Origin of the sequence: Escherichia sp. AM3 (genome assembly GCF_032029835.1) — a bacterium.
GTDB classification, from domain to species: domain Bacteria; phylum Pseudomonadota; class Gammaproteobacteria; order Enterobacterales; family Enterobacteriaceae; genus Escherichia; species Escherichia coli.
This window is the reverse complement of sequence record NZ_JAVUPQ010000008.1, coordinates 1-57,671: the sequence shown is the minus strand read 5'-3', so window position 1 is coordinate 57,671 and position 57,671 is coordinate 1. Positions and strand designations below refer to the sequence as shown.

General features: G+C 51.6%; 53 protein-coding genes and 1 pseudogene (1 of these 54 running past the window's edge). 15 read left to right on the top strand and 39 right to left on the bottom strand.

Annotated features, from left to right (window positions below):
• The 7 genes from sslE to glcD form a co-directional block, all read right to left on the bottom strand.
• Positions 1-988, bottom strand: partial view of a lipoprotein metalloprotease SslE gene (sslE, locus tag RTW80_RS05830; RefSeq protein ID WP_063119409.1) — the 5' end (the start) only. Its footprint begins 3,569 nt before the window's first position; 988 of the gene's 4,557 nt are visible here — the first part of the coding sequence; the start codon lies at positions 986-988; the stop codon falls past the left edge of the window.
• Positions 989-1,472: 484 nt separating this feature from the next.
• Positions 1,473-3,155 carry a glycolate permease GlcA gene (gene glcA / locus RTW80_RS05825; protein WP_000259302.1) on the bottom strand — a complete coding sequence of 561 codons (1,683 nt, stop codon included), beginning with the start codon at positions 3,153-3,155 and terminating at the stop codon, positions 1,473-1,475.
• 354 nt (positions 3,156-3,509) lie between these two features.
• Entirely contained in the window at positions 3,510-5,681 is a 2,172-nt protein-coding gene (gene glcB / locus RTW80_RS05820) for a malate synthase G (protein WP_063119408.1), read from the bottom strand.
• A gap of 21 nt (positions 5,682-5,702) precedes the next feature.
• On the bottom strand, positions 5,703-6,107 hold the full coding sequence (locus RTW80_RS05815; protein ID WP_000853256.1) for a GlcG family protein: 405 nt from the start codon (positions 6,105-6,107) through the stop codon (positions 5,703-5,705).
• A 4-nt stretch (positions 6,108-6,111) separates the two neighbouring features.
• On the bottom strand, positions 6,112-7,335 hold the full coding sequence (gene glcF, locus RTW80_RS05810) for a glycolate oxidase subunit GlcF (RefSeq protein ID WP_001194661.1): 1,224 nt from the start codon (positions 7,333-7,335) through the stop codon (positions 6,112-6,114).
• 10 nt (positions 7,336-7,345) lie between these two features.
• Entirely contained in the window at positions 7,346-8,398 is a 1,053-nt protein-coding gene (gene glcE / locus RTW80_RS05805) for a glycolate oxidase subunit GlcE (RefSeq protein WP_000943100.1), read from the bottom strand.
• Positions 8,398-9,897, bottom strand: a complete 1,500-nt coding sequence (glcD, locus tag RTW80_RS05800) for a glycolate oxidase subunit GlcD (protein WP_000026117.1) — start codon at positions 9,895-9,897, stop codon at positions 8,398-8,400. The genes glcE and glcD overlap by 1 nt, the downstream gene beginning before the upstream one ends.
• Positions 9,898-10,147: 250 nt before the next feature.
• On the opposite strand from glcD, the gene glcC reads away from it, so the two are divergent.
• On the top strand, positions 10,148-10,912 hold the full coding sequence (glcC, locus tag RTW80_RS05795) for a transcriptional regulator GlcC (RefSeq protein WP_001297764.1): 765 nt from the start codon (positions 10,148-10,150) through the stop codon (positions 10,910-10,912).
• Positions 10,913-10,918: 6 nt separating this feature from the next.
• Here glcC and yghO read toward each other — a convergent pair whose 3' ends face one another.
• Positions 10,919-12,061, bottom strand: a complete 1,143-nt coding sequence (gene yghO / locus RTW80_RS05790; RefSeq protein ID WP_001300526.1) for a protein YghO — start codon at positions 12,059-12,061, stop codon at positions 10,919-10,921.
• Positions 12,062-12,470: 409 nt separating this feature from the next.
• On the opposite strand from yghO, the gene RTW80_RS05785 reads away from it, so the two are divergent.
• From RTW80_RS05785 to spt, 4 genes are read left to right on the top strand one after another with little or no spacing between them, the layout of a single operon-like run.
• Positions 12,471-14,159 carry a fatty acyl-AMP ligase gene (locus tag RTW80_RS05785; protein WP_032264979.1) on the top strand — a complete coding sequence of 563 codons (1,689 nt, stop codon included), beginning with the start codon at positions 12,471-12,473 and terminating at the stop codon, positions 14,157-14,159.
• Positions 14,156-15,070 (top strand): NAD-dependent epimerase/dehydratase family protein, encoded by a 915-nt coding sequence (locus RTW80_RS05780; RefSeq protein ID WP_001077143.1) that lies wholly within the window; start codon positions 14,156-14,158, stop codon positions 15,068-15,070. The genes RTW80_RS05785 and RTW80_RS05780 overlap by 4 nt, the downstream gene beginning before the upstream one ends.
• Positions 15,071-15,101: 31 nt before the next feature.
• Positions 15,102-15,350 carry an acyl carrier protein gene (locus tag RTW80_RS05775; RefSeq protein ID WP_000248097.1) on the top strand — a complete coding sequence of 83 codons (249 nt, stop codon included), beginning with the start codon at positions 15,102-15,104 and terminating at the stop codon, positions 15,348-15,350.
• Positions 15,350-16,522 carry a serine palmitoyltransferase gene (spt, locus tag RTW80_RS05770; RefSeq protein ID WP_000524942.1) on the top strand — a complete coding sequence of 391 codons (1,173 nt, stop codon included), beginning with the start codon at positions 15,350-15,352 and terminating at the stop codon, positions 16,520-16,522. The genes RTW80_RS05775 and spt overlap by 1 nt, the downstream gene beginning before the upstream one ends.
• 35 nt (positions 16,523-16,557) lie before the next feature.
• Here spt and lptG read toward each other — a convergent pair whose 3' ends face one another.
• From lptG to RTW80_RS05735, 7 genes are read right to left on the bottom strand one after another with little or no spacing between them, the layout of a single operon-like run.
• Complete coding sequence (gene lptG / locus RTW80_RS05765; protein WP_001300858.1) at positions 16,558-17,637, bottom strand: LPS export ABC transporter permease LptG; 1,080 nt, start codon at positions 17,635-17,637, stop codon at positions 16,558-16,560.
• Entirely contained in the window at positions 17,634-18,704 is a 1,071-nt protein-coding gene (gene lptF, locus RTW80_RS05760) for an LPS export ABC transporter permease LptF (RefSeq protein WP_000779676.1), read from the bottom strand. Before lptF ends, lptG begins: the two co-directional genes overlap by 4 nt.
• Before the next feature lie 30 nt (positions 18,705-18,734).
• Positions 18,735-19,295, bottom strand: coding sequence for a YtfJ family protein (locus RTW80_RS05755; protein ID WP_001298770.1), 561 nt, complete (start codon positions 19,293-19,295; stop codon positions 18,735-18,737).
• 11 nt (positions 19,296-19,306) lie between these two features.
• Positions 19,307-20,131 (bottom strand): hypothetical protein, encoded by an 825-nt coding sequence (locus tag RTW80_RS05750; protein WP_063119406.1) that lies wholly within the window; start codon positions 20,129-20,131, stop codon positions 19,307-19,309.
• Positions 20,131-21,480: a lipopolysaccharide biosynthesis protein gene (locus tag RTW80_RS05745; RefSeq protein WP_063119405.1), complete on the bottom strand. Its 1,350-nt coding sequence runs from the start codon at positions 21,478-21,480 to the stop codon at positions 20,131-20,133. Before RTW80_RS05745 ends, RTW80_RS05750 begins: the two co-directional genes overlap by 1 nt.
• A gap of 45 nt (positions 21,481-21,525) precedes the next feature.
• On the bottom strand, positions 21,526-22,284 hold the full coding sequence (locus tag RTW80_RS05740) for a hypothetical protein (protein ID WP_000339505.1): 759 nt from the start codon (positions 22,282-22,284) through the stop codon (positions 21,526-21,528).
• A gap of 31 nt (positions 22,285-22,315) precedes the next feature.
• Positions 22,316-23,029, bottom strand: coding sequence for a dTMP kinase (locus tag RTW80_RS05735; RefSeq protein WP_001076218.1), 714 nt, complete (start codon positions 23,027-23,029; stop codon positions 22,316-22,318).
• 173 nt (positions 23,030-23,202) lie between these two features.
• On the opposite strand from RTW80_RS05735, the gene RTW80_RS05730 reads away from it, so the two are divergent.
• Positions 23,203-23,895 carry a dTMP kinase gene (locus RTW80_RS05730; RefSeq protein WP_001190782.1) on the top strand — a complete coding sequence of 231 codons (693 nt, stop codon included), beginning with the start codon at positions 23,203-23,205 and terminating at the stop codon, positions 23,893-23,895.
• A gap of 48 nt (positions 23,896-23,943) precedes the next feature.
• Here the strand turns inward: RTW80_RS05730 and pitB are convergent, their stop codons facing one another.
• Positions 23,944-25,443 (bottom strand): inorganic phosphate transporter PitB, encoded by a 1,500-nt coding sequence (gene pitB / locus RTW80_RS05725; RefSeq protein ID WP_000933299.1) that lies wholly within the window; start codon positions 25,441-25,443, stop codon positions 23,944-23,946.
• A 291-nt stretch (positions 25,444-25,734) separates the two neighbouring features.
• Positions 25,735-27,594, bottom strand: a complete 1,860-nt coding sequence (gene gss / locus RTW80_RS05720) for a bifunctional glutathionylspermidine amidase/synthase (RefSeq protein WP_001300624.1) — start codon at positions 27,592-27,594, stop codon at positions 25,735-25,737.
• Positions 27,595-27,798: 204 nt separating this feature from the next.
• On the opposite strand from gss, the gene yghU reads away from it, so the two are divergent.
• Complete coding sequence (yghU, locus tag RTW80_RS05715) at positions 27,799-28,665, top strand: glutathione-dependent disulfide-bond oxidoreductase (RefSeq protein ID WP_001295515.1); 867 nt, start codon at positions 27,799-27,801, stop codon at positions 28,663-28,665.
• 122 nt (positions 28,666-28,787) lie between these two features.
• On the opposite strand, the gene hybG is transcribed toward yghU, so the two are convergent.
• The 10 genes and pseudogenes from hybG to yghX all read right to left on the bottom strand — a co-directional run bounded on the left by hybG (position 28,788) and on the right by yghX (position 36,813).
• Positions 28,788-29,036, bottom strand: coding sequence for a hydrogenase maturation factor HybG (gene hybG, locus RTW80_RS05705; RefSeq protein WP_000334893.1), 249 nt, complete (start codon positions 29,034-29,036; stop codon positions 28,788-28,790).
• 12 nt (positions 29,037-29,048) lie between these two features.
• Positions 29,049-29,390 carry a hydrogenase maturation nickel metallochaperone HypA gene (gene hypA, locus RTW80_RS05700; protein WP_000544953.1) on the bottom strand — a complete coding sequence of 114 codons (342 nt, stop codon included), beginning with the start codon at positions 29,388-29,390 and terminating at the stop codon, positions 29,049-29,051.
• Positions 29,383-29,871: a hydrogenase-2 assembly chaperone gene (gene hybE / locus RTW80_RS05695; RefSeq protein WP_000134014.1), complete on the bottom strand. Its 489-nt coding sequence runs from the start codon at positions 29,869-29,871 to the stop codon at positions 29,383-29,385. The genes hypA and hybE overlap by 8 nt, the downstream gene beginning before the upstream one ends.
• Positions 29,864-30,358, bottom strand: coding sequence for a HyaD/HybD family hydrogenase maturation endopeptidase (locus RTW80_RS05690; protein WP_001221939.1), 495 nt, complete (start codon positions 30,356-30,358; stop codon positions 29,864-29,866). The genes hybE and RTW80_RS05690 overlap by 8 nt, the downstream gene beginning before the upstream one ends.
• Positions 30,358-32,061 (bottom strand): hydrogenase 2 large subunit, encoded by a 1,704-nt coding sequence (gene hybC, locus RTW80_RS05685; protein WP_000083065.1) that lies wholly within the window; start codon positions 32,059-32,061, stop codon positions 30,358-30,360. Before hybC ends, RTW80_RS05690 begins: the two co-directional genes overlap by 1 nt.
• A complete protein-coding gene (gene hybB, locus RTW80_RS05680; RefSeq protein ID WP_000017703.1) occupies positions 32,058-33,236 on the bottom strand; it encodes a Ni/Fe-hydrogenase cytochrome b subunit in 1,179 nt (392 codons plus the stop codon). Before hybB ends, hybC begins: the two co-directional genes overlap by 4 nt.
• Complete coding sequence (gene hybA / locus RTW80_RS05675) at positions 33,226-34,212, bottom strand: hydrogenase 2 operon protein HybA (protein WP_001081870.1); 987 nt, start codon at positions 34,210-34,212, stop codon at positions 33,226-33,228. The genes hybB and hybA overlap by 11 nt, the downstream gene beginning before the upstream one ends.
• A gap of 2 nt (positions 34,213-34,214) precedes the next feature.
• The gene (gene hybO / locus RTW80_RS05670; RefSeq protein WP_000145410.1) at positions 34,215-35,333 is read right to left on the bottom strand and encodes a hydrogenase 2 small subunit; all 1,119 of its coding nucleotides are present in this window, start codon (positions 35,331-35,333) and stop codon (positions 34,215-34,217) included.
• Positions 35,334-35,521: 188 nt separating this feature from the next.
• On the bottom strand, positions 35,522-35,809 hold the full coding sequence (yghW, locus tag RTW80_RS05665) for a DUF2623 family protein YghW (protein ID WP_001059136.1): 288 nt from the start codon (positions 35,807-35,809) through the stop codon (positions 35,522-35,524).
• Between the two features lie 118 nt (positions 35,810-35,927).
• A pseudogene (yghX, locus tag RTW80_RS05660) lies at positions 35,928-36,813 on the bottom strand (YghX family hydrolase).
• 156 nt (positions 36,814-36,969) lie between these two features.
• Between yghX and gpr the strand changes: the two are divergent.
• Positions 36,970-38,010: an L-glyceraldehyde 3-phosphate reductase gene (gene gpr / locus RTW80_RS05655; RefSeq protein WP_000262172.1), complete on the top strand. Its 1,041-nt coding sequence runs from the start codon at positions 36,970-36,972 to the stop codon at positions 38,008-38,010.
• A 39-nt stretch (positions 38,011-38,049) separates the two neighbouring features.
• On the opposite strand, the gene RTW80_RS05650 is transcribed toward gpr, so the two are convergent.
• Complete coding sequence (locus RTW80_RS05650) at positions 38,050-38,544, bottom strand: TIGR00645 family protein (RefSeq protein ID WP_000439331.1); 495 nt, start codon at positions 38,542-38,544, stop codon at positions 38,050-38,052.
• 190 nt (positions 38,545-38,734) lie between these two features.
• Between RTW80_RS05650 and yghA the strand changes: the two genes are divergently transcribed.
• A complete protein-coding gene (gene yghA, locus RTW80_RS05645; RefSeq protein WP_000018760.1) occupies positions 38,735-39,619 on the top strand; it encodes an NADP(+)-dependent aldehyde reductase in 885 nt (294 codons plus the stop codon).
• A gap of 271 nt (positions 39,620-39,890) precedes the next feature.
• Here yghA and exbD read toward each other — a convergent pair whose 3' ends face one another.
• Entirely contained in the window at positions 39,891-40,316 is a 426-nt protein-coding gene (gene exbD, locus RTW80_RS05640) for a TonB system transport protein ExbD (RefSeq protein ID WP_001240712.1), read from the bottom strand.
• A 6-nt stretch (positions 40,317-40,322) separates the two neighbouring features.
• Positions 40,323-41,057 carry a tol-pal system-associated acyl-CoA thioesterase gene (gene exbB / locus RTW80_RS05635; RefSeq protein WP_000527844.1) on the bottom strand — a complete coding sequence of 245 codons (735 nt, stop codon included), beginning with the start codon at positions 41,055-41,057 and terminating at the stop codon, positions 40,323-40,325.
• A 251-nt stretch (positions 41,058-41,308) separates the two neighbouring features.
• Here exbB and metC point away from each other — a divergent pair, with 251 nt between their 5' ends.
• Positions 41,309-42,496: a cystathionine beta-lyase gene (gene metC, locus RTW80_RS05630; RefSeq protein WP_000763931.1), complete on the top strand. Its 1,188-nt coding sequence runs from the start codon at positions 41,309-41,311 to the stop codon at positions 42,494-42,496.
• Positions 42,497-42,635: 139 nt separating this feature from the next.
• The gene (gene yghB / locus RTW80_RS05625) at positions 42,636-43,295 is read left to right on the top strand and encodes a DedA family general envelope maintenance protein YghB (RefSeq protein WP_000268419.1); all 660 of its coding nucleotides are present in this window, start codon (positions 42,636-42,638) and stop codon (positions 43,293-43,295) included.
• A 39-nt stretch (positions 43,296-43,334) separates the two neighbouring features.
• Here yghB and yqhC read toward each other — a convergent pair whose 3' ends face one another.
• Complete coding sequence (gene yqhC / locus RTW80_RS05620; protein ID WP_001298382.1) at positions 43,335-44,234, bottom strand: DNA-binding transcriptional regulator YqhC; 900 nt, start codon at positions 44,232-44,234, stop codon at positions 43,335-43,337.
• A 193-nt stretch (positions 44,235-44,427) separates the two neighbouring features.
• Here yqhC and yqhD point away from each other — a divergent pair, with 193 nt between their 5' ends.
• From yqhD to yqhH, 4 genes are all read left to right on the top strand, one after another.
• Positions 44,428-45,591 (top strand): alcohol dehydrogenase, encoded by a 1,164-nt coding sequence (gene yqhD / locus RTW80_RS05615; RefSeq protein WP_001058802.1) that lies wholly within the window; start codon positions 44,428-44,430, stop codon positions 45,589-45,591.
• 104 nt (positions 45,592-45,695) lie between these two features.
• Positions 45,696-46,523: a 2,5-didehydrogluconate reductase DkgA gene (gene dkgA / locus RTW80_RS05610; RefSeq protein ID WP_000013149.1), complete on the top strand. Its 828-nt coding sequence runs from the start codon at positions 45,696-45,698 to the stop codon at positions 46,521-46,523.
• A 199-nt stretch (positions 46,524-46,722) separates the two neighbouring features.
• The gene (locus tag RTW80_RS05605; protein WP_000691619.1) at positions 46,723-47,649 is read left to right on the top strand and encodes a YbjP/YqhG family protein; all 927 of its coding nucleotides are present in this window, start codon (positions 46,723-46,725) and stop codon (positions 47,647-47,649) included.
• Between the two features lie 50 nt (positions 47,650-47,699).
• Positions 47,700-47,957 carry a lipoprotein YqhH gene (gene yqhH / locus RTW80_RS05600; protein WP_000848528.1) on the top strand — a complete coding sequence of 86 codons (258 nt, stop codon included), beginning with the start codon at positions 47,700-47,702 and terminating at the stop codon, positions 47,955-47,957.
• Positions 47,958-47,999: 42 nt separating this feature from the next.
• On the opposite strand, the gene RTW80_RS05595 is transcribed toward yqhH, so the two are convergent.
• The 8 genes from RTW80_RS05595 to RTW80_RS31260 form a co-directional block, all read right to left on the bottom strand.
• On the bottom strand, positions 48,000-50,219 hold the full coding sequence (locus RTW80_RS05595) for a YgiQ family radical SAM protein (RefSeq protein ID WP_000095187.1): 2,220 nt from the start codon (positions 50,217-50,219) through the stop codon (positions 48,000-48,002).
• A gap of 110 nt (positions 50,220-50,329) precedes the next feature.
• Positions 50,330-51,742 carry a cell division protein FtsP gene (gene ftsP, locus RTW80_RS05590; RefSeq protein ID WP_000059388.1) on the bottom strand — a complete coding sequence of 471 codons (1,413 nt, stop codon included), beginning with the start codon at positions 51,740-51,742 and terminating at the stop codon, positions 50,330-50,332.
• 74 nt (positions 51,743-51,816) lie between these two features.
• The gene (plsC, locus tag RTW80_RS05585; RefSeq protein ID WP_000965722.1) at positions 51,817-52,554 is read right to left on the bottom strand and encodes a 1-acylglycerol-3-phosphate O-acyltransferase; all 738 of its coding nucleotides are present in this window, start codon (positions 52,552-52,554) and stop codon (positions 51,817-51,819) included.
• A gap of 233 nt (positions 52,555-52,787) precedes the next feature.
• Positions 52,788-55,046 (bottom strand): DNA topoisomerase IV subunit A, encoded by a 2,259-nt coding sequence (parC, locus tag RTW80_RS05580; RefSeq protein WP_032247867.1) that lies wholly within the window; start codon positions 55,044-55,046, stop codon positions 52,788-52,790.
• Between the two features lie 137 nt (positions 55,047-55,183).
• Positions 55,184-56,791: an ABC transporter substrate-binding protein gene (locus tag RTW80_RS05575; protein WP_001295629.1), complete on the bottom strand. Its 1,608-nt coding sequence runs from the start codon at positions 56,789-56,791 to the stop codon at positions 55,184-55,186.
• 132 nt (positions 56,792-56,923) lie between these two features.
• Positions 56,924-57,319, bottom strand: coding sequence for a type II toxin-antitoxin system antitoxin MqsA (gene mqsA / locus RTW80_RS05570; RefSeq protein ID WP_000650107.1), 396 nt, complete (start codon positions 57,317-57,319; stop codon positions 56,924-56,926).
• A 1-nt stretch (position 57,320) separates the two neighbouring features.
• A complete protein-coding gene (gene mqsR / locus RTW80_RS05565) occupies positions 57,321-57,614 on the bottom strand; it encodes a type II toxin-antitoxin system toxin MqsR (RefSeq protein WP_312718653.1) in 294 nt (97 codons plus the stop codon).
• On the bottom strand, positions 57,611-57,671 hold a 61-nt coding region (locus RTW80_RS31260; RefSeq protein WP_071528444.1), incomplete at its 5' end, for an IS1 family transposase. The genes RTW80_RS31260 and mqsR, both read right to left, overlap by 4 nt.

Genomic DNA, 57,671 nt, shown 5'->3' with positions numbered 1-57,671 from the left:
TGCCGCGCACTGAACCCAGTTCAAAGGTATCGATACCAAAGGAGATGGTTTCGCCCCAGCTAAAGGAAAATTCACCATTTTCCCCTGTCACGCCACGGCCTGAATTGGTGTAGTAGTTGACGCCAGCAACACCATATCCCTGGCTATCGACCAGTCGACCTTCAGAGAGAATGATTTCAGTGGGTTGATACTGATAAAACTGTTCCGCGTTAGCCGACACGAAGGAAGCGTTCAGATCCGGTTTTGTTCCCGGCGTGGTGACGGGCACGACCGGTGAAGTATGAGTGGATGGCGCTTTATCGGTCGCAGCATTGTTTTCCACCTCTTCATTGACCAGCTTTTTGAACTCTTCCGGTGCCAGATCGATTTGCTTATACAGCGAGTCGAAGCGTTTACTCTCGATCACCGAGGAGAACGTCAGACAAACCTGTTCTGTATTCGCCGGACAGCTGTTACTGGACGTTATCAGCGAAACCGCATTGCTTTTCTTGTCATCGGAGCCCGCCAGTTCTTGCGCGTCCTCAAGGCTAAACGACACTTTTTCAACCGCACGCAAGCTACGCGCAGCTTCTGACTGAGTGTTGAAGGTGGCAATTGTCGTGTTACCCGCCACGCAAGTAACGTCCTCGCCAGGTTTAAATGTAAAGCCATCGCTGGATTCACCATTACAGGTAGCACCAGTTACCCGCTGGCTTCCGCCCTGGGTCAGATAACCCGTTTTCGTAGGAACAGGTTCTGGCTCCGGTTCTGGTGTTGGTTCAGGATCAGGTATCGGTTCTGGCGTAGGCTCTGGGTCCGGCGTTGGCTCAGGCGTCGGCTCCGGGTTTGGTGTTGGATCAGGTTTCACTTCCGGCAAAGATCCTGTTCCAGAATCTACAGGCGGCGTATCGGAGGAAGATCCGGAACCACCGCCATCACAACCGGCTAACAGGGTTGCGCTCAAAATAGCCGCTAAAAGCGATTTCTTATATTTAAATTTCTTATTCATTAATAACGCAAGTGACAAAACAATGTTAAAAAATTCGTAACTGGGAGAAATAGTTTTATGCTTTATCTTCTCTAATAACTTCCTCCATTCTTAAGAAAACGACATCATTGATAGAAAACAGGTGAAATTTATAAGAATAACCCCTATACGATGTCTATCTGGCTATTTTTACGAAATTTCAACAAACAAAAAATTAACAACATTTCACAACGTAACTATATAAATTTGTTGGTAGTTTTAACGATTAAGATTGCAAAAGCAACAGATAGAACGGTGTTTGCTCATCAAGCGAACATAATTAATACAGACTTGTTTTGCGTGATAAAAAAATAGATGTTCTCACGATCTTAATTATTTAGCAGGTTATCTGAACGCAAAACATTATTGCTGCATGGATAATAAAGCGAGAAATGATTTTCAATTAATAAGACAGAATAATGTAAATGAAGCCGGATGATATTAACGATCATCCGGCTTTATTGATTTACGAGACTAACATCCCGGTAAACACATACGCCTGCAGCAGGGTGATAATACCGATAACGCTGGCAAAAATCAGACTGTGCTTCACGGTGTAGCGGAACAGTTCAGATTCTCGGCCCACCATGCCCGTCGCGGCGCAGGCCACGGCGATAGATTGCGGGGAGATCATCTTGCCAGTTACGCCGCCGCTGGTGTTTGCTGCCACCAGCAGGGTGTCAGAGACGTTGATTTGCTGCGCCGTGGTCGATTGCAGTGAACCAAACAGGGCGTTAGAGGAGGTGTCCGAGCCGGTAAGGAATACGCCCAGCCAGCCGAGAAACGGTGAGAAGAACGGGAACATCACGCCTGTACCTGCCAGTACCAGCGCCAGCGTGGTGGACATGCCAGAATAGTTGGTGACGAAGGCGAACGCCAGCACCATGCCAATCGACAGTATCGGCCACTTCAAGCTAATTAGCGTTTCGGCAAAGACGCCAATACCTTTCTTGATCCCCACACCGAGGATGAAGATAGAGATAATCGCCGCAATAAAAATAGCGGTGCCGCCAGCCGAGAGGGGGTCGAATTTAAACACCGCATCCATTGGCGTTGGTTGGGCGACAATGGGTGCCGCTTTCAACACTTGTTGATGCAAATGAGGGATCTGGAAATTAATCACCAGTGAATAAAACGCGCCGCCCGGAGCAAATAACGCTTTAAACGGCTTCATGGTCCAGATGGTGACCAGCACCGTTAAGATTAAAAACGGTGACCACGCTCGAATGATTTGCCCCAGACTATATTCTGAAGGCACGGGACCGCCAGAAGATGGCTTATTTACCACCATCGCACCTGCGGATTGTCCCATGCTGATTGCCGTTTCGGTATTTTTCGGCCGCCAGACTTTAAGGAATAAAGCGAGTGAGACGATACTCACCAGCGCCGAAGTAATATCCGGCAGTTCCGGACCAATATAGTTAGAGGTAAAGAACTGAGTGACAGCGAAGCTTCCCCCAGCAACCAGCGCCGCTGGCCACGTCTCTTTCACCCCTTTCCAGCCGTCCATCATTGCTACCAGCCAGAACGGCACAAGAACCGACAGGAACGGTAACTGACGTCCCGCCATTGCGCCAATGTGGAACGGATCGATTCCCGTTACCTGACCGGCGACCAGAATCGGCACGCCCAACGCACCAAACGCCACCGGCGCAGTATTGGCAATCAGACACAGCCCCGCCGCGTATAACGGTTTGAAGCCCAGGCCCACCAGCAGCGCACCGGTAATCGCCACCGGCGCACCAAAGCCAGCCGCTCCTTCCAGCAACGCACCAAAGGAGAAACCAATCAGTAACACCTGCAAACGCTGATCGTCGGTGATGGAGATAACCGAGCTGCGGATAATATCGAACTGCCCGCTGGCAACGGTTAATTTATACAGGAACACCGCCGCGACAATAATCCACGCTATTGGCCATAATCCATAAATAAAGCCATAGCCCGCAGCAGCAAATGCCATATCAATCGGCATTTTAAAGGCGAATATTGCAATCAGGATAGATAATATAAGGGTTATTGCTCCAGCGACATGTCCTTTCAGACGTAATACCGCGAGTGCAACGAAGAAGAATATTATCGGGATCAGGGCGACCAGAGCGGATAGCCCCAGTCCTCCCATCGGCATATACATTTGGGTCCAGGTAACCATATTGTTCAGTCTCTTATTATCTTTATATGCTTGATATACTTAAGGTTGTAATAAGCAAAAGAGGACTGAACTGTAAAATATAGGCGTTATACTTTACAGCAACAGTACGCCGCTAACGCAATTGCTACCTCTGGCATAACAAGTATATCGGGTAAGGGTTTCTGTTCCGCACACGCAGACGCAGAGTATCGTTAAGATGTCCATATTGTTGTTTTAGGCCCGCTAGTAATGCGCTACGGGTATTTAATATTGTTAAACCCTGATAATCGCTCCGGTTATTTCCGGGATAAATGTACTACCGCAGTTACTATCATAGCCCCGACAATAAAACTTGCCGGGGCTTTTTTGACGCTATTAATGACTTTCTTTTTCGCGTAAACGCCAGGCGTGTAATAACGGTTCGGTATAGCCGTTTGGCTGTTTCACGCCGAGGAAGATTAAATCGCTGGCAGCTTTAAAAGCACACGAGTTAGCGAAATTCCCCGCCATCGGACGATAAGCCGGATCGCCAGCGTTTTGCTGATCAACCACTTTCGCCATATTCTCCAGCGACGCCTGCACCTGTTCTTTGGTCAGAATACCGTGACGTAACCAGTTGGCGATATGCTGGCTGGAGATACGCAGCGTTGCGCGGTCTTCCATCAACGCCACATTGTGAATATCCGGCACTTTTGAACAACCAATCCCCTGCTCCACCCAGCGCACCACGTACCCCAGAATCCCCTGCACGTTGTTATCCAGCTCTTGTTGGATCTCTTGCGCCGACCAGTTAGCGTTTTCAGCAACCGGAATAGTCAGCAGATCGTCCAGCAGCGGTTCAAATTCAGCATTGAACTCGGTCTGGGCAATGTTGGCTTGTACGCTCTGTACGTTGGTTTGGTGGTAGTGCAGCGCATGGAGCGTAGCAGCGGTTGGTGACGGAACCCAGGCTGTGTTTGCCCCGGCACGCAGTTGGTCGCCCTTCTGGCTGTACATGTCTGCCATCAGGTCCGGCATTGCCCACATGCCTTTACCAATTTGCGCTTTACCGCGCAGCCCACAGAACAGACCGGAAAGCACGTTATTACGCTCGTAGGCTTTGATCCAAGGCGTCGATTTCATCTGATTTTTACGCAGCATCGGGCCAGCTTCCATCACCGAATGCATTTCATCGCCGGTACGGTCGAGGAAACCGGTATTGATGAACGCCACGCGGTTGCGCGCCTGAGCGATACAGCTACGCAAGTTCAGCGAGGTCCGACGTTCTTCATCCATAATGCCCATTTTCAGGGTATTCGGTGCCATACCGAGCATTGTCTCAATGCGGGTAAACAGTTTGTTGGCGAACGCCACTTCCTGCGGACCGTGCATTTTCGGTTTCACAATATAGACGCTGCCAGTGCGCGAGTTTTTCTGCACTTTTAAATCATAGAGGGCAATCGCGCCAGTCATGACGCCATCAAGAATGCCTTCCGGGATTTCATTGCCTTCGCTGTCCCAAATCACAGGAATGGTCATCAAATGACCCACGTTGCGGATAAACAGCAGCGAGCGTCCGTGCAGAGAAATTTCAGAGCCATCGGCGGCGGTGTAATGACGATCGTCATTCAGTTTACGCACGATTTGCCGACCGTTTTTCTCCATTTTCTCTTGCAGAGTCCCCTGCATCAGGCCCAGCAGGTTGCGGTACAGCAGGATTTTATCTTCCGCATCAACCGCCGCGACCGAATCTTCGCAGTCGAGAATGGTACTGATAGCAGCTTCGACGATAACATCGTTGATGTGCGCCGGATCGTCTTTGCCAATCCGCCCATTGGCATCGATTTGCAGCTCAATATGCAGGCCGTTATTTTTCAGCAAAATGCAGGTCGGCGCAGCGGCATCGCCACGGTAACCGACAAACTGTGCTGGAGTACGTAACGTGGTTTCTTTACCATTTTTCAACTGGATGCGTAATTGTTTATCAACCACCTTAAACGCCACCACATCCTGATAGCTGCCGTTTTCCAGCGGTAGAGATTCATCGAGGAAACGCCGAACCCAGGCGATAACCTGCTCACCGCGTTGCGGATCGTAGCCGCTGACCATCGCCCCTTCCTGCGGGATGATGTCGCTGCCGTATAACGCATCGTACAGTGAGCCCCAGCGAGCGTTCGCCGCGTTCAGCGCGTAGCGGGCGTTCATTGCCGGAACCACCAGCTGCGGCCCCGCCTGGCTGGTGATTTCGCTGTCAATGCCCGTGGTTTCCACCGTCACGCGCTCCGGTTGCGGCACCAGGTAGCCCAGTTCACGCAGGAAAGATTTATAGGCCGCTTTATCTTTTACCGGCCCCGGATTGCTGCGATGCCACTCATCAAGCGCTGCCTGAATGCGATCGCGTTCTGCCAGCAACTGACGATTTTCTGGTGCCAGATCATGAACGATCTCATCAAAATTGCGCCAGAACGCCGCAACGTCCAGCCCTGTTCCCGGTAAAACTTCTTCATCCACAAAACGTTTAAAATTGGCGTCAATGCGTAAACGGCTCTGGGTTATGGTTTGACTCATTGTTTATCTCCTCGTTTTCGCTTATTTCGCCAACACCGCTGCTGCCGCTTTCGCGACCTGCGCATCCTGTGCTCCGGTTAAACCAGAAACGCCCACGGCACCAATAATTTGCCCATCCACAACAACCGGTACGCCGCCTTCCAGCGACGTTAATAACGGCGCAGTCACGAACGCGGTACGTCCGTTGTTCACCATCTCTTCATAGCCCTTAGTTTCACGACGCCCCAGCGCGGCGGTACGCGCTTTCTCCTGGGAGATATAAGCCGCAATCGGCGCGCAATCGTCCATGCGACTTAACGCCAGCAGATGACCGCCGTCATCGGCAACAGCAATGGAAACAGACCAGTTATTTTTCTGCGCCTCTTCCTGACCTGCGGCAATAATTGCACTCGCCATTTGCTGGCTAAGAATGACTTTAGTTTTCATTTTGTTATTCCTTTTCAAGGGCTTGTTCTACAATTTCAATCCAGTGACGCACAGAGGTACGACCGGCGCTCGCCAGATGCGTCTGGCAACCAATGTTGGCGGTGACGATCATTTCCGGTTTGCCGCTTTCCAGCGCATTCATTTTGTTATCCCGCAGCTGGCGTGCCAGATCGGGATGCGTTAACGCATATGTTCCCGCTGAACCGCAGCACAGATGGCTGTCGGGAACGTCCGTTAAGGTAAATCCAAGACGAAGCAACACTTTTTCCACTTCGCCGTTCAGCTTTTGCGCATGTTGTAGGGTACACGGACAGTGGAAGGCCAGCTTTTTATCGCCGCGAATTGCCAGTTTTTCCAGCGGTTCCTCGCGCAGAAGTTCGACTAAATCGACCGCCAGTTCACTGACCTGACGCGCTTTATCGGCATATAACGCATCGTTTTTCAGCATCTGCCCATACTCTTTGACAAACGCGCCGCAGCCGCTGGCGGTTTGCAAAATTGCCTCGGCACCTGCTTCAATCGCGGGCCACCAGGCATCAATATTATTGCGCGCCCGTGCCAGCCCTTTCTCCTGCGCATTAAGATGATAGTCCACCGCGCCACAACAGCCTGCTTCGTTAGCTGGCATGACGCTGATCCCCAGACGATCCAGCACTCGCGCAGTTGCCGCGTTGGTGTTGGGCGAAAGCGTAGGCTGGGCGCAGCCTTCCAACATTAAAACCCGACGCTTATGGCGCAGCGGCGGACGCGGTTTAGCTTTCACCGTTTCAGCAGGCAGTTTTGCTCTGACCTGTTCCGGTAAAAACGGTCGCAGCACCAGCCCTACCTGCGTCAGCGCACGGAAGACCGCCGGACGCGGCACTACCTGGCGCAATCCTTCGCGCAGTATTCGCTCCGGCAGTGGGCGTTTCACTTTCTGCTCGACAATATCACGCCCGATATCCAGCAAATTGTGATAGCGCACACCAGAAGGACAGGTGGTTTCACAATTACGGCAAGTGAGGCAGCGATCGAGATGCTCCTGTGTTTTAAGCGTGACTTCGTTGCCTTCCAGCACCTGTTTAATCAGATAGATGCGCCCGCGCGGCCCGTCCAGTTCATCGCCCAGAAGCTGATAGGTTGGGCAGGTTGCGGTACAAAATCCGCAGTGAACACAGGCGCGCAGGATGCTGTCGGCTTCCAGCGCGCGCGCGTTCTGCCGCATCTCTTCAGTTAATTGGGTTTGCATAGCCTGCTCCTCAAAGTTCCGCGTACATGCGACCGGGGTTAAACACGCCGCAAGGGTCGAGCTGCTGTTTAAGCTGCTGGTGATAGCGGAATAAAGGAGCCGATAGCGGGGCAAAGCCACCATCTCCGGCACTAAAGCGGGTCGCATGACCGCCAGCGTTGCGGGCGATGCGATGGATTTGATTGTCCTCGGCTGTCGATTTCAGCCAGCGTAACGCCCCGCCCCAGTCGATCAGTTGCTCGCCGGGTAAATCCATCATCGGCGCATCACTGGGTAATGAAATGCGCCATAAGGTACCTGGTAACGAGAAGAACGGCAGTTGTTGTTCACGCAATTGCTGCCAGAACTGACCGGCAACCTCTTCGCCACCCAGCAGTTCACGCGCTGCTTTTACCGATCCTTCGCCGCCCTCAAGGCGGATCCACAACGCATTGTCGAAGTAACATAAGCCACTAATGGGTAATGGCTGGAGTTGCCACTCGGCGATTTCACTCATGGCTTCTTGCAGGCTGATTTCCCGACGCAGGCTCAGGGAGGCGCGCGGTCGCGGTAACACTTTCATTGAGATTTCAGTGAGCACGCCAAGACAACCGTAGCTTCCGACCATTAACCGTGAGAGATCGTATCCGGCAACGTTTTTCATCACTTCGCCACCAAAACGCAGATGTTTTCCAGCGCCGGTAATGATGCGCGTGCCGAGGACAAAATCGCGGACCGAACCGCTCCACGGGCGACGCGGCCCCGCCAGCCCGCAGGCGACCATCCCGCCCCAGGTGGCTTCTTCACCATAATGCGGCGGCTCACAGGGGAGCATTTGCCCCGCGCTTTCCAGCGCCGCTTCAATTGTCACCAGCGGCGTTCCGACACGCGCGGTTATCACCAGCTCGGTCGGGTCGTAATTAACAATGCCGCGATGACAACGAACATCCAGCGTTTGCCCGGTGACAGGGCGACCTAAAAAGGCTTTGCTATTGCTGCCCTGAATCACCAGCGGCGTTTTATCGCTAATCGCCTGATTCACCTGCTCCAGCAGCGCCTGGCTGTAATCACACTCGCGTAGCATCAGAAACGCTCCAGTTCAGGGAAAGGTAAATGACCGTGATGCACATGCATGGCACCAAATTCAGCACAGCGGTGTAGCGTGGGAATGTTTTTCCCAGGGTTCAGCAAACCATCGGGGTCAAATGCCGCCTTGACCGCATGGAAGGTCGTGATTTCATCGCTGTTGAACTGGGCGCACATTTGATTGATTTTTTCTCGCCCGATGCCATGTTCGCCACTGATGCTGCCGCCAACTTCAACGCAGAGTTCGAGGATCTTCCCGCCCAGCTCTTCCGCGCGGGCAAATTCACCGGGTTCGTTGGCATCGAAAAGGATTAACGGGTGCATGTTGCCATCTCCGGCATGAAAGACGTTGGCAACACGTAAATCATATTGCTGCGATAAACGGGCAATGCCTTCCAGTACGCCAGGCAGGGCGCGACGCGGGATGGTGCCATCCATGCAGTAGTAATCCGGGGAGATACGTCCTACCGCCGGGAACGCATTTTTGCGACCGGCCCAGAAACGTACGCGCTCTGCTTCGTCCTGTGCCAGACGGACGTCAGTCGCGCCCGCTTTCAACAAGATGTCGTTAACCCGCTCGCAGTCTTCCTGTACGTCAGACTCCACGCCGTCCAGCTCGCATAACAAAATCGCTTCGGCGTCGACGGGATAACCGGCATGAATAAAATCTTCCGCCGCGCGGATCGACAGGTTATCCATCATCTCCAGCCCGCCGGGGATAATGCCATTGGCGATGATGTCACCAACCGCAAGTCCGGCTTTTTCTACCGAGTCAAAGCTGGCTAACAGAACCCGCGCCACGGGCGGCTTCGGCAGCAGTTTTACCGTCACTTCGGTGGTCACGCCGAGCATACCTTCCGATCCGGTGAACAGCGCCAGCAGGTCAAAACCAGGTGAATCCAGCGCGTCCGATCCCAGCGTCAGTGCCTCGCCGTCCAGCGTTTGCACTTCAATTTTCAGCAGGTTATGTACGGTCAGACCATATTTCAGGCAGTGGACGCCGCCGGCATTTTCAGCCACATTGCCGCCAATGGAACAGGCGATTTGTGAGGAAGGGTCCGGTGCGTAGTAGAGATTATGCGGTGCAACGGCCTGGGAGATCGCCAGGTTACGCACGCCTGGCTGCACGCGCGCGCGGCGACCAACGGGGTTAATGTCGAGGATCTCTTTAAAGCGCGCCATCACCAACAACACACCTTTTTCCAGCGGCAGCGCGCCACCAGAAAGCCCGGTGCCTGCACCACGGGTCACCACCGGTACACGCAGGCGATGGCAGACAGCCAGAATCGCTGTCACCTGTTCCATTTGCTTAGGCAGAACAACCAGTAATGGACGCGTGCGATACGCGCTCAACCCGTCACACTCGTAAGGAATGATCTCCTCATCGGTATGCAGGATCTCAAGTCCAGGGACATGCTCACGCAGTGCCATCAGTACCGATGTGCGGTCGACATCGGGTAAAGCGCCATCAAGACGCTCTTCGTACAAGATGCTCATGAGTAGGCTTCGCTTTGTTGTGTTGTGTGGCAGCTGATTTTTGCGCGCTGCTTCTGTGAACAGTTATTAAGCGGGCTTTTCGTTTTCGTCTATCTCTTTAGCTACCGGTCAGACCATTTTTTTTCCAGCTCTGTGACCTTGTCTTGGTTAACTAAATGTTAAATTGATGTAACATAATCACTTGCGTGATGTGCGTGTTTTGCGAGTTAAGAACAGAAAAATTGGTCCTACCTGTGCACGAGGTCCGGGAATGAAAGATGAACGTCGCCCTATTTGCGAAGTGGTTGCAGAGAGTATCGAACGGTTAATTATCGACGGCGTACTGAAGGTCGGTCAGCCGCTTCCCTCGGAACGTCGACTGTGTGAAAAGCTCGGCTTCTCACGCTCCGCACTGCGTGAAGGGCTGACCGTGCTGCGCGGGCGCGGGATTATTGAAACGGCGCAGGGTCGCGATTCTCGTGTCGCACGGCTTAATCGGGTGCAGGACACCAGCCCGCTGATCCATCTGTTCAGTACGCAGCCGCGAACGCTGTACGATCTGCTCGACGTTCGCGCATTACTGGAGGGCGAATCGGCAAGGCTGGCGGCAACGCTGGGAACGCAGGCTGATTTTGTTGTGATAACCCGCTGTTATGAAAAAATGCTCGCCGCCAGTGAGAACAACAAAGAGATTTCGCTGATCGAACATGCGCAGTTGGATCACGCTTTCCATCTCGCCATTTGTCAGGCTTCTCACAATCAGGTGCTGGTGTTTACGCTGCAATCATTGACCGATCTGATGTTTAATTCAGTGTTTGCCAGCGTAAATAATCTCTACCATCGACCACAGCAAAAAAAGCAGATCGATCGCCAGCATGCGCGGATCTACAACGCGGTGTTGCAGCGGCTGCCGCACGTCGCCCAGCGCGCAGCACGCGATCATGTGCGGACCGTGAAAAAGAATCTCCACGATATCGAGCTGGAAGGCCACCATTTGATTCGCTCGGCGGTGCCGCTGGAGATGAACCTGAGTTAGCTGGTATTAAATCTGCTTTTCATACAATCGGTAACGCTTGTACGGCTCCGCCCCAATGCGTTCCAGCATGTTATTCATGCCTGTATTGGTTTCGAGGATCCATGACATCTCCAGCGCATCGATCTTCCGGCGGGCAAACGGATCGCGTAAGGCTTCAATCAATAACAGCGCAATCACCGGGCCGATGCGGCTGAACTGATACTCGTCGCGCACGCCCATCAGCGGTACTCGCGCAGTTCGCACACCGCTGACTTTCAAACGCCACAGCAATTTTGCCCAGCCGAAGGGAAAGAGCGATCCGTTCAGATCGGCAATCGCCTCGTTGATGTTCGGCAAGCCGACAATAAACGCGCAGGGTGCAGAATCAATCTCAGCGATATAGATCATATCGTCCGGCACCAGATATTTAAGTTGATCGCCCATGGTCGCGAATTCATGTTCGGTAAACGGCACAAATCCCCAGTTGTGCTGCCAGCCAGAGTTGAAAATCTCACGCAGGATCTGCATCTCTTCGGCAAACCGCTGACGATTGATGCAGCGAATGGTCACCTTTTTGCGCACCTGATCCATCAGTTTTTTTAGCGCCGGAGAGAAAGTGAGATCGGTTCGCTGCATCCACCACGCCAGTAAATCAATGCCTTTGTGATAACCCAGTTGTTCAATATGCGCGGCATACCACGGTTTGCCGTGTGGCATCATCGCACAGGGTGGTGTGTCAAAACCTTCAATCAGTAATCCGCTTTCCTGATTGATATTCAGGCTGAAAGGCCCGCTGATCTTACTTGCACCTTGTGACTTCAACCACGCTTCCGCTGCGCCAAACAACGCGGCAAAAACCTGCGGATCATCAATGGCGTCAATCATGCCGAAATGACCGGTATCTTTGCCGTAACGCTCGCGGTGCAAGGTATCTATTTGCGCGGTAATACGCCCAACTATCTGCCCCGCTTTTTTTGCCACCCACGCCTGCCAGATGATATGGTCCGTCCCCGGATTTTTCGCAGACAAATGCTCGTTGCGTTCAATGAATAAAGGGGGTATCCAGTTTGGATCGTCGGGATAAAGTGATGACGGAAAAGCGATAAATGCCTTAAGGTCATTTTTATTAATTACTTTTTCAATTTTAATCATCAGCAGATCGCATTCCATAGTTCTGTTCTGTGGGTAACAAATAATTAACGGTGACAAACAGGTTGCAACAGCAACGAACGGCACCTTAATAATCAACCCAATGAATACAAACGACGAATAAATAGTATTTATTAATGATTACGATAAGGTCAGAGACTACACAGAAGCGCCACAATGCCTTTTGTCGATTTAAGGCGACCGGACAAGGCTTCTTCTTAATATATTCATAAATTAAATATCATTCACAATAAAAACAAAAAAACTCAAACTCATTATTTAAATCAATGTTCATTTTCACACTGATGAAAATACTATCTCATTTATCTTTTATGCCTATATAATCCACCGCATTATTGTCATTTTATTTTGGATATCCAATTTTTTCGTGGTGTATATGTCTAATAAAATCTTTACGCATTCCCTACCTATGCGCTATGCCGATTTTCCAACGCTGGTTGATGCTTTGGACTACGCCGCTCTGAGTAGCGCCGGAATGAATTTTTATGACAGACGTTGCCAACTTGAAGATCAACTGGAATATCAGACGTTAAAAGCACGTGCCGAAGCTGGTGCGAAGCGGTTGTTATCGCTGAACCTGAAAAAAGGCGATCGCGTGGCACTGATTGCCGAAACAAGTAGCGGGTTCGTAGAGGCTTTTTTTGCCTGCCAGTATGCCGGCTTAGTCGCCGTCCCGTTGGCGATTCCAATGGGCGTTGGTCAGCGGGATTCCTGGAGCGCCAAATTGCAGGGTTTACTGGCAAGTTGCCAGCCCGCAGCCATTATCACTGGTGATGAGTGGTTGCCACTGGTCAATGCCGCGACGCATGACAACCCCGAATTACATGTTTTAAGCCACGCCTGGTTTAAGGCATTACCGGAAGCCGATGTTGCGCTCCAGCGTCCAGTTCCGAACGATATCGCCTACCTCCAGTACACCTCCGGCAGCACCCGTTTTCCCCGTGGCGTCATTATCACCCATCGCGAAGTGATGGCTAATCTACGTGCTATAAGCCACGACGGCATTAAATTACGCCCTGGCGACCGCTGCGTCTCCTGGCTGCCTTTCTACCATGATATGGGACTGGTCGGCTTTCTCCTGACCCCCGTCGCCACGCAGCTTTCAGTAGATTATTTGCGCACTCAGGATTTTGCCATGCGTCCTCTGCAATGGCTTAAATTGATCAGTAAAAATCGCGGCACCGTTTCCGTTGCGCCGCCGTTTGGCTATGAATTGTGCCAGCGCCGCGTGAATGAAAAAGATCTCGCTGAACTGGATCTTTCCTGCTGGCGCGTCGCTGGTATTGGTGCTGAGCCGATCTCCGCAGAACAACTCCATCAATTCGCTGAATGTTTCCGTCAGGTTAACTTTGACGATAAAACGTTCATGCCGTGCTACGGACTGGCAGAAAATGCGCTGGCTGTCAGCTTCTCTGATGAAGCCTCCGGGGTTGTGGTTAACGAAGTGGATCGCGACATCCTCGAATATCAGGGCAAAGCCGTCGCGCCGGGTGCAGAGACACGCGCCGTATCGACTTTCGTCAACTGCGGCAAAGCGTTGCCGGAACATGGTATTGAAATCCGCAATGAAGCAGGTATGCCGGTCGCGGAACGTGTGGTAGGCCATATTTGCATCTCCGGTCCCAGTCTGATGAGCGGTTACTTTGGCGACCAGGTTTCGCAAGACGAGATTGCCGCGACGGGCTGGTTAGACACCGGCGACCTCGGTTATCTGCTGGACGGTTATCTGTATGTCACCGGACGCATTAAAGATCTGATTATTATTCGTGGCCGTAATATCTGGCCGCAGGATATTGAATATATTGCGGAACAAGAACCGGAAATTCATTCTGGCGATGCGATTGCTTTTGTTACCGCCCAGGAAAAAATCATTTTGCAGATCCAGTGTCGGATCAGCGACGAAGAACGTCGCGGGCAGCTTATCCACGCGCTGGCGGCACGGATCCAAAGCGAATTTGGCGTGACCGCGGCTATCGATCTGTTGCCGCCCCACAGTATTCCCCGAACGTCCTCCGGCAAGCCTGCCCGTGCGGAAGCGAAAAAACGTTATCAGAAGGCTTATGCTGCCAGTCTTAATGTGCAGGAATCCCTGGCATGAATCAAACTGTCGCGGTGACGGGCGCTACCGGGTTTATCGGTAAATATATTATCGATAACCTGCTCGCCCGCGGCTTTCACGTGCGCGCATTGACGCGTACTGCCCGCGCTCACGTCAATGATAATCTCACCTGGGTGCGCGGTTCGCTGGAAGATACTCATTCACTTAGCGAGCTGGTTGCCGGAGCCAGCGCAGTGGTCCATTGCGCCGGGCAAGTGCGCGGGCACAAAGAAGAGATTTTCACCCGCTGTAACGTTGACGGCAGCCTGCGCCTGATGCAAGCAGCAAAAGAGAGCTGCTTTTGCCAACGTTTTCTGTTTATCTCTTCGCTGGCGGCGCGCCATCCCGAGCTCTCCTGGTACGCAAATTCCAAACACATCGCCGAACAACGGCTGACTGCAATGGCTGACGAAATTACGCTGGGCGTTTTTCGCCCGACAGCCGTGTATGGTCCCGGCGATAAAGAGTTAAAACCGCTGTTTGACTGGATGCTGCGCGGCCTGCTGCCACGACTTGGTGCACCAGATACACAGCTCTCTTTCCTGCACGTCACCGATTTTGCGCAAGCAGTGGGTCAGTGGTTAAGCGCCGAAACTGTACAGACGCAAACCTATGAATTATGCGATGGCGTCGCTGGCGGCTATGACTGGCAACGCATACAGCAACTTGCCGCCAACGTCCGTTGCGGTTCCGTGCGAATGGTTGGTATTCCTCTGCCGGTACTCACCTGCCTTGCGGATATCAGTACTGCGTTGAGTCGCCTGGCGGGTAAAGAACCTATGCTGACCCGCTCGAAAATTCGTGAATTAACCCACGCCGACTGGTCGGCAAGTAATAACCGTATTTCTGAAGATATTAATTGGTTTCCCGGGATTAGCCTGGAACACGCATTACGCAACGGGCTATTTTGATTGTCTTGTTTAAAGGTGTGTTAACGTTTCTATGGTAAATCGTGAAATAGTAATGGATTACATCCTTTCCTGTTTACAGGATTTGGTCGAAAACGGTGTGGAAATTAAGCCCGACAGCGATCTCGTCAACGATCTTGGCCTGGAGTCGATCAAAGTGATGGATCTCTTAATGATGCTGGAAGACAGATTCGATATTTCCATTCCTATTAATATTCTGCTGGATGTCAAAACCCCTGCGCAATTAATGGAAACTCTACTTCCATGGCTGGAGAATAAATAATGGGGCTATACGATAAATATGCGCGCCTTGCTGGCGAGCGACTGCAATTTAGTGACAACGGGTTAACACCGTTTGGCACCTGTATTGATGAAGTGTATTCCGCCACCGAAGGCCGGATCGGCAATAAAAAAGTGATTCTGGCCGGGACCAATAATTACCTCGGTTTAACCTTTAATCATGATGCCATCGCCGAAGGTCAGGCAGCGTTAGCGGCCCAAGGCACCGGCACCACCGGTTCTCGTATGGCAAACGGCAGTTATGCGCCGCACCTGGCGTTAGAGAAAGAGATTGCCGAGTTTTTCAATCGCCCTACCGCTATCGTTTTTTCAACCGGTTATACCGCTAATTTAGGCGTCATCAGCGCACTTGCCGACCATAACGCCGTGGTGTTACTGGATGCCGACAGCCACGCCAGTATTTATGACGCCTGTTCTCTCGGTGGCGCGGAAATTATTCGTTTCCGCCATAACGATGCTAAAGATCTGGAACGGCGCATGGTTCGCCTCGGTGAACGGGCGAAAGAGGCGATTATCATCGTTGAGGGCATCTACAGTATGCTCGGTGACGTTGCGCCGCTGGCGGAAATTGTTGATATCAAACGTCGTCTCGGTGGTTATTTGATTGTCGATGAAGCGCATTCGTTTGGCGTGTTAGGCGCAACGGGGCGCGGACTGGCTGAAGCTGTCGGCGTTGAAGATGATGTGGATATTATCGTTGGTACTTTCAGTAAAAGTCTGGCCTCGATTGGCGGTTTTGCTGTCGGTTCGGAAGCGATGGAAGTGCTGCGCTACGGCAGCCGCCCGTATATTTTTACCGCCTCTCCTTCTCCGTCCTGCATTGCGACCGTGCGCTCATCGTTAAGAACCATTGCCACACAACCAGAGCTGCGGCAAAAGCTGATGGATAACGCCAACCATCTGTATGACGGTCTGCAAAAACTGGGTTATGAGTTAAGTTCACATATTAGCCCGGTAGTGCCAGTAATAATCGGTTCGAAAGAGGAAGGTTTACGCATCTGGCGCGAGCTTATCTCGCTGGGCGTGTATGTGAATCTTATCCTGCCGCCTGCCGCGCCTGCAGGCATCACGCTGCTGCGCTGTAGCGTAAATGCTGCCCACAGTCGTGAGCAAATCGATGCCATCATTCAGGCATTTGCTACTCTGAAGCAGTAATGTGAGCCCGCCGTGGTGTTTGCGCCACGGCGGGTTTAATGTTGTCTGTCATACCAATACACCAGGCTCAACGCCACCAACACAAACGCTACCGGTAAACCGAGCGCGGTAACAGGTGCGCTTAACGCAAATAGCAATCCCAAATTGACCATGATTTGATAGCTGATCCAGGTGAGTAAGCCAACGATGACGCCTACAGCGAGACGGCTACCCATCCCTGGCGAGCGCGGGGCGCTAAAGGTAAACGGCACAGCCAGCAAAATCATCGCCAGGGTCAGGATCGGTTGCCCCAGTTTTTCCCACAGTGCAAGGCGGTATTCGCTGCTGGGTTGCCCGGTTTCCTGCAAATAATGGATGTAATGATTAAGCTGACGGACAGAAAAAGTATTCCCCGGCATCGATAACTCATCAAGATCCATACTGGTGAAGGCCGATTGCCAGGCAAGATTATCTGATGTTTCCAGCGTTTCTTTACCGTTAAGCCATTTTTTATGATTCACACCATGCAGGATCCACGTTTTGTCGTCTTTAATGGTGGCACTGCGTGCATAAATGTAGGATTCGAGCGAAAGATCGTCACGATAATGAAAAATCTCCACGCCCACAGGCTGGCCCTGTTCATTCAGCGATTTCACCGTCACAAATTCATTGCCGCGCCTGGCCCACAGCATATTGCCGGTAATGTCATCGTCCTCCCCCAACGCGGTGGCGGTCGATTTGATTTGCAGCGCCTGTTGCTGCAATGGCGACGCCACCCACTCATCTATCGCGCCTAACGAAACAGTCCACAATATCCCGGCAACCAGCGCCACCAGTGCAATACGGAAGATAGAAAACCCCGTGCTGCGAATGGCGGTAAGCTCACTGTTTTTCGATAACTGCCCCAGGCCAACAATCCCTCCCAATAAGGCGATAAACGGCGAAAGTTCGACCAGTGTGCGCGGTAAGGTCATTAGCACCACCAGCACCGCCTGAGTCCAGCGATAACCGCCCGGGCTGACATCATCCAGTTCGTTAATCAGGTTGAAGGTGGTAAAAAGCGGCAGCAATAGCCCTGCGGCGGCGGCAAAACCGAGAAAGAGATGACGGATTAAATAGCGACTGAAAACATTCATCGGGAAAATTTCTGCAGCAAAGTGAAGTCGCGTGCAACCAGCATCAGCAGGCCCATTAGCATGAGTCCGGGCACTAACCACAAACCAGGAATGAGAGGAATCGCGCCGTTAGCCACCAGCGTACGGCAGACGTCGCCGCCATAAAAAATGGCAACAAACAGCAACGTCAGTGGCAATAACGTTGAAAATCGCCCTTGCCGCGGTTTTACCCGACTTAATGAAATGGCCAGCAGCGCCATCAACAATGCGGTCAGGCCACGGCTTTGTCGCCATTGCAGTTCGGCATGATCGGCCGGAAAGACGGAGCGCGCCAGCTCCGTGACCGATTTTGCTTTGCGTTTGACGTTAGGGCTTTGATCCAGCGGATTCAGATGTAATTGCAGATTACGGTAGATCTGTTCGTTGTCGTCACGCCCCTGATGATCGAGAAGATAGGCGGTGCCGTTGTGCAACATAACGGTCGGTTTCTCGGGAGATGGGTCAACCACATCAACCGAACGGGCGCGGAAAATGCGGGTTCGATTGGCAGTAGAAGTATAAATCAGCGCGTCAGTCAGGCGATTATTATCCTGATCAACCGTCTGCGAAAGGATCATTCGTCCGTTATCGTTAGTGTTAAATTTCTTTGCCCGCAACTGGCGAACATCCAGCTCCGACTGCGACTGCTGCTCCAGTTGATAAATCTGCGCATAAGCCCACGGACGACCATACATCGACAGAAGGGTGACAAAAATACTTAGCGGTATCGCCAGATAAAGAACGGCTTTGTACAAGCGTCCCGGACTGCCCCCCGCCGCAGAGATAGCGGTAATTTCCGAGTCGGTATACATCTGCCCTAGCGTCACGCCAACTGACACATACAGACCAACAGGTAACAACATCTCCAGTGCAATCAGCACTTTGTAGAAAACGATATCCAGCACAACATCAAGAGCTAATGTCCCATTTGCCGCTTCGGTCAGATAACGCTGTGAGGAGTAGCTGGCGAAAATAAAGATCAGAAAACCGACGATAATCAGCACCAGACGGCGCGTACCACGCATGATGTAGTGTTCAACCAGCTTCATCTCACTAACGCCCTCAATCCTTTGAGTTTTTTATTCATTGATCAGTTTCTGCGCCAACGCAATGACATGATCTACCTCTTCCGGCGTCAGGCTGCCGTCCTTTGCCCACTGAATTTGCCCGGCTTTATTCAGCACCAGAATGGTTGAACTCTGCTCCGGCAAGCGCCAGGCAACGCGTCCCTGTCCATTGCCGTCAATAACGAATTGCGCCCACGGATAGCGGCGTTTATTTTTTTCGATTTTGCCAACAACAAAATAGCCAGTACCAAAGATGGCATCATCGGTGTTCACAATGGTGGTGGGCTGAAAACGATCCTGCGGAAAGTTTGCCGCTTCAACCGCTTTAATTAACAGTGAGTTCTTTTTCTTCGCCGACTTACGCCCGGCGATATACTGGATAATGCGGACTTTTCCCGCCAATTGTGTGCTGTTCCACTTTTGGTAGTGAATTTCGTCGTCACTATTCAGAAGCAGCTCGCCGCCTTCCTGGATATAAACGGGGGTAACCGTTTTGCCAGTGACGAAATTGTGTGCCTGAACACCCGGGGCTAAGAGCATGATAATCAGCGCAATAATCAAACGAGATGACATCATTGCTCCGGTTATAGCGGAAAACGCGAAATCAGCAGCTCTAAGCGCTGGCGAATAACGCTATCCAGCGCCACCGGTGCATCATACGACTGGCGGTTTTCCATATCATCCGCCACCATGTCGTCGTGTTTATCCCCCATCAGGCCATTAATGGCGGCGAGGAAACGGGAAATCTGTAACGCCTCTTTATTTTCAGGATCAAGCGATCTTAAGGTATCGTAATAAGAAACCTGCTGGCTGATGATTTTTCGCACATCATGAAATTCCCTGCCGGTTAGTCGCGGTTTGGCAATTATCTCTTTCAGGGCATGCATTTGCTTTTGCCGATAGGCAATAAAACCGCTTACGCTTTCTAACTGGCTATGGCGTAATGAATAGTTCACCAACGACCAGACCGGAGAGCTTAAATAAATCCGCAACAGGTTGCCGTAATATGACACAATATTTTTCTTACCGTTACGAAATCCGTCCTGAAAACGTCCCAGAAAAACGGTCGTTTTGCCGAATAAAAATCCGGCCTGATGCTTCTTTAAATACAGCCGTTGCGCAAAACGCAGGTGCTTGTAGCGCGCTCGCATGTATTTAAATTGTTTGCGCTCATCAGCAGTCAGCTCATCGCCTTTGGCTTGTTTGCGAACTAAACGCAGTAATTCCTGACGATCAACGCCATTGAGCCAGAATTGCAGGCATAACGCGTAATTATCATGAATGATTTCGGTGGTACAACTTAGTGCAATAGTCGGCGGCAAACTGACCTGTGCATCAACGACATCATCTTCTTCAATCGCAACAAATAGACGCTCGCTCGCCTCAAGCGGGAAATATTTTCTCATCATCAGGATTTCTCTCCGGCTGCGTTATAAAGCAAGGAATGACGCTGAAAAAAAGCCTTTAAGGTTGGAATTAACGAGAGCACCACATCCAGACATTGCCCACCGAAGTAAGCAAATGCAGCCCCCAGCACGCCAAACAGATGACAGAACATGAACAGCAATACGATGTAGCCGATTGAGGCGATGGTTTGCGCCACGAGAAAAGCGCGCTGTTTTCCCGCCATCAATAGCAATGACTCCTGCGGGAAGCCCAGCATCGAGATCACAATTGCGCCCAGCATCACCTGAATCAGGTCATACGCTTCGAGATACTTAACGCCAAACACCAGCGAAATTAGCGGCTTGCCGACGATCAACACCGCGAGCGCCACCAGAATACCGATTCCGCCCGCCAGTAAACCGGACTTCACGCCTAACAACCACGGTCTGGTGGTGCGCGGATCTAAACGCATCACCTCTGGGTAAAAACTTTTACCCAGTAAACCCGCTGGCGTTCCGGCGGCGTCGAAGAATGTCATGGCGATTTTAAATAACCCGGCGGCAGCGGGTCCTAACACGATCCCCACCAACACTGTGCTGCACGAGTTACGCGCCGACCAGATGGAGTGGGCAATGTTGGTTGACCAGACAAAACTCCACGCGCCTTTAATGTGTCGGGCAGACTCAAACAGATTCAATTTGAAGGCGTTATGGATATTTCTGCGGCGTAATTCGCGCGCGGCAAACCACCAGTACATGGTGCCGCCAACCAGATTCGACACGTACCAGGCAATAACAAAACCCGCAAAACCAAAGTCAAAATACCAGGCTGCGACGCTCCCCGCTGCGCGCAGAAAAGGTTTCGTCGCCTGCTGTACAGCAATCAAATCAAAGCGATCTACCGCACGCAGAATGCCGGTCGGCGTGGAGGAAGCCATTGAAGGAATGAGCGTGCAATACAGCGCCGCCAGCCAAAAGCTTTGGTCATCCAGACCTAATGAATGGGAAAGGAATGGCAGTAAGGCAATGCCGCCGACAATCGCCACCGCGCCGCTGACGATATCCAGCGAGAAGGAAAATGAGACGACATTGCGAAATTGCTGCGGATTATTGTTGGTCAAGGCTGGCGTTCCGTACTGAACCACCAACTGCCATGTCTGAAACTTAATAAAATCGCTGATCGACTTGGAGTACGATTGCACAATCACCAGTACGCCAAACATGGCGGGCGTCATCCCTTTACCGGCACACGAGAGCGCCAACAGCCCCAGCAAGGCGCTCACGACATTACTGGAGCCTAACCAGGCGCTATTGCGAATAATGGTGCGAAACGCGCCATCTGCAAACCAATGTTTGATGTTAAAACCCGCCAATTCAGCCTGACCTTATCGTTGATAGTAAAAAGTATCCCGCCAGCCTTAAGTTAAACTTCGGCGGTCAGAAACGATGGCAACCAGAGAAACCGCCTTCTGTGCCTGTTCCAGCACTTCGCTGTAGGGCGCTCTGGAATCAATCTCAAGAATTTTTGTGCCGTTATAGCCAATCGTCGACATAACACCGATTTTGTCCTGCAGCTCGGCATAGTCATGGTCAGGCTTGCGGGAGATGGCAGTCTCAATATCAATCCCCAAACGAATGATTAATTCAGGACGGTATTGCGCCATTTGTTGGTATAAACACCGTTCGCGCTGCGCCAGAAACATGCTGATTTTCCCGGTCGCACGTTCGACGCCAATCCCCGGTCCGTCATAATAAAAGCCCGAAATTTCAGCCTGCGGGAAGCGATCGCTGACCACCAGAACGCCACTTTGCGCCAGTCGCTGAACCTTGCGTAGATTCGCCATTCTTCGCAGCGAGAAGCAGTACATAATCACCGCCGCCCATAGCGCTGGAGATTTGGTTTTCATGCTTTGGGTTTTCGAGGATTTGGCCGCCAATCGCCGTTCCAGCCAGACGCCAACCAACGGCAATCGTTTGATTTTGTCGCCGTCTTCGCCGGAGAGCAGCCCCAGATAGCGCCGCTCGGTTTGCCAGTGTTGTTGCAGCGATTTCACCAGGTCGGTGGTCAGTGTGGATTTACCGGTGCCATCACACCCGACCACCGCAATCAGCCCCGGAATGTAGTTGGGCTGCGGCGCGGTTGTACTAATAACAGTTTGTGTTTGTAGTGCATCCATTCGTTAAATCATCCCCTATCCATTTTGGTGATCAGGAAAGCGCGGCGTGAATTGCGCGTAGTGACGCTTGCAGAATTTCATCGGCTGGTTGCCGACCATCCAGTTCAAGGATCTTTGCGCCATTGAATGTCAATTGCGGCGTAACGGCGATTTTTTCCTGTAACGCTGCCAGTTGGTGGTCAGGTTTACGCGCAAACGCGGTTTGTTCATCAATGCCAAGACGAATCAACAATACGGGCAAATAAGACGCCATCCATTGGTACAGCTTCAACTCGCGCTGCCTTAACATTTTTATCCAACCGTTACCGCCCGTGGTTTTTGCCAATTGCGGGCCATCAAAGCGAAACCCCGGCACTTCAACCTGCGGGTAGCGGTCGGTGATGAGCAGAAAGCCTTGCTGGCTTTTACACAACATTTTGCGAAACTTGTACGCCCGCCAGCAGGAAAGCAGATAGATAACCAGTGCAGTAATATTACCAGGCGGTGTTGAGGGCTTTTCGTGCACATGTGCCGCTTTACTTCGCAGATAACGCCCAAAAGGTGCGCCAATAACAGGGAGCTGTGAAATCCATTCGCCAATTCGCCCGGACGATTGCCCGAGATAAATGTGTTCTGTTGGCATTCTTGCTGCCAGTTCATTTACCAGGCTTGCCGTGAGGGTCGATTTACCTGAACCATCACATCCTACAATGGCAATAACATGCACTGGCGTGGAATTAATTATTGACATATTACGTTGATTCACGAAAAACCCGGCAGTAAATAATGTATTGAATATTACGTGGTCCGTGCTCAGAATATCCGTTCAACCTTATTGTGACAATGGTTAATTGTGACATTGACCTGAATTACGCTTTCATAAAAACATATTAACCAAATAAATATTTTTAATGGATATTTAAATTAAAGGATATATTCATGCAGTCAATAACACCTCCATTAATTGCCGTTATTGGTAGCGATGGTTCAGGCAAGTCAACGGTGTGTGAACATCTTATTACCGTTGTCGAAAAATATGGTGCTGCCGAAAGAGTTCATTTAGGAAAACAGGCCGGAAATGTCGGTCGTGCAGTGACAAAATTACCGTTGATGGGAAAATCCTTACATAAAACAATTGAACGAAATCAGGTGAAAACAGCAAAAAAATTGCCTGGACCAGTTCCGGCGCTGGTAATTACAGCGTTTGTCGCCCGTCGCTTACTGCGCTTTCGTCATATGCTAGCCTGTCGTCGTCGCGGGTTAATTGTTCTAACCGACCGTTATCCTCAGGACCAAATTCCTGGCGCTTACGATGGTACGGTGTTCCCACCTAACGTTGAAGGTGGTCGTTTTGTCTCATGGCTAGCAAGCCAGGAACGTAAAGCGTTTCACTGGATGGCGAGCCATAAGCCTGATCTGGTCATCAAACTCAATGTTGACCTTGAAGTTGCCTGTGCACGTAAACCCGACCATAAACGGGAATCGCTGGCGAGGAAGATTGCCATAACGCCACAGTTAACCTTTGGTGGTGCACAACTGGTTGATATCGATGCCAATCAGCCACTGGAACAGGTGTTGGTTGATGTAGAAAAAGCGATTACGGATTTTATGACCGCGCGTGGTTATCACTAGTCAAAAATGGAAATGCCCGATCGCCAGGACCGGGCATTTTCAGGAAGGTTAAATCAACTGCAATGCTATCCAGTACAGCCCACCAGAAAGAAAAATTGCCGCCGGTAAAGTAAACACCCACGCCATCAGGATGCTGGTTACCGTTTTACGCTGTAACCCACCGCCGTCCACCACCATCGTCCCTGCTACCGCAGACGAGAGGACGTGTGTTGTGGAGACAGGCATCCCAATATAACTGGCAAGGCCGATAGACACTGCCGCCGTCATTTGTGCCGCCATGCCTTGCGCATACGTCATGCCGCGCTTACCAATCTTCTCACCGATAGTCATCGCTACACGACGCCAGCCAATCATGGTGCCAATGCCGAGCGCCAGTGCTACCGCCATGATGATCCACACCGGAGCGTACTCAATGGTGCTTAACATATCGCTGCGCAGTTTTTTCAGCAGGTTCTGGTCTTCTTTACTGACGCCTGGCAGTTTCGCCAGCTTCGCGGAGGTATCAGAGATGCACAGCATAATGCGGCGCAGCTGGCTGCGCTGACTCACGGTTAACGGCTCGTAACTTTCCATATTGCCTGGCAGCATCGTTTTAACGCGCGCAATAGCATCAAAGGTATTTGCCGGATGACAGTGAAACTCTGTTACTTGCGTGCCATCAGTCGATGCTGCAGGCAATGGAGGTTCCATCGCAATCAACTTCTGCGGCAGTTCAGGATGCTGTTGCAGGTAGTGTTCGAAGTTGGTAACGGCATCGCGGGTACGGGTAATTTCATAGCCGGACGCATTCATATTGACGACGAAGCCAGCAGGGGCAATCCCCACCAGTACCAGCATTACCAGGCCGATCCCTTTTTGTCCGTCGTTCGCGCCGTGCGAAAACGCCACGCCCGCAGCGGAAACAATCAGCGCAATACGCGTCCAGAATGGCGGTTTACGTTTGCCTTTTTTCTTTTTGCGATCTTCCGGAATGCGGTGAATACGGTCACGCTTTTTCGTCCCGCTCCAGTAGCGTCGCAGCAGGAATATCAGGCCTCCCGCAATGACCAGGCCGACGATAGGGGAAACAATCAGCGAGGAGAAAATTTTGGTCACTTCACGCAGGTTTAACGCATCCATCACCGATGAGCCGGTTAACAGCGCGTTGGTTAAACCGATGCCGATAATCGCACCAATCAAGGTGTGCGAACTGGAGGCCGGTAAACCGAAGAACCACGTTCCCAGGTTCCAGATAATCGCCGCCAGCAGCATGGAAAAGACCATCGCCAGGCCGTGGGTTGACCCCATATTCAGCAACAAATCGGTTGGCAACATATGGACAATGGCATAGGCAACGCTAAGTCCGCCCAATAACACGCCAAAAAAGTTAAAAAATGCCGCCATCACCACAGCAAGTTGTGGTTGCATGGCACGAGTATAAATAACGGTTGCCACCGCATTCGCCGTGTCATGAAAACCATTGATTGCTTCGTAGAACAACACAAATGCCAGAGCAAGCAATAACAAAAGCCCTGTGTATATATCAAGGCCAACAAATAAATTTAGCATATATTAGATTACGCCATTTTGAATTTACGAACGGACGCATTATCAGTGACTTTAACGGCATGGGCAAAGTGAAATATCATTTTTTAACGATAAAAAGAGTGTTATTTCTTGTGTATCAGACAATAAGCATTCATTCAAAACCTTTAGAAATAATCAAAGCACAGGTATTCCACTGGTTAATATATTCACATATGAAATGAATAAATATTGGAATATATAAATATTGAATATTTTGATTAATCCCCGTACTAATTATTCTTCATAATCAGTACGGGGTTGCTACAACATGTATTACTTTTTCACCACAATTAACGGTTCAATATCACTCTCTTTTTTGATGACCAGTGATTCATCACCGCGCAAACACGTCCCACCGTAGTTGCCGCCAACGGTGAAGGTACATACCTGAATGTATTTATCGTCCACTTTCGGCAAACACCACAGTTGCTGATAGATGTTTTTCTGCTCGGCAAATTTACCGCTGGTTTTGTCCAGCACCTCTTCATGATGGCTGACCAGGTCGATATTGCTACCACAGCGACCGGCGATCGGTTTCACTGCGTAACCTGTTTTCACCAGTTCATCATTAACAGTGAAATCGGTATCCAGCAGGTAACGATGGTGCGGAAACAGCGACCAGAGGATCGGCAGAATCGCTTTGTTGCCGGGGATCACCGTCCACAGCGGCTCAAAGACCAGCACTTCCGGGCGCAGCAATACGTCGATAAGACGCACTTCGTTTTGCGGATGACCGGTACGGATTGGCACCGCAGCAAACTCACGGTCGCTAACTTCACGAATCTGATCAAACGCGGTTTCCCACGCCCAGGTTTTCCACACGCAGTTAACCAGTCGCCCTTCCCCATCAATCAGTTGCCCGGCAGCATCCCAGCCCAGTTCATCCAATCCACGCAAGATACGCGTTTCAAAGCCCGCCTGGTGCAGCGCCTGCTCCATAAACTGCGCGTGATAGTTTTCCTCGATATCTTTGTCCTGCATGATATGGACAAACGGACGTGCACGACTGTGTTTCCAGGCACCAGCCAATTCGTTAATCAGCCCTTCCGCCGGATTGAAGCCGTTGCCTTTATAGCCCTGCTCCGCCCAACGTTCGAGGATCAAGCCCGCTTCGGTATGACAGGAGGCGGAGTCGGCGTTGTACTCGTAAACCTTCAGGCCACGCTCATCCATGCAGAAATCCATACGACCAGTGATCATATGGTGACGGCGACGCTGCCAGGAGAGACGCAAACGTGGCCAGAGGATTTTCGGGATGTCGAACAGCGCCAGCAGGTTGTCATCTTTCAGCACCTTGTCGGTTGCGTGAAGATACATCAGGTGCAGCTCGTTGGTGGCTTTAATTAGCTCCTGCTCGGCACTCTCGGTAATGGTGTAGTAATGATAAGGATCCTGATTGATCACCTGACCGTTGGCCTGCACATAGGCGTTTTGCAGCGGATCTTTTTCATCCAGCCATTTACCGTCAAACTGGCCTTTGTTTTCCAGGCGCGCTCCGCTGATTTTCAGCAGCTCGCCTGCAATTTCCGGCTGCGGTAAGCTGTATTCAGTATCTTCCGTCTGGATCATCCAGCCCAGAATGGTGGTGTCATCAAAAGTGTCTTTCAGGGTATAGCAGCCGTTTTCGACCACCATCTCCAGCTCACGCGTCCACTGTTGCCCTTGCGGCAACGGGGAATGAATCACGTTCTGTTCCGCAATACGGACTTTGTTGCCATGCAATTGGGTAATGATGGCGACATGGCCAGTGTCTTTAAATTCACCGCCTTTATCCCAGATAAGAAGCGCACCCGCGACCGGCGCACGCGGCGAGCCGTTAGGAAATGCCTGCAATGGCAGGATGTTGTCATTAACCACTTCTCGCAGGAAGCGCAGCGAGAAAATCTCCCACGCCATACCCACGTCAGTAAAGACCACACCGTAATTCAGAAAGAGAAAACGGCGAGCAAATTCAACGCATTGCCACTTGTGGCCCATATATTCGTCGTCGATATAGCTACGGAATACGGCGTCATCTTCGTATTCCTGCGGATCGAGAGAACTGTAATCTGAAGAGTAGATTGCTACCCCACCCGGGGCGTAGCCCAATAATGTCCCGAACGGGGCATCCTGGCTGGTCGTTCCTTTGCTCATCACTTTACCTTTAACAATACAACCTAAGCAGTTGGCGTAATTGTTGTGCTCTGATTACCTGCTCAGCGACATTAACCGGACAGAGGTCAGACTAATCATACACCTCATCGCAGCGGCTGGCGCAAAGGGTTAAAAAATTCACATTCTGTACAGCAAGTGACCTGCTACACTGCTTCAACACTACCACTCAGAAGGCAACTCACTATGACAGACAATACTTATCAGCCCGCGAAAGTCTGGACGTGGGATAAATCCGCTGGCGGCGCGTTCGCCAATATCAATCGCCCGGTTTCTGGTCCGACGCATGAAAAAACGCTGCCCGTTGGCAAACACCCATTGCAACTTTATTCGCTGGGAACGCCGAACGGTCAGAAAGTAACGATTATGCTTGAGGAGCTGCTGGCGCTGGGCGTTACTGGTGCAGAGTACGACGCCTGGCTGATTCGTATTGGCGATGGCGATCAATTCTCCAGCGGCTTTGTCGAAGTGAACCCAAACTCGAAGATCCCGGCGCTGCGCGATCATACGCATAATCCGCCGATCCGCGTGTTTGAATCTGGTTCGATCCTGCTTTATCTGGCGGAGAAATTTGGCTACTTCCTGCCGCAGGATTTGGCAAAGCGTACTGAAACGATGAACTGGCTGTTCTGGTTACAGGGCGCGGCACCGTTCCTCGGCGGTGGTTTTGGTCACTTTTACCATTACGCACCGGTAAAGATTGAGTACGCCATCAACCGCTTTACCATGGAAGCCAAACGTCTGCTCGACGTGCTGGATAAGCAACTGGCGCAGCATAAGTTTGTTGCGGGCGATGAGTACACCATTGCGGATATGGCGATTTGGCCGTGGTTTGGCAACGTGGTGTTAGGTGGTGTGTATGATGCCGCTGAGTTTCTTGATGCGGGCAGTTATAAGCATGTACAACGCTGGGCGAAAGAAGTAGGCGAACGTCCGGCGGTGAAACGTGGGCGTATTGTTAACCGCACCAACGGACCGCTGAATGAGCAGTTGCATGAGCGCCATGACGCCAGTGATTTCGAGACGAATACGGAAGATAAGCGTCAGGGGTAAGGGTTGGTGTTCGTCGCAGCAAGCCATCCAGGCCGGATAAGGCGTTCACGCCGCATCCGGCAATCGTGCACAATGCCTGATGCGACGCTGCCGCGTCTTATCAGGCCTACGAAAGCTAATCATCACGCGCTGGTAATGTCGTAATCCATTTGGCGCAGTGCGTCTAATGTGGCTTTGGCTTCATCTTCGTCGATGATGCTCATGGCAAATCCGACGTGTACCAGCACCCACTGGCCCAGTAGAGCGGCAGGGTTACCTTCACAAATCAGGGCGATATTCACATCGCGCTTGATACCACATACTTCAACCTGCGCAAGCTGGTGAATATCTTCACCGACAGCCAGCACCTGGCCTGGAACGCCAATACACATTATTAACTCCGGTTATTCAACTTCAATACTTTTGACGATCAGCGAATCGCCGGTATCGACACGCAACCGCTCGCCGTGACAGAGCGGACACTGCGCATCGTGCTGATGAATCTCCACCACCTGGCTGCAATCCCAGCACCAAGCCTGGGCGGGTTTATAGACGATATGTAAATCGCACCCTTGCGCCACCGTTCCGTGGCAGACAATTTCAAAACTAAAACGGACGGCGCTCTCCTCAACGCAGGAGAGCGCGCCAATTTCCAGCCACACGGCGGTGACGCGCTTAACATCGTGCTGCTCCGCCTGCCGTTGGATAATTTCAACGGCGCTCTGGCAAAGAGACAACTCATGCATTTTCGCCACTCCTGCGACCAAACAGCAGGGCGCGACGCCCTGCGTGTGGTACATCCGGATTCGTGACTGGCAGCGAAAGGATCATTCGTGCGCAGTCATCCGTCAGGCGTTGGCCCTCTTCAATCGACATGCTGTGCGAAAGCGGCGACATCAGCGAACAGGAGAGATATTGCGAAACACCGTCCAGTTCGCCAACGGTAAAGGTCATAGTGCCATACGGCAGTTGCAGACCAATTTTTTCACTCACTTTGCGCAGCGGCCAGAGTTGATCCGGGCCGGGGAAGATAACTGCACTCAGCATCCACGGGGTGATCACACACCCCGTCCACTGACCTTCGAACAGCGTAAAATCAGAAACATACACCGGCATTGAAGGATGCAGAAAAGAGAGATCGTGCATCGAACGCCGGGCAATTTCTTCAAACGCTGCCTGTACTTGCGCCTTCGGGGAGGTCTGGAAACCTGCTATCTCTTCAGTCATGAATCGCCTCCCGTGGGATGGCTTCCACGCCAGATTCACGCAGCGCAGCCAGAACCTGCTCAAGCGCAGGTTCAATCATTGCTTCAACCGTCGGCGTTAAGCCGATGTGTGGCTCCAGCGATTCCGGGATCACGCCGACCAGGGTCAGCTTTTTCGGAAACTCGCCGGTGAAGCGCAGGGCCGACAAGACGTCGGCCAGGCCAAGCTGATGCGGAGAGATTTTGTTGGTAAACAACGCCGGAACTTCTTCATCCCGCAGGATCATCATCGTTCCCGGCGCGTTCTTTTTCGAGACAATGGCATCCGCAATAATCAAATGATCGCGATTTGCCATGTCGCCAAGCAGCTCCATTCCCGCCGTGCCGCCATCGAGGATCTCAACATAATCCGGCAGAATGTATCGTTGCTCTAACGCTTCGACAATCCGCACACCGATGGCTTCATCGGTCAGCAAAATATTGCCGACCCCTAAGACTAAAATACGCATTACAGAACCTTCACTGAAACCACTTCGTTGCCGTCAGCATCCACTACGTGTACCGCACAGGCCATGCACGGGTCAAAGGAGTGAATGGTACGCACCACTTCCAGCGGTTTATTCGGATCGGCAACCGGTGTACCCACCAGCGACTGCTCGTAAGGACCGACGTCATCATTGAAGTTACGCGGACCAGAGTTCCAGGTTGATGGAACAACCGCCTGGTAGTTGCTGATGATACCGTCTTTAATAACCATCCAGTGAGAGAGCATACCGCGCGGCGCTTCGAGGAAGCCAACACCTTTGAATTCACCCGTTGCCGGAATGTTCGGCTTCACAAAGGTGGTGTGATCGCCTTTGCCGATATTGGTGATCAGTGCACTGTATTGGTTTTGCAGGATATCCTGCAATTCACAGCAGTGAACGGTACGACCAATAATACGGCCCAGCGTGGAGTGCAGCTGTGCCACTTCCAGCGTGTTGCCAGTCAGTTTCTGATAAATCGCAACGATTTCATTCAGTTTGTTCTGGGTAGATTCGCGACCTGCCGCCAGTTTCACCAGCATATTAGCCAGTGGCCCCACTTCTACCGTTTTGCCGTAGAAAGTCGGTGATTTCACCCAGGAATATTTCCCGTCGTCAGACCAACCATCATAAGCCGGAATGGTGGTGCCTTCCCACGGTGCCTGCGGCGCTTCGTCTTTATACCAGGAGTGCTTCGCGCTTTCCTGAATGCCTTTGATCAGGTATTCATCGGAATGAGAAGTGATCGGACGATACGAGGACAGATCCGCATTCTCAATGTAGCCGCCCGGGAACAGGAAGCTGCCGTTTTTACTGTCGGTCGGGAATTCCGGCACGCTCAGGTAGTTCACCGCACCTTTACCGCGTGTCAGCCATTCCGGGTAGAACGCGGCAATAACTGCGGTATCAACCTTATAAACCTGCTCAACAAAGTCGCTCAGTTTGTCGATGAAAGACTTGATGTACATCAGGCGCTCAAGGTTCAGCACGCCCAAACCGTCGAGGTTGATCGGGTTCGCGACACCACCTACCGCCAGGTTCTGAATGTGCGGCGTTTTACCGCCCAGCAGCGCCACGACGCGGTTAGCGTCACGCTGGCACTCCAACGCTTGCAGGTAGTGCGCTACCGCAATCAGGTTCACTTCCGGCGGCAGTTTCATCGCCGGATGACCCCAGTAGCCATTAGCGAAAATACCCAACTGACCGCTGGCAACCAGATCTTTGATCTTGTTCTGAACTTTGGTGAACTCTTCCGGACTGTTCAGGTGCCAGGTCGAAACGCCTTTCAGCATTTCGGAGGCTTTGGTTGGGTCAGCTTGCAGTGCAGAAGTGATGTCCACCCAGTCCAGCGCCGAAAGCTGATAGAAATGAACAATATGGTCATGCGTGGTGTGCGCAGCCAGAATGATGTTACGGATGTATTGCGCGTTAACCGGAACGTCGATATTCAGCGCACTTTCTGCCGCACGAACGGAAGACAGCGCGTGAGTGGTAGTACATACGCCACAGATACGTTGCACAATCATCCATGCATCGCGCGGATCGCGGTTTTTCACGATCTCTTCCATGCCGCGCCACATGGTACCGGAAGCCCATGCTTTCGAAACGACGCCATTTTCGATTTCGCAATCGATGCGTAAATGCCCCTCAATACGGGTTACCGGATCAATAGTAATTCTCTGGCTCATGCTTTGCTCGCCTCATGACGATTATGATCGTTTTGTTTTAAAGGAGGAAGTATCGGCAGTAGACGAATGAGTACGATGTAAGCGCAAATCTCAATAGCCACAAAACCAATAGAAATCAACAGTTCTTCCCAGGTCGGGAAGTAGGCGTAACCGCCGCCCGGGTTGAATGCCACCAGCGAATAGGTCAGACGCCAGGTTGCACAACCTAACAGTGCGCTCAGTGCTGACAGGAACAGCATGCGGGAATCATTACGCAGCTTCGCCACACGCAGAACGACCAGCGGGAAGAGCATCAGCAGGACTTCAATCCAGAACATCACGGAGTAGAAGTCACCGGCAAACGCTAACGACAGCTTGTCGCGATAGATAAGCTCGCCAAAGCGCAGCACGATGAAAATCGCCAGCAACACACTGATGGTGTTGGTCAGCTTAACAAACAGACTCTTTTCATCCGGACCGTTGCCACGCAGACCCGCCTGCACCAGCGAACCTTCAAAGATGACAATCGAGAAGCCCATGATGAACGCCGTCAGCAGCGAGAACAGCGGCAACATTTCATAGCTCTGCCACAACGGATGCACCTTGTAGCCCGCCGAGATCATCAGCGACCCCATTGAAGACTGGTGCATGGTCGGCAGCAGCGCACCGAGCGCGATGATGAAGAACATCACCTTGTTTAGTCGCTGTAGCGACACCTTCCACCCCAGACGTTCAAACAGTGCCGGAGCAAACTCCAGTGCCATCACGCCGATATAGATGGTCATACAGACCGCCGTCTCGAACAGTACCGAGTTCACGTTGAAGTGACCCGGAATGTAGAAGTACGGCAGGTTCCAGTAGCGACCCACGTCGATAGTGATCGACAAGCCACCCAGTGAGTAACCAAACAGACTCGCCAACAGCGCCGGACGCACCAGCGGATGGTATTGCCCACGGTTAAAGACGTATACCGCCCACGCCAGCGCCCAGCCGCCACAGGCAAAGCCGGTGCCAATCAGCAGGTCAAACGCAATCCACACGCCCCACGGGAAGCCGCCGTTCAGGTCAGAGACAGAGCCCAGACCGAACACCAGACGCTTCACAATCAGGAGCATACAGATGACGATTAACGGTCCAAAAATCATGACCGGTTTACTGATGATTTTGCCGCCCAGCGGTTGTGGATCATGACTCATGATCGTCTCCTCCGTCGTGATGGTCGTTTTTGGTGTTGCGACGAACCAGCACGGTTAAGCCCGCCAGCACAGCCAGTGGTAGCATCATGCCTTTATACAGGGTGTGTTGAATATTTTCGGAACGCGCACCGGTAGAAAGATCGTCCAGTTTCGGCAGGTCGAGATTTTCATAAGGCACACCCGTCAGTACCAGAACCTGAGTACCGCCGCCCTCTTTCTCGCCGTACAGATGCGGATAATATTTCGGCACCGTATGCAGGTAAGTGTCGCCAGATTTCAGCGTCTGACGCGGATAGTGGTATTCGCTGCCAGGCTTCAGCGCCAGACGTTTTTTCGCCTCCGCCATCAGCTCTTCACGCGTACCGAAAATCACCGCGCCCGCCGGGCACACTTCTACGCAGCCAGGTAGACCGCCTTTATCGAGACGTTCCACACCTTTCTGGTTGCACAGCTCGCACTTATGCAGCGCACCAAACGGGTTGTTGTAGTCGTACTTCGGCACGTTGTACGGACAGGCGACCATGCAGTAACGGCAGCCGGTGCACACGTCTTTGTCGTAATGGACAATGCCGGTTTTCGGATCTTTTTTCAGTGCAGAGACCGGGCACACAGAGACACAGTTCGGATCGACGCAGTGCATACACTGTTTCTTAATGTACGCGTAGCCGTTCTCCTCCTGGTCTTTGTTGACCCCTGTGCCGCTGGTCCACACCTGAATGATGTTATTGGTATACGGCGACAGTTTGTCGTTGTTCGACCAGGTCTGTTCCCCTTGCGGGTTACGTTCAGGGAAATTGATATCCTGACACTTGGTGACGCAAGCCTGGCAGCCTACGCACAAGGTCGAGTCGTACAACATCCCCAGCGATCCCGGAATTGGCGGGCGGTTTTCAGCAGCCGCATGACTGACAGACGGCAGCGCGCCCGTCAGCAATGCCCCGCAGGAGGCTGCTTTAATAAAATTACGTCTGTTCACGGTTATTCTCCCCGTGAGTCAGCGTTATCTTTCTTTTGCTGACGACCCAGTTCACGCACCGCCATCACGCTGACACCGGCAACCAACCCAACCACACCGCCGAGCAAACCAATAGCGCCTGCAGAGACGTTGCCGCCCTCTTTAGCGTTAACATCCGGTTTCTGTGAACGCGGAGTTTGATTTTCGACGTTGGCAAGCTGATGGATGCCTTTATGGAAGCCGATACCTTCTTCGTTACAGCCATAGCACGGGTGACCAATCGCCACCGGCCACACACCGCCAACATCGCAGAATTGCAGCGTTGAGCAGTTGCCGTAAGTTTCTGGCCCTTTACAGCCGAGGTGGTACAGGCACCAGCCTTCGCGGTGGCCTTCATCACCGAACTCTTTGGCAAAACGACCAGCATCGAAGTGCGGGCGACGTTCGCAGTGTTCGTGAATCAGACGGCCATAGGCGAAGGTCGGACGGTTTTTGTCATCCAGTTTCGGCGGTTTGCCGTAAGTGATGATGTGCGCAACGGTCGCGAGGAAGTTGTGCGGGTTCGGCGGGCAGCCCGGAATATTGATAACGGTTTTGCCTGGCAGAACTTCTTGCAGGCTGACTGCGCCAGTTGGGTTAACTCCAGCTGCGGCAACACCGCCCCACGCAGAGCAGGAACCGATAGCGATAATGGCTGCTGCGCCTTCCGCCGCTTTGCGGATGTGATCCACAATCGGCTCACCGGCAACCATGCAATAAATACCGTTATCTTTTAATGGGATGGAACCATCCACCACTAACACATACTGCCCTTTGTACTTCTCGAGAGCGTTATGTTTGTTCTCTTCGACCTGATGACCGAAGGCGGCGGAAAGCACTTCGTGATACTCCAGAGAGATAGTCTCCAGTACGAGGTTTTCTACCGTTGGATGCGTTGCACGAAGCAGAGATTCCGTACAACCGGTGCACTCCTGCGCGCCAATCCAGATAACTGGCGGACGCTGCGGGTTAGTAACCGATTCGGCCATCTCTGCAGCGGCTTTGCTACTTAACCCCATGGTGGCGGCTAATGCTGCACAAAGCTTCATGAAATCACGACGGTTAATGCCGTGAGAATGGATGAGGGTGTTATCTCCAGTCATTTATAGTTATTCCGTTGCGAAGACCTGGCATATATTTTGCCTCAATCGCAAAATCAATAATGCGATCGATGCGCCATTTACCACACATTTATTATGGTTATCGATATCATGATACTGCGGCGGGGCGCTAAAACGAAGGGAAGAAGCATTAGTGTAATTAATTAAAGCAAGATAATACGTATGTTTGATCAATTTTCGAGGCGATAACCGGCCATAAAAAAGCGCAACGTAGAACAGGAATTATTCTCACGAAAGAAATCCATTACCATCTCTTTATCCAGTCCATAGCGGCGCGTCAGAATACCCGCTTCCCAGGCGCTAAGCTGGCGATCTCCGGTCTTTTCGTACATCCGGTGTGAGTAGCCTAATACAAAACCGCGTTTATAATCGGCACAGAATTTTGTCACATTAACCGCACTGTCGGCATGCGTTGCTTTTAATCCCGCCATTAAGCCTTTACCAAAATGGTTATTCATCGTTCACCTCATTCGCTATATATTGTCATATATAGCGATATTTTAGGCAAAGAACGACTTTTGCGCACGCTATTTTTTCATGCTTGTTTAAGACGTAATCCCGTAAGAGATAAACCTATCAGGAGAGATATTTATCGAACCATTTCAGTGTCCTTTGCCAGGCAAGATCGGCGGCAGATTTGTCATAACGGGGCGTGGAATCATTATGGAATCCGTGATTAACCCCCGGATAGATATACGCCTCATAAACCTTATTATTGGCTTTCAACGCCGCCTCGTAAGCAGGCCAGCCCTCGTTGATTCGGGTGTCCAGTTCCGCGAAGTGGAGTAGTAAAGGCGCTTCAATCTTCGCCACATCGGCAGTGGGTGCCTGACGACCATAAAACGGCACCGCGCAGGCCAGTTCCGGATACGCGACAGCCGCCGCGTTCGATACGCCACCGCCATAGCAAAATCCGGTAATACCCACTTTGCCTGTCGCTTGCGGATAGCGTTGCATAAACTCAATTGCGGCAAAGAAATCATTCATCAGTTTGGTTGGATCAACCTGCTGTTGCAGCTCACGACCTTTATCATCATTTCCCGGATAACCTCCAACGGAACTTAAGCCGTCAGGTGCCAGGGCGATATACCCCGCCTTCGCCACTCGCCGTGCCACATCTTCGATATACGGATTCAGTCCACGATTCTCATGCACCACCACTACGGCTGGCGTTTTGCCGCTCATCTTTGCGGGCTTCACCAGATAACCCCGCACCTCGCCGTGACCATTTGGCGAAGGATACGTGATGTACTCAGCAACAATTTCCGGGTCGGTAAACTCTACCTGAGTCGCCAGCGCATAATTTGGCTTGAGCAAATCAAACAACGCTAATGCCGTCATCCCGCCTACCGCACTTCGCCGCAAGGTTGAGGAACTCACGTTTCGAGATTTTCCCGTGAGCGTAATAGTCATAGTAATCCAGCAACTCTTGTGGGAAATCTTTGGCGGTTAAACGCGGCATCGTTGCACTCCTCAGTTGGTGTTTTTTTAAGCAAAGCATAAGCACGTGTTTTTGCCCAGTTTTTCGTCACTCTGTGAGCCAGACTACGGGATACGCGCTGGCGAATCGCTAAACTAGAAACATTGTTTCGAAATTGAACGGTGGAAAGGAGAGGTCATGGTCTGGTTAGCGAATCCCGAACGTTACGGGCAGATGCAATACCGCTATTGCGGAAAAAGTGGTTTACGCCTGCCCGCGTTATCGCTCGGTTTATGGCACAATTTCGGTCACGTTAACGCGCTGGAATCACAGCGTGCGATCCTGCGTAAAGCGTTTGATTTGGGCATTACGCACTTTGATTTAGCCAACAATTACGGGCCGCCTCCAGGAAGCGCAGAAGAGAACTTTGGTCGCCTGCTGCGGGAGGATTTTGCCGCTTATCGCGATGAACTGATTATCTCTACCAAGGCTGGCTACGATATGTGGCCCGGCCCTTACGGCTCTGGCGGTTCACGTAAATACCTGCTCGCCAGCCTCGACCAAAGCCTGAAGCGTATGGGGCTTGAGTATGTCGATATCTTTTACTCTCATCGCGTCGATGAAAATACGCCGATGGAAGAAACCGCCTCTGCGCTGGCTCATGCGGTACAAAGCGGTAAGGCGCTGTATGTCGGGATCTCCTCTTACTCGCCAGAGCGGACGCAAAAAATGGTCGAGTTGCTGCGCGAGTGGAAAATTCCGCTGTTAATTCATCAACCTTCGTACAATTTACTGAACCGCTGGGTGGATAAAAGCGGCCTGCTGGATACCCTGCAAAATAACGGCGTGGGCTGTATTGCCTTTACTCCTCTGGCTCAGGGATTGCTGACCGGAAAATATCTCAACGGCATTCCGCAAGATTCACGGATGCATCGTGAAGGGAATAAAGTTCGTGGTCTGACACCGAAAATGCTTACCGAAGCCAACCTCAACAGCCTGCGCTTATTGAATGAAATGGCACAGCAGCGTGGACAATCAATGGCGCAAATGGCGTTAAGCTGGTTGCTGAAAGATGATCGCGTGACGTCGGTATTGATTGGTGCCAGCCGCGCGGAGCAACTAGAGGAGAACGTGCAGGCGCTGAATAATCTGACATTTAGCACCAAGGAGCTGGCGCAGATTGATCAGCATATCGCCGATGGCGAGCTGAATCTGTGGCAGGCGTCTTCCGATAAATGACCTGTTAATAACGGGCGCGCGAACCGCGCCCGAATCAGATCAGTGATTATGACGAGTCAGTCGGTCAAGATAGCCCATCACAAATGCAGAAAGCACAAACGTCAGATGGATAATGACGTACCACATCAGTTTGTTATCCGGGACATTTTTCGCATCCATAAAGACGCGCAGTAAGTGAATGGAAGAAATTGCCACAATCGACGCTGCTACTTTGTTTTTCAGCGACGTTGCGTCCATTTTCCCCAGCCAGTTCAGCTTCTCTTTGTTCTCGGAGATATCCAGCTGTGAGACGAAATTCTCATAACCGGAAAACATCACCATCACCAGCAAACCGCCAACCAACGTCATATCCACCAGCGACAGCAACACGAGGATCAAATCTGATTCCGCCATCGAGAAGATATTCGGCAGTACGTGAATAATCTCCTGGAAGAACTTCAGCGCCAGGGCAACTAACGCCAGCGAAAGGCCAAAGTACACGGGGGCAAGCAGCCAGCGAGAAGCATACATTGCATTTTCAAGAAAACGTTCCATACATTCCTGTCGTGTAGTTAAAACGGGCAACAGTATATCGCAATTGAGTAAACAGCACGCAACAGCAAATCAACATATACGTTAAACCTTTGTCGCATAATTCTGAGGTTTAGGGATCTTCCTGGTTCCCTTATCAACGCATCGAGAACGTCTACCCTTAAAGGACGTTGAACCTGAAGGGAGAAAAACGATGTCTCATTTAAAAGACCCGACCACGCAGTATTACACTGGTGAATATCCCAAACAGAAACAACCGACGCCAGGCATCCAGGCGAAGATGACACCGGTACCGGATTGCGGCGAGAAAACCTATGTTGGTAGCGGTCGCCTGAAAGATCGTAAAGCACTGGTGACAGGGGGCGATTCCGGAATAGGTCGCGCTGCCGCCATCGCTTACGCGCGTGAAGGGGCTGACGTGGCGATCAGTTATCTTCCCGTGGAAGAAGAAGACGCTCAGGATGTGAAAAAGATCATTGAAGAATGCGGACGCAAAGCCGTTCTGCTGCCAGGCGATTTAAGCGATGAGAAATTTGCCCGTTCGCTGGTTCACGAAGCGCACAAGGCGTTAGGCGGGCTGGATATTATGGCGCTGGTCGCCGGGAAACAGGTTGCCATTCCGGATATTGCAGACCTCACCAGCGAACAGTTTCAAAAGACCTTTGCCATTAACGTTTTCGCGCTGTTCTGGCTAACCCAGGAAGCGATCCCCCTGCTACCGAAAGGTGCAAGTATCATCACCACTTCGTCAATCCAGGCATACCAGCCAAGTCCGCATTTACTGGACTATGCGGCTACGAAGGCGGCGATTCTGAACTACAGCCGTGGCTTGGCAAAACAGGTCGCGGAGAAAGGTATTCGGGTGAATATTGTCGCGCCAGGCCCGATCTGGACAGCACTGCAAATTTCCGGCGGACAAACGCAGGATAAGATCCCGCAGTTTGGTCAGCAAACGCCGATGAAACGTGCGGGGCAACCGGCGGAACTGGCCCCTGTATATGTTTATCTGGCAAGTCAGGAGTCGAGCTACGTCACCGCAGAAGTGCACGGCGTGTGCGGCGGCGAGCATTTAGGTTAAAAAAATGCCCGGTTGTGAAAAGCAACCGGGCATCATTGTGAATTCACTCTTACCTGATGTGGCGAAAACGCCTTATCCGCCTACAAACGCATGAAGATTCAACATGTTGCAATAGATTTTGTAGGCCTGATAAGCGTAGCGCATCAGGCATTGAGCACCTAATGCCGGATGCGTCGTGAACGCCTTATCCGGCCTACAAACGCACGAAGATTCAACATGTTGCAATAGATTTTGTAGGCCTGATGAGCGTAGCGCATCAGGCAATTCTACTTTACTTCGCTTTGGCGGTTTCTTCGCCGACCAGACCTATCTTCAGGTAACCCGCCTGATGCAGCGTATCCATTACCTTCATCAACGTCTCGTAATCGACGGTTTTGTCCGCTCGGAAGAAGATGGTGGTGTCTTTCTTGCCTTCGGTTAACGCATTCAACGCCGTAATCATTGTTTCATCGGTGACCGGATCGTTACCGATAAACATCGAGTTGTCTGCCTTCACCGACAGATAAACCGGTTTTTCCGGGCGCGGCTGCGGCGTGCTGGTAGAAGCAGGCAAGTTCACCTTCACATCTACCGTCGCTAACGGTGCCGCCACCATAAAGATAATCAGCAGAACCAACATCACGTCGATAAACGGCGTCACGTTGATATCATGCATTTCGCCGTTATCGTCGAGGTTTTCGTTAAGATGCATTGCCATCGGATATTATCCTGCGCGTAATTTTTGTGCGACACGAACCGGATGCGCAGCGGCGCTGGCTTCCAGATCCAGGTCACGGCTTTGCAGCAACAATACCTGCGCTGCAACATCACCCAGCATCGCTTTAAAGCCGCCAATCTGGCGTGCAAATACGTTATAGATAACGACCGCAGGAATCGCTGCCACGAGGCCGATTGCCGTTGCTAACAGAGCTTCTGCGATACCCGGCGCAACGACTGCCAGGTTAGTGGTCTGCGTTTGCGCGATACCAATAAAGCTGTTCATGATGCCCCAGACCGTACCAAACAGACCAACGAACGGAGAAATCGCGCCGATGGTTGCCAGATAGCCGTTACCGCGGCCCATTTGACGACCCACTGCGGCGACCCGACGCTCCAGACGGAAGCTGGTACGTTCTTTAATACCTTCGTTATCGTCGCTGCCTTCTGACAGTTCCAGCTCATTCTGCGCTTCATTGAGCAAATGCAGGCTTAAGCTTTTGCTACCAAAATCAGCGGCGATATCGTTGGCCTGGTTTAAGGAACGCGCTTCAGCCAGCAGTTGCTGCTCGCGCTTAAGGCGACGCTTCTGATTGAAGAATTCTACGCTCTTACTGAAGAAGATTGCCCAAGTGACTACGGAGGCCAAAATAAGCCCAATCATCACGCACTTAACGACAATATCGGCGTGCTGATACATACCCCAGACGGAAAGGTCCGTCTGCATCAAATTATTACCCACTGTGTATCTCCAGGACGCAAGTCACAAAATCTGCGCATAATAATATCAAAATGACGTCGAATTGATAGTCGTTCTCATTACTATTTGCATACTGCCGTACCTTTGCTTTCTTTTCCTTGCGTTTACGCAGTAAAAAAGTCACCAGCACGCCATTTGCGAAAATTTTCTGCTTTATGCCAATTCTTCAGGATGCGCCCGCGAATATTCATGCTAGTTTAGACATCCAGACGTATAAAAACAGGAATCCCGACATGGCGGACAAAAAGCTTGATACTCAACTGGTGAATGCAGGACGCAGCAAAAAATACACTCTCGGCGCGGTAAATAGCGTGATTCAGCGCGCTTCTTCGCTGGTCTTTGACAGTGTGGAAGCCAAAAAGCACGCGACGCGCAATCGCGCCAATGGCGAGTTGTTCTATGGACGGCGCGGAACGTTAACCCATTTCTCCTTACAACAAGCGATGTGTGAACTGGAAGGTGGCGCAGGCTGCGCGCTATTTCCCTGCGGGGCGGCAGCGGTTGCTAATTCCATTCTTGCTTTTGTCGAACAGGGCGATCATGTGTTGATGACCAACACCGCCTATGAACCGAGTCAGGATTTCTGTAGCAAAATCCTCAGCAAACTGGGCGTAACGACATCGTGGTTTGATCCGCTGATTGGTGCCGATATCGTTAAGCATCTGCAGCCAAACACTAAAATCGTGTTTCTGGAATCGCCAGGCTCCATCACCATGGAAGTCCACGACGTTCCGGCGATTGTTGCCGCCGTACGCAGTGTGGTGCCGGATGCCATCATTATGATCGACAACACCTGGGCAGCCGGTGTGCTGTTTAAGGCGCTGGATTTTGGCATCGATGTTTCTATTCAAGCCGCCACCAAATATCTGGTTGGGCATTCAGATGCGATGATTGGCACTGCCGTGTGCAATGCCCGTTGCTGGGAGCAGCTACGGGAAAACGCCTATCTGATGGGCCAGATGGTCGATGCCGATACCGCCTATATAACCAGCCGTGGCCTGCGCACATTAGGTGTGCGTTTGCGTCAACATCATGAAAGCAGTCTGAAAGTGGCTGAATGGCTGGCAGAACATCCGCAAGTAGCGCGAGTTAACCACCCTGCTCTGCCTGGCAGTAAAGGACACGAATTCTGGAAACGAGACTTTACAGGTAGCAGCGGGCTATTTTCCTTTGTGCTTAAGAAAAAACTCAGTAATGAAGAGCTGGCGAACTATCTGGATAACTTCAGTTTATTCAGCATGGCCTACTCGTGGGGCGGGTATGAATCGTTGATCCTGGCGAATCAACCAGAACATATCGCCGCCATTCGCCCACAAGGCGAGATCGATTTTAGCGGGACCTTGATTCGCCTGCATATTGGTCTGGAAGATGTCGACGATCTGATTGCCGATCTGGACGCCGGTTTTGCGCGAATTGTATAACATTGCCACTTTTGGACAATTTTGCAGACATTTAATTGTGAAAAGTCTTAAATTGTTGCGTCCGGGATCAAGGCGTCCCGGACGAATCAGGAGTACAATAGGCAGATAAAGGCTTAAACGCTGTTCCACAGGAAAGTCCATGGCTGTTATTCAAGATATCATCGCTGCGCTCTGGCAACACGACTTTGCCGCGCTGGCGGATCCTCATATTGTTAGCGTTGTTTACTTTGTCATGTTTGCCACGCTGTTTTTAGAAAACGGCCTGCTGCCCGCCTCATTTTTGCCAGGCGACAGCTTGTTGATACTGGCAGGCGCATTGATTGCCCAGGGGGTTATGGATTTTCTGCCTACGATTGCGATTCTGACCGCCGCAGCAAGTCTGGGCTGCTGGCTAAGTTATATTCAGGGGCGCTGGTTAGGGAATACCAAAACGGTGAAAGGCTGGCTGGCACAGCTTCCTGCTAAATATCACCAGCGCGCCACCTGCATGTTTGACCGCCACGGTCTGCTGGCGCTGCTGGCTGGACGTTTTCTTGCATTTGTCCGTACGCTGCTGCCAACCATGGCGGGAATTTCCGGTCTGCCAAACCGCCGCTTCCAGTTTTTCAACTGGTTAAGTGGATTGCTGTGGGTCAGCGTGGTAACCAGTTTTGGCTATGCCTTAAGTATGATTCCGTTCGTTAAACGCCATGAAGATCAGGTAATGACGTTCCTGATGATCCTGCCAATTGCCTTGTTAACCGCTGGCTTGTTAGGCACGCTGTTTGTGGTGATTAAAAAAAAATACTGTAACGCCTGACGATTTTCCCCGTTCCCGGCTGCTGTACCGGGAACGTATTTAATTCCCCTGCATCGCCCGCATTCTTGCCGCATCTTCCCCCGGCGTCACACCGAAGTAACGTTTAAACTCACGGCTAAATTGCGATGCGCTTTCATAGCCGACGCGCATCGCTGCTGCGCTGGCCTTCATGCCGTCATGGATGATCATCATCCGCGCCTTATGCAGACGGTAATTCTTCAAATACTGCAACGGCGAGGTGCTGGTGACAGACTTAAAATTATGGTGGAACGCCGATACGCTCATGTTGGCTTCTGCCGCCAGTTGCTCGACGCTCAGGTTTTCGGTGTATTTATTCTCAATCCGTTTCAGCACGCGGCTAATCAGACTGAAGTGAGTCTGGCGACTGACCAGCGCCAGTAACGCGCCGCCGCAAGGTCCGGTCAGCACGTAGTACAGAATTTCGCGGATGATCTGTTTGCCGAGAATACGCGCATCCAGTGGTCGCTCCATCACGTCGAGTAACCGCTCCGCCGCGCATAAAATCTCTTCTGATAACGTGGCGGAGTTAATCCCGCTGGCTGCCATCGACGGCTGGAAATGCTCATCTTCGCCAATGTCCATCAACAGTTCCTGTAACTGCAAAATATCGACATTGAGACGCAACCCTGCCAGCGGCACCTCTGACGTGGCATAGGTTTCGCACTCAAACGGCAACGGCACCGTCAGCAGCAGGTATTCATTGGCATCATAACGAAACACGCGTTCATTGATATAACCGATTTTATGCCCGGAAAAGAGAATTATGATGCCAGGCTCGTACATCACCGGTGTACGTGCGAAAGGTGTCTCGCCATACAACAAACGCACATCGGGCAACAGTTCTGACAAACTATTTTCTTTATTTTTCAGTTTATTAACTTTATCCGCCAGCAAGCGGCAAATCTCTTCACGTTTCATATCGCGTAATTTCTTAGGAATAATGCGGCAATTTGATTGTGCGCAATTTTGTAGCATTTCTCCAGCACTCTGGAGAAATAGGCAAGACATTGGCAGAAATGAGCATTGAGAGCCAGGGCGCTGGCGATCACAATGAAAAACATCAGGCAGATCGTTCTCTGCCCTCATATTGGCCCAGCAAAGGGAGCAAGTAATGAACAACTTTAATCTGCACACCCCAACCCGCATTCTGTTTGGTAAAGGCGCAATCGCTGGTTTACGCGAACAAATTCCTCACGATGCTCGCGTATTGATTACCTACGGCGGCGGCAGCGTGAAAAAAACCGGCGTTCTCGATCAAGTTCTGGATGCCCTGAAAGGCATGGACGTGCTGGAATTTGGCGGTATTGAGCCAAACCCGGCTTATGAAACGCTGATGAACGCCGTGAAACTGGTTCGCGAACAGAAAGTGACTTTCCTGCTGGCGGTTGGCGGCGGTTCTGTACTGGACGGCACCAAATTTATCGCCGCAGCGGCTAACTATCCGGAAAATATCGATCCGTGGCACATTCTGCAAACGGGCGGTAAAGAGATTAAAAGCGCCATCCCGATGGGCTGTGTGCTGACGCTGCCAGCAACCGGTTCAGAATCCAACGCAGGCGCGGTGATCTCCCGTAAAACCACAGGCGACAAGCAGGCGTTCCATTCTGCCCATGTTCAGCCGGTATTTGCCGTGCTCGATCCGGTTTATACCTACACCCTGCCGCCGCGTCAGGTGGCTAACGGCGTAGTGGACGCCTTTGTACACACCGTGGAACAGTATGTTACCAAACCGGTTGATGCCAAAATTCAGGACCGTTTCGCAGAAGGCATTTTGCTGACGCTAATCGAAGATGGTCCGAAAGCCCTGAAAGAGCCAGAAAACTACGATGTGCGCGCCAACGTCATGTGGGCGGCGACTCAGGCGCTGAACGGTTTGATTGGCGCTGGCGTACCGCAGGACTGGGCAACGCATATGCTGGGCCACGAACTGACTGCGATGCACGGTCTGGATCACGCGCAAACACTGGCTATCGTCCTGCCTGCACTGTGGAATGAAAAACGCGATACCAAGCGCGCTAAGCTGCTGCAATATGCTGAACGCGTCTGGAACATCACTGAAGGTTCCGATGATGAGCGTATTGACGCCGCGATTGCCGCAACCCGCAATTTCTTTGAGCAATTAGGCGTGCCGACCCACCTCTCCGACTACGGTCTGGACGGCAGCTCCATCCCGGCTTTGCTGAAAAAACTGGAAGAGCACGGCATGACCCAACTGGGCGAAAATCATGACATTACGTTGGATGTCAGCCGCCGTATATACGAAGCCGCCCGCTAAGCTTTTTACGCCTCAAACTTTCGTTTTCGGGCATTTCGTCCAGACTTAAGTTCACAACACCTCACCGGAGCCTGCTCCGGTGAGTTCATATAAAGGAGGAACGTATGGCTAATCCAACCGTTATTAAGCTACAGGATGGCAATGTCATGCCCCAGCTGGGACTGGGCGTCTGGCAAGCAAGTAATGAGGAAGTAATCACCGCCATTCAAAAAGCGTTAGAAGTGGGTTATCGCTCGATTGATACCGCCGCGGCCTACAAGAACGAAGAAGGTGTCGGCAAAGCCCTGAAAAATGCCTCAGTCAACAGAGAAGAACTGTTCATCACCACTAAGCTGTGGAACGACGACCACAAGCGCCCCCGCGAAGCCCTGCTCGACAGCCTGAAAAAACTCCAGCTTGATTATATCGACCTCTACTTAATGCACTGGCCCGTTCCCGCTATCGACCATTATGTCGAAGCATGGAAAGGCATGATCGAATTGCAAAAAGAGGGATTAATCAAAAGCATCGGCGTGTGCAACTTCCAGATCCATCACCTGCAACGCCTGATTGATGAAACTGGCGTGACGCCTGTGATAAACCAGATCGAACTTCATCCGCTGATGCAACAACGCCAGCTACACGCCTGGAACGCGACACACAAAATCCAGACCGAATCCTGGAGCCCATTAGCGCAAGGAGGGAAAGGCGTTTTCGATCAGAAAGTCATTCGCGATCTGGCAGATAAATACGGCAAAACCCCGGCGCAGATTGTTATCCGCTGGCATCTGGATAGCGGCCTGGTGGTGATCCCGAAATCGGTCACACCTTCACGTATTGCCGAAAACTTTGATGTCTGGGATTTCCGTCTCGACAAAGACGAACTCGGCGAAATTGCAAAACTCGATCAGGGCAAGCGTCTCGGTCCCGATCCTGACCAGTTCGGCGGCTAACATGCAAATTCTCCCGGTGGCGGTAATGTTCCGCTACCGGACTTTTCAGAAATCATTTATTCCCCTCGCGTCCCGCCCGTTGTTACTCTTCCTTGTTCAGGAATGCCAAATATAAGGACATCATCATGCAGAGCCGGAAGCTCTTAAAAGAACAACTCATCTATATCCGGGATAAACGCAACGGAGAGGTGAAAAACAGATGAAAATAATACTTCTGTTTTTAGCAGCCCTGGCAAGTTTTACCGTACACGCACAGCCCCCCTCACAGACCGTAGAACAAACAGTCCGGCATATTTATCAGAACTATAAATCAGATGCCACTGCCCCTTATTTTGGTGAAACCGGAGAGCGGGCGATAACTTCTGCGCGTATTCAACAGGCGCTTACCCTGAACGACAATCTTACGCTGCCGGGCAATATTGGCTGGCTGGATTATGATCCGGTTTGTGATTGTCAGGATTTTGGCGATCTGGTGCTAGAAAGCGTTGCGATAACCCAAACTGACGCCGATCATGCCGATGCCGTTGTGCGCTTTCGTATCTTTAAAGATGATAAAGAAAAGACCACGCAGACACTGAAAATGGTGGCGGAAAATGGTCGTTGGGTCATTGACGATATTGTCAGCAATCATGGCAGCGTCTTACAAGCAGTTAATAGCGAGAATGAAAAAACGCTGGCCGCTTTAGCTTCGTTGCAAAAAGAACAGCCGGAAGCCTTTGTTGCCGAACTCTTTGAACATATTGCTGATTATAGCTGGCCGTGGACGTGGGTGGTTTCCGACTCTTACCGCCAGGCGGTTAATGCCTTCTATAAAACCACCTTCAAGACGGCCAATAATCCCGATGAAGATATGCAAATAGAACGGCAATTTATTTACGACAATCCGATCTGTTTTGGCGAAGAGTCGCTATTTTCACGCGTTGATGAAATTCGAGTCCTGGAGAAAACCGCCGATTCCGCCCGCATTCATGTTCGTTTTACGCTGACCAATGGCAACAACGAAGAGCAAGAACTGGTTTTACAGCGGCGCGAAGGCAAGTGGGAAATCGCTGATTTTATCCGCCCGAACAGCGGCAGCCTACTTAAGCAGATTGAGGCAAAAACTGCCGCCAGATTAAAGCAATGAGCTGAATTAAATAACAATTAGCCGGAACAATAAATAAAAGGGAACACTATATGAAAACGATTTTCACCGTGGGAGCTGTTGTTCTGGCAACCTGCTTGCTCAGTGGCTGCGTCAATGAGCAAAAGGTCAATCAGCTGGCGAGCAATGTGCAAACATTAAATGCCAAAATCGCCCGGCTTGAGCAGGATATGAAAGCACTACGCCCACAAATCTATGCTGCCAAATCCGAAGCTAACAGAGCCAATACGCGTCTTGATGCTCAGGACTATTTTGATTGCCTGCGCTGCTTGCGTATGTACGCAGAATGATAAAAAAATCCCCGGTAGCGTGTCAGTTGCCGGGGATATTTTTTAACGTCCAACCGCCGCTTTAGGCCGTTTCTTCGCACCAGCATTCACCGGACGAGATTGCGTAGACGACGCTTTTTTTGCCGTAGCAGGCGTCTGACGCTGGGTCGCCATCGGCGTATGTTTCGTCAACGCCGGACGGGTATTGCGGTTCTGGCGACGAGCTTCACGCATCTCTTCAATGGTTGGCGCAGGCACTAAGCAATCGCGACGGCTGCCAATCAGATGCTTTTTGCCCATCGCTTCCAGCGCCTGGCGGATTAACGGCCAGTTTGCCGGATCGTGGTAACGCAACAACGCTTTATGCAAACGACGCTGTTTGTCGCCCTTCGGTACGAAGACGTCTTCGCTCTTATAACCAATCTTCGCCAGCGGGTTTTTCCCGGTGTAATACATGGTGGTTGAGTTCGCCAGCGGCGACGGATAGAAGTTCTGCACCTGGTCGAGGCGGAAGCGGTGCTTTTTCAGCCACAGCGCCAGATTCACCATATCTTCATCACGCGTACCGGGGTGCGCGGAGATGAAATAGGGGATCAGATACTGCTCTTTACCTGCCTGTTTTGAGTAAGTATCGAACAGCTCTTTAAAGCGGTCATAGCTGCCCATGCCCGGCTTCATCATCTTCGATAACGGCCCTTCTTCGGTATGTTCCGGGGCAATCTTCAGATAACCGCCGACGTGATGGGTCGCCAGTTCTTTGATATAGCGCGGATCTTCTACGGCTATGTCATAACGCACACCAGAGGCAATCAGGATCTTTTTAATGCCTTTCAGATCACGCGCACGGCGATAGAGGTTGATCGTTGGTTCGTGGTTCGTGTCCATGTGCGGACAAATATCCGGATAAACGCACGACAAACGGCGACAAGTTTGTTCAGCGCGTGGCGATTTGCAGCGCAACATATACATGTTGGCAGTTGGCCCACCAAGATCGGAAATCACGCCCGTAAAACCTGGAACGGTGTCGCGGATCGCTTCGATCTCATTAATGATCGAATCTTCGGAACGGCTCTGAATAATGCGCCCTTCGTGCTCGGTGATAGAACAGAAAGAGCAGCCGCCAAAGCAGCCACGCATAATGTTGACCGAAAAACGGATCATTTCGTAAGCCGGAATACGGGCATTGCCATAGGCCGGATGTGGCACGCGCTTGTATGGCAGCGCAAAAACGCTGTCCATCTCTTCGGTAGAAAGCGGAATAGCAGGCGGGTTGATCCACACATAGCGGTCGCCGTGTTTTTGCATCAATGCGCGGGCACAGCCTGGGTTGGTTTCGTGGTGCAGAATACGCGAAGCATGGGCGTACAGCACTTTATCGCCCTTCACTTTCTCGAAAGAAGGCAGCAACACGTAGGTTTTTTCCCACGGTTTCGGGCGCGGTGGCTGCACGGTTACGGCTTTGGCTTCCTGCTTTTTCGGTGCCACCGGTTTGTTATCCGCGCACGGCAAATCTTCACCATACGGATGCGGGATTGGGTCGATTTTTCCAGGGGTATCAAGACGGGTGGAATCCACGCCGCTCCAGCCAGGCAGCGCCTCTTTCACGATAATCGCGGTATTACGCACATCGCGGATTTCACTAATCGGCTCGCCCATCGCCAGACGGTGCGCCACCTCCACCAGCGGACGCTCACCGTTACCAAACATCAGCATGTCGGCTTTCGAATCCACCAGCACGGAACGGCGCACGGTATCGGACCAGTAATCATAATGTGCGGTACGGCGCAGACTAGCCTCAATACCGCCGAGGATCACCGGTACATCTTTCCACGCCTCTTTACAACGCTGGGTATAAACCAGTGTGGCGCGATCCGGGCGCTTACCCGCGACGTTATCCGGCGTGTAGGCATCGTCATGACGTAAACGGCGATCGGCGGTATAACGGTTGATCATCGAATCCATGTTGCCAGCAGTAACACCGAAAAACAGATTCGGTTTACCCAGACGCATGAAATCGTCTTTGCTGCTCCAGTCTGGCTGGGCGATGATCCCGACGCGAAAGCCCTGTGCTTCCAGCATACGACCGCAAATCGCCATCCCGAAGCTTGGGTGATCGACATACGCGTCGCCAGTAACCAAAATGATGTCGCAGCTATCCCAGCCAAGTTGATCCATCTCTTCACGAGACATCGGCAAAAACGGTGCCGGTCCAAAACAGGCGGCCCAGTACTGCGGCCAGGAGAACAGGTCGCGATCCGGTTGGATCAGGGAGATAGAGCTCATTTTGCTTCCAGAAATGATAAAAAAATAATCAAAGGCCGGGGATTATAAGCCGGAACGAAAGAGAAATCGAAAAGTATTCCATACTCGCCCTCCTCGGGCGAGTATGAAGATTACGGTACCGGATTGACTAACAGTTGCCCAATCGAGCCACGGTCCGCCATTTCCAGCGTCTGACTGTTGAAGTAGAACGGGAAGTGCGCCCAGGAAGGCTGACCGAAATAAACAAGCAGCTCCACTTGTCCGTCAACCCAAACGGTATCTTTCCAGCCTCTGTCTTCCGGGAACGGCATCGCGCCATTCACGTTACGGATCTGGAACATTACGCCTTCAATATGGAACGCTTGCGGCTCGTCCGCGCGTACCGTCCAGCGTTCCCACGTTCCTTGCTGCGCGGTGACATCAATACGGTTGACGTCCCACAGCTGTCCATTAATACCCGGGTCATCACCCAGACTGATATCGCGACTGCGAATTGGCGAACCAGCCATGATTTCAGTTGGCAGCAAGCGCATCGGAAGACTGTCTGTGACCAGCGGCAGAAGGCCGGTTGGGCGCAGCGTTAGCACCAGGGTAGAAACCAGAATACTGGATGGCTCAAAGAAGCCACGAATACGATCAACAATGCTCGCCGCTTCGCCACAGGTGATCGACACTTCATCGCCGTTGCTCATATCCACCAGAATCTCGCGGCGCTCGCCCGGTGCCAGCGAAAGTTGCTTCACCGATACAGGAGCAGGCAGGAATCCCTGATCGCCAGAAATCACATGTAACGGGCGACCATCGTTCATCTGTAGTTGATAGCGACGAGAGTTCGACGCGTTCAGCAGTCGCAAGCGCACCCAGCCACGCGAGACTTCAACGTACGGGCTTTGTACACCGTTAACCAGCAGCGTATCACCAACAAAGCCGCCGCTTCCCGGTTCGTTGTATTCTGGCGTACCAAAGTTATCCAGCCGTTTATCCTGGATAATGACCGGAAAATCATCCACACCATAATGGTTGGGGATAGGCAGCGACTTGCTGACTTCATCTTCCACCAGCCACATTCCGGCAAGGCCGTTATAGACCTGCTGAGCCGTGCGGTTGGGAGTATTGGCGTGATACCACAGAGTAGCTGCGTTCTGGCGAATGGGCAGTACGGGTGCCCAGTCAGCGTTTGGCGACATCATCCGTGCCGGACCGCCCATCAGCGGGCCTGGTACCTGTAGCCCGGCCACCGTCATTGAGACATTTTCTGTCAGGCGGTTGCTGTAAATAAGCTTAACATCGTCGCCCTTCCAGACGCGGATAGTCGGCCCCAGGTAACGACCATTGATTCCCCAGACCGACGCGCGTGTCCCTGGCGTAAATGACCAGTGCGCACGTTGTACAGTCATAAACAGCGGTTGCCCACGGCGAGATTCAAGTAGCGGCGGAACGGGTAGCGGTTGCTGTTGCCCGGCTGCGCTGGCCTTCAGGGGAACAGCGCCTGCACAAAGTGCAATCCCCGATGCCTGAATGAACTGACGCCGACTGAGTGACATATTTGCTCCATGTAAAACTGGCTAAAGTAATACCGTGCAGGAAAGTGTTCCCCGCAAAAATACAGATTGCCGACTTAAACTTTTCCGGCGGCTTCGCGTTCTGCGACTTCTTTATCGAGCTCGGCGATTTTTTGTTCCATTATCGAACGACAATGGGCAGCCAGCTCACGAACCTGATCTTTGCCATACTGACTGACGTCAATTGGCGGCAGCATTTCGACAATCACCAGACCGTTGTGCAGTCGATTAAGATTAATCTTATTCGAAGTTGTAGAGACGCACACGGGAATAATCGGGACGCCCGCCGCAATTGCCGCGTGAAATGCTCCAGTCTTGAACGGTAGCAGGCCGCGACCACGGCTGCGGGTTCCTTCCGGGAACATCCAGATGGAAATACGGCGTTTTTTGAAGTGATTCACTACTTCCGCAATGGTGCCGTGAGCTTTAGTGCGATTGTTTCTGTCGATCAATAAGTTGCCGGTTAACCAGTACAACTGCCCGAAGAAGGGGATCCACAGCAAGCTCTTTTTACCTACCGTCACCGTCGGCGGTTGCACGATGTTCGATGCTGTCACCATGTCATAGTTGTTCTGGTGGTTAGCGATATAGATAGCATTGCCGTAGCTTTCAGCGTCTGTAGGTTTACGGCACTCAACTTTCAGGCCAAACAGCGGCGCAAGACGGCCAAACATATGCCCAAAGGTGGCCACATGTTTCGGGTTACGCGGGCTGAAAAGGCAGTAAATGGAGCCGAATACACAGACTAAGATGCTGTAAATCACGGTAATAATAAGACGAAAGATATATAGCATAACACCCTCTGAAGGTCTGAGAGACTGGCATTGTACGTCACCTGAAATCAGGTTAGGGCATTGTTAAAAGCCGCTCTCTGGAAAAGCGTATTGTTAATCGCAACGCATGAATAAACAACGGTTTCAAGGGAATTTTTATCGTTTCCGGGGGTTGAATACGCTGCCGGATGACGACTTAACGTTTCATCCGGCGTTCCTTGCAAGCGGGAGGAAACAGCGCCCTCCCCGGCATATTACTCTTCGCTATCACCGCTGCTGGCACGGCGAGGAGAGTCGATCTCAACACGATCGATACGCTGCAAACCGCGCATCAACGTACCGCGGCGTCCACGTTCGCCAGTGACTTTCTGTAACTCTTCCGGGCGCAGTTTAATTTTGCGTTTCCCAACATGAATGGTCAGCGTGCTTTGCGGCGGCAGAACGTACAATTGCGCCAGACCATCTTCTCCACGCGCGGCTTCTGCCGATGGAATGTTGATAATCTTGTTGCCTTTGCCCTTCGACAGCTGCGGCAGATCACTTACCGGGAACATCAACATACGGCCTGCCTGAGTGATTGCCAGCAGCATATCGGAAGCATCTTCAATCACCACCGGCGGCATAACATGGGCATTTTCCGGTAAGGTGATCAAAGCCTTACCTGCACGGTTACGCGCCACCAGATCGTTAAAGGTGCAGACGAAACCGTAACCCGCATCGGAAGCCATCAGCAGTTTCTGATCGTCGCTTTCCATCAGCATATGGTCAACGGTCGCCCCAGACGGCAACGTTAATTTGCCGGTGAGCGGCTCGCCCTGACCACGCGCCGACGGCAGCGTAATCGGGTCAATGGCATAGCTACGACCGGTGGAATCAACAAACACTACCGGTTGGTTGCTCTTACCTTTCACCGCCGCTTTGAAGCTATCACCCGCTTTATAATTCAGGCCCGGCGCGTCGATATCATGGCCTTTAGCGCTGCGTACCCAGCCCATCTGCGACAGCACAATGGTGACAGGTTCAGACGGCAGCATGTCGTGCTCGCTCATCGCTTTCGCTTCTTCGCGTTCCTGCAACGGCGAACGACGATCGTCACCGTAGGCTTGCGCGTCTGCCTGCAGTTCTTTCTTCAGCAGGTTATTCATTTTACGCTCGGAAGCCAAAATGCCCTGCAACTGGTCGCGCTCTTTTTCCAGTTCACTCTGCTCACCGCGAATCTTCATCTCTTCCAGTTTGGCAAGATGACGCAGTTTCAGTTCGAGGATCGCTTCCGCCTGGGTTTCCGTAAGGCCAAACCGCGACATCAGCGCCGGTTTCGGTTCATCTTCATTACGAATGATCTCAATCACTTCGTCGATATTGAGAAACGCCACCAGCAAACCTTCGAGGATATGCAGGCGCTTGAGGACTTTCTCCAGACGATAGTTCAGTCGGCGGCGCACGGTATCGCGGCGGAACACCAGCCATTCGGAGAGGATTTCCAGCAGGTTTTTCACCGCCGGACGACCATCCAGACCGATCATATTAAGGTTAATACGATAGCTCTTTTCCAGATCGGTGGTAGCGAAGAGGTGGTTCATCACCTGATCCATATCCACGCGGTTGGAACGCGGCACAATCACCAGGCGGGTCGGGTTCTCGTGGTCAGATTCATCGCGCAGATCGTCAACCATCGGCAGCTTTTTGTTGCGCATTTGCGCAGCAATTTGCTCCAGTACGCGCGCACCTGAAACCTGATGCGGCAATGCGCTGATAACCACCGCGCCATCTTCTTTCTTCCACACCGCGCGCATACGCACTGAACCACGTCCGTTCTCGTAGATTTTACGGATCTCGGCGCGCGAAGTGATAATTTCCGCTTCAGTCGGATAATCCGGCCCCTGCACGATATCCAGCAGCTGATCGAGCGTGGTTTTCGGCTGGTCGATTAATGCGATTGCCGCCTGAGCCACTTCACGCAGGTTATGCGGTGGAATATCGGTCGCCATGCCGACGGCAATACCGGTGGTGCCGTTAAGCAAAATGTTTGGCAGACGGGCAGGTAGCATTTTCGGCTCCTGCAAAGTGCCGTCGAAGTTTGGCACCCAGTCAGCCGTCCCCTGCCCCAGCTCGCTCAATAGCAGCTCGGAATATTTCGACAACCGGGATTCGGTGTAACGCATTGCCGCGAACGATTTCGGATCGTCCGGCGCGCCCCAGTTCCCCTGACCATCAACCAGCGGATAACGGTAAGAGAACGGTTGCGCCATCAGGACCATCGCTTCATAACAGGCGCTATCGCCGTGCGGATGGTATTTACCCAGTACGTCACCGACGGTACGGGCCGATTTTTTAAATTTGGCGCTGGCATTCAGGCCCAGTTCAGACATCGCATACACAATGCGGCGCTGAACAGGTTTCAGACCATCACCAATAAACGGCAACGCACGGTCCATGATCACGTACATGGAGTAGTTTAAGTAGGCGTTTTCCGTAAATTCATGTAGCGCAAGGCGCTCTGCCATATCGCTCATTAATTCTGATTCCTCAACTTATTCGCCAGCCTTCAAAGGGGCAATATTGCCGGAGATACTACATTATCTGCCGCGTCGAGTCACAGGAGATCAGCGTGAATAGCGCCGCCGGACGTGCTCCGACGGCGATAAAGGCATCAATGTGCCTTGATATACAACTCTTTGCTGTAGACATAATCCTGGGGATTATGCAGCGGAAAACCGCCAACGTAGGGTTTAAGCAGTTTGATTAACGGCTGATAGTAGATAGGAATCAGCGGTGCCTGTTGGTTGATGATCACTTCTGCCTGCTGATACAACGCATTACGCTTTGTCGCATCAGTGATCTGCGTGGCCTGGTTTAGTAAGGCGTCATACTGCGCATTTTTCCAGTGACCGACGTTTTCTTCACTATCGCTTTTGAGCGTGTTCAGGAAGCTGGAAGCATCATTGTACGTCGCATCCCACGACTGCCGAGACAGCATGAAATCACCGGCTCGTCGGGCATCAAGATAGGTTTTCCACTCCATTGTGCGCAGCGTCACCTGTGCACCCAGCCATTTTTTCCATTCGGAAGACAACGCTATCGCGGTCTTTTCATGCAGATCGTACTTGTTGTAGAACAGCTCAAAGCGTAGCGGATGAGAGGCGTCGTATCCCGCCTGTTTCAGCAAGGCTTTTGCCATCGCGACGCGCTCACTCATTGGCTTTTGCAGTTCATCGAACGTCGTCGCGCTAAAGCCTTTTACCTCTGGCGGCGTCAGCGTGGTTGCGGGCGTTCTCAACCCCAGTACCTTTTGCGCAATAAGCTGTCGATCAACCGTAAGATATAGCGCCCGACGCACTCGCACATCGTTAAATGGCGGTTTCTCAAGGTTGAAGTTGTAATATTCGCTGTTCAGACGCGGAATAATTCGTAGCTCGCCAGGCAGTGATTTTTCAATGGCGGGAATTTGCTGCGCCGGAACCCAGGTGAGATCGACCTCTCCCGCGCGATAGCGGTTATAGCCGGTGACCGAATTATCTAGCGCCAGATACTCAACCTGTTGCAATACTGTATGTTGCGCATCGCGGTACTTTGGATTTTTGCGTGCAGTAATCTTTTCGTTAACTACCCACTGATCAAGCACAAAGGCACCGTTGTAAACCATGTTCTCTGGCTTACTCCAGCTATCGCCATGTTTAGCGATGACATGATGAGGAACCGGGAACAGCGTCGGCCAGGCGAGCATCGTCGTGAACCAAGGAACCGGCTGCTCAAGCGTAACTTCAAGAGTACGATCATCCGTCGCTTTGACACCCAGCGATGTAACATCTGCTTTACCCGCAACAATAGCTGCGGCATTGTTAATGTGCGCCTGTGCCAGATAGCCAGCAAAAGGGCTTGCCGTTTTCGGGTCAACCGCGCGCTGCCAGCCGAGGACAAAATCCTCTGCCGTCAGAGGCTGACCGTCGGACCACTGCAAACCGCTACGCAGATGGAAAATATAGCGCTTGCCGCCGTCCAGTATCTCCCAGCGTTCAGCCTGAGCGGGCTGCACCTGGCCTTCACCGTCCATCCATACCAGACCTTCAAACAGATCCAGCACAATCTGCGCGGCAGTATTCTCCTCCACCTTTTGCGGGTCGAGCGTACCTGGGTCGCTATGATTGTTGTAACGAAAGACTTGTTGCGGGGCGAGCGGTGTGTTGGCGGGAACGTCAGCAGCGTAGAGAGGAGCCGCACTTACCAGGCTGACCAGCCATAATAAATTTCGCGTATACATGGTATTCCTTACCGGAGAAATTATAAGCCCAACAACAATACGCCTGTAGCATTGTTCGCTCAAACTTATCGCGAGTGATTTGGCTCACACTCCGGTAAAGAAAAAAGCGAGTTGCCCCCGCTTTTCCATTAATTAACGGATTTCATTCAATAGTTCTGGATGCTTATCCAGAACACGTAAAAGTTTGATTGTGGAAGGATGAGGTTGGGCATTGCCTTTTTCGTAACGCGAAAACGCATTTACACCTCCCCCAAAAATTTCGCTTGCCTCTTTTTGGGTAAGAGAGAGCTTTTTTCGAACCTTCACTATAAATTCAGGTGCCACTGTTTCGGCATTCACCGAAGCCCGAAATGCCTTTACTTGCGCCATGAAAGCATCTGACTCTTCTTTATTCATGATGCTCTCTTCGCAATGGACACAATATAAACCGTGGATACCTTTCAATACTGTTTTTCGTCCACGGAAGGTGTATGGAATATCTTTAATGCCAGAAACCATTTCTCCCTGGTGGCAAACCGGACATTTCATATTACTTCTCCTTAAACGAGACGATCAGTACGTCATGAATTACCGTAATTTTAAGATAAACCTGGCCTGTAACAAGCCTGGGTCTGTAAACATCCTGCCAGATAGTATGATCAGAGTAGGTGGTCATGCTTTTATAAAAGTCGCTCTCTGATAATCCAATGATAACATTACACATACCATCAAAATCCAAACCTAACTCATCTGCATTTAACAGGGCACTACGTGTTGTACGAACTTGCCCGGCATTGACAAGTTTTTTAACCTGACTCAAACGTGGGTAATGACTCCAACTTATTGATAGTGTTTTATGTTCAGATAATGCCCGATGACTTTGTCATGCAGCTCCACCGAT

What these genes read in the sequence shown, in the direction of transcription:
- hybG (WP_000334893.1), bottom strand. Translation starts at nt 29,036, where the DNA reads ATGTGTATTGGCGTTCCAGGCCAGGTGCTGGCTGTCGGTGAAGATATT.
- lptG (WP_001300858.1), bottom strand. Translation starts at nt 17,637, where the DNA reads ATGAATGTTTTCAGTCGCTATTTAATCCGTCATCTCTTTCTCGGTTTT.
- dkgA (WP_000013149.1), top strand. Translation starts at nt 45,696, where the DNA reads ATGGCTAATCCAACCGTTATTAAGCTACAGGATGGCAATGTCATGCCC.
- mqsA (WP_000650107.1), bottom strand. Translation starts at nt 57,319, where the DNA reads ATGAAATGTCCGGTTTGCCACCAGGGAGAAATGGTTTCTGGCATTAAA.
- hybE (WP_000134014.1), bottom strand. Translation starts at nt 29,871, where the DNA reads ATGACTGAAGAGATAGCAGGTTTCCAGACCTCCCCGAAGGCGCAAGTA.
- RTW80_RS05575 (WP_001295629.1), bottom strand. Translation starts at nt 56,791, where the DNA reads ATGTATACGCGAAATTTATTATGGCTGGTCAGCCTGGTAAGTGCGGCT.
- hybO (WP_000145410.1), bottom strand. Translation starts at nt 35,333, where the DNA reads ATGACTGGAGATAACACCCTCATCCATTCTCACGGCATTAACCGTCGT.
- RTW80_RS05690 (WP_001221939.1), bottom strand. Translation starts at nt 30,358, where the DNA reads ATGCGTATTTTAGTCTTAGGGGTCGGCAATATTTTGCTGACCGATGAA.
- metC (WP_000763931.1), top strand. Translation starts at nt 41,309, where the DNA reads ATGGCGGACAAAAAGCTTGATACTCAACTGGTGAATGCAGGACGCAGC.
- RTW80_RS05815 (WP_000853256.1), bottom strand. Translation starts at nt 6,107, where the DNA reads ATGAAAACTAAAGTCATTCTTAGCCAGCAAATGGCGAGTGCAATTATT.
- RTW80_RS05775 (WP_000248097.1), top strand. Translation starts at nt 15,102, where the DNA reads ATGGTAAATCGTGAAATAGTAATGGATTACATCCTTTCCTGTTTACAG.
- RTW80_RS05595 (WP_000095187.1), bottom strand. Translation starts at nt 50,219, where the DNA reads ATGAGCTCTATCTCCCTGATCCAACCGGATCGCGACCTGTTCTCCTGG.
- exbD (WP_001240712.1), bottom strand. Translation starts at nt 40,316, where the DNA reads ATGGCAATGCATCTTAACGAAAACCTCGACGATAACGGCGAAATGCAT.
- gss (WP_001300624.1), bottom strand. Translation starts at nt 27,594, where the DNA reads ATGAGCAAAGGAACGACCAGCCAGGATGCCCCGTTCGGGACATTATTG.
- glcF (WP_001194661.1), bottom strand. Translation starts at nt 7,335, where the DNA reads ATGCAAACCCAATTAACTGAAGAGATGCGGCAGAACGCGCGCGCGCTG.
- yghB (WP_000268419.1), top strand. Translation starts at nt 42,636, where the DNA reads ATGGCTGTTATTCAAGATATCATCGCTGCGCTCTGGCAACACGACTTT.
- RTW80_RS05730 (WP_001190782.1), top strand. Translation starts at nt 23,203, where the DNA reads ATGCAGTCAATAACACCTCCATTAATTGCCGTTATTGGTAGCGATGGT.
- RTW80_RS05755 (WP_001298770.1), bottom strand. Translation starts at nt 19,295, where the DNA reads ATGTCATCTCGTTTGATTATTGCGCTGATTATCATGCTCTTAGCCCCG.
- yghU (WP_001295515.1), top strand. Translation starts at nt 27,799, where the DNA reads ATGACAGACAATACTTATCAGCCCGCGAAAGTCTGGACGTGGGATAAA.
- RTW80_RS05780 (WP_001077143.1), top strand. Translation starts at nt 14,156, where the DNA reads ATGAATCAAACTGTCGCGGTGACGGGCGCTACCGGGTTTATCGGTAAA.
- yqhD (WP_001058802.1), top strand. Translation starts at nt 44,428, where the DNA reads ATGAACAACTTTAATCTGCACACCCCAACCCGCATTCTGTTTGGTAAA.
- RTW80_RS05650 (WP_000439331.1), bottom strand. Translation starts at nt 38,544, where the DNA reads ATGGAACGTTTTCTTGAAAATGCAATGTATGCTTCTCGCTGGCTGCTT.
- gpr (WP_000262172.1), top strand. Translation starts at nt 36,970, where the DNA reads ATGGTCTGGTTAGCGAATCCCGAACGTTACGGGCAGATGCAATACCGC.
- yghW (WP_001059136.1), bottom strand. Translation starts at nt 35,809, where the DNA reads ATGAATAACCATTTTGGTAAAGGCTTAATGGCGGGATTAAAAGCAACG.
- yghO (WP_001300526.1), bottom strand. Translation starts at nt 12,061, where the DNA reads ATGGAATGCGATCTGCTGATGATTAAAATTGAAAAAGTAATTAATAAA.
- yqhH (WP_000848528.1), top strand. Translation starts at nt 47,700, where the DNA reads ATGAAAACGATTTTCACCGTGGGAGCTGTTGTTCTGGCAACCTGCTTG.
- glcE (WP_000943100.1), bottom strand. Translation starts at nt 8,398, where the DNA reads ATGCTACGCGAGTGTGATTACAGCCAGGCGCTGCTGGAGCAGGTGAAT.
- glcA (WP_000259302.1), bottom strand. Translation starts at nt 3,155, where the DNA reads ATGGTTACCTGGACCCAAATGTATATGCCGATGGGAGGACTGGGGCTA.
- glcC (WP_001297764.1), top strand. Translation starts at nt 10,148, where the DNA reads ATGAAAGATGAACGTCGCCCTATTTGCGAAGTGGTTGCAGAGAGTATC.
- hypA (WP_000544953.1), bottom strand. Translation starts at nt 29,390, where the DNA reads ATGCATGAGTTGTCTCTTTGCCAGAGCGCCGTTGAAATTATCCAACGG.
- spt (WP_000524942.1), top strand. Translation starts at nt 15,350, where the DNA reads ATGGGGCTATACGATAAATATGCGCGCCTTGCTGGCGAGCGACTGCAA.
- RTW80_RS05785 (WP_032264979.1), top strand. Translation starts at nt 12,471, where the DNA reads ATGCGCTATGCCGATTTTCCAACGCTGGTTGATGCTTTGGACTACGCC.
- glcB (WP_063119408.1), bottom strand. Translation starts at nt 5,681, where the DNA reads ATGAGTCAAACCATAACCCAGAGCCGTTTACGCATTGACGCCAATTTT.
- yghA (WP_000018760.1), top strand. Translation starts at nt 38,735, where the DNA reads ATGTCTCATTTAAAAGACCCGACCACGCAGTATTACACTGGTGAATAT.
- hybB (WP_000017703.1), bottom strand. Translation starts at nt 33,236, where the DNA reads ATGAGTCATGATCCACAACCGCTGGGCGGCAAAATCATCAGTAAACCG.
- pitB (WP_000933299.1), bottom strand. Translation starts at nt 25,443, where the DNA reads ATGCTAAATTTATTTGTTGGCCTTGATATATACACAGGGCTTTTGTTA.
- plsC (WP_000965722.1), bottom strand. Translation starts at nt 52,554, where the DNA reads ATGCTATATATCTTTCGTCTTATTATTACCGTGATTTACAGCATCTTA.
- ftsP (WP_000059388.1), bottom strand. Translation starts at nt 51,742, where the DNA reads ATGTCACTCAGTCGGCGTCAGTTCATTCAGGCATCGGGGATTGCACTT.
- RTW80_RS05750 (WP_063119406.1), bottom strand. Translation starts at nt 20,131, where the DNA reads ATGATGAGAAAATATTTCCCGCTTGAGGCGAGCGAGCGTCTATTTGTT.
- RTW80_RS05740 (WP_000339505.1), bottom strand. Translation starts at nt 22,284, where the DNA reads ATGGATGCACTACAAACACAAACTGTTATTAGTACAACCGCGCCGCAG.
- lptF (WP_000779676.1), bottom strand. Translation starts at nt 18,704, where the DNA reads ATGAAGCTGGTTGAACACTACATCATGCGTGGTACGCGCCGTCTGGTG.
- hybC (WP_000083065.1), bottom strand. Translation starts at nt 32,061, where the DNA reads ATGAGCCAGAGAATTACTATTGATCCGGTAACCCGTATTGAGGGGCAT.
- glcD (WP_000026117.1), bottom strand. Translation starts at nt 9,897, where the DNA reads ATGAGCATCTTGTACGAAGAGCGTCTTGATGGCGCTTTACCCGATGTC.
- yqhC (WP_001298382.1), bottom strand. Translation starts at nt 44,234, where the DNA reads ATGAAACGTGAAGAGATTTGCCGCTTGCTGGCGGATAAAGTTAATAAA.
- parC (WP_032247867.1), bottom strand. Translation starts at nt 55,046, where the DNA reads ATGAGCGATATGGCAGAGCGCCTTGCGCTACATGAATTTACGGAAAAC.
- RTW80_RS05605 (WP_000691619.1), top strand. Translation starts at nt 46,723, where the DNA reads ATGAAAATAATACTTCTGTTTTTAGCAGCCCTGGCAAGTTTTACCGTA.